The 57,671-nt window shown below is 44.0% G+C and carries 52 protein-coding genes, 2 tRNA genes and 1 pseudogene; 29 read left to right on the top strand and 26 right to left on the bottom strand.

Annotated elements, in window-relative coordinates; all coding sequences use genetic code 11:
• Window positions 1-729: 729 nt before the first annotated feature.
• Both petD and petB read right to left on the bottom strand, forming a co-directional pair.
• The gene (gene petD / locus QUB33_RS01760) at window positions 730-1,212 is read right to left on the bottom strand and encodes a cytochrome b6-f complex subunit IV (RefSeq protein ID WP_172190422.1); all 483 of its coding nucleotides are present in this window, start codon (window positions 1,210-1,212) and stop codon (window positions 730-732) included.
• A 182-nt stretch (window positions 1,213-1,394) separates the two neighbouring features.
• On the bottom strand, window positions 1,395-2,063 hold the full coding sequence (petB, locus tag QUB33_RS01755; RefSeq protein ID WP_333131877.1) for a cytochrome b6: 669 nt from the start codon (window positions 2,061-2,063) through the stop codon (window positions 1,395-1,397).
• A gap of 185 nt (window positions 2,064-2,248) precedes the next feature.
• Here petB and QUB33_RS01750 point away from each other — a divergent pair, with 185 nt between their 5' ends.
• Window positions 2,249-2,482, top strand: a complete 234-nt coding sequence (locus QUB33_RS01750) for a hypothetical protein (RefSeq protein ID WP_333346403.1) — start codon at window positions 2,249-2,251, stop codon at window positions 2,480-2,482.
• Window positions 2,483-2,507: 25 nt separating this feature from the next.
• Here QUB33_RS01750 and QUB33_RS01745 read toward each other — a convergent pair whose 3' ends face one another.
• Entirely contained in the window at window positions 2,508-5,342 is a 2,835-nt protein-coding gene (locus tag QUB33_RS01745) for a CHAT domain-containing protein (protein ID WP_333346400.1), read from the bottom strand.
• 402 nt (window positions 5,343-5,744) lie between these two features.
• Between QUB33_RS01745 and QUB33_RS01740 the strand changes: the two genes are divergently transcribed.
• Together QUB33_RS01740 and QUB33_RS01735 are read left to right on the top strand one after the other, a co-directional pair.
• Window positions 5,745-7,376, top strand: a complete 1,632-nt coding sequence (locus QUB33_RS01740; protein WP_333346398.1) for a leucine-rich repeat domain-containing protein — start codon at window positions 5,745-5,747, stop codon at window positions 7,374-7,376.
• 450 nt (window positions 7,377-7,826) lie between these two features.
• Entirely contained in the window at window positions 7,827-8,054 is a 228-nt protein-coding gene (locus QUB33_RS01735) for a hypothetical protein (RefSeq protein WP_333346395.1), read from the top strand.
• 114 nt (window positions 8,055-8,168) lie between these two features.
• Here QUB33_RS01735 and QUB33_RS01730 read toward each other — a convergent pair.
• Both QUB33_RS01730 and QUB33_RS01725 read right to left on the bottom strand, forming a co-directional pair.
• Window positions 8,169-8,288 (bottom strand): annotated as a pseudogene (locus QUB33_RS01730) (calcium-binding protein); the annotation flags it as partial.
• A 3-nt stretch (window positions 8,289-8,291) separates the two neighbouring features.
• Window positions 8,292-8,627 (bottom strand): calcium-binding protein, encoded by a 336-nt coding sequence (locus QUB33_RS01725; RefSeq protein WP_333346714.1) that lies wholly within the window; start codon window positions 8,625-8,627, stop codon window positions 8,292-8,294.
• Window positions 8,628-8,763: 136 nt separating this feature from the next.
• Between QUB33_RS01725 and ctpA the strand changes: the two genes are divergently transcribed.
• On the top strand, window positions 8,764-10,002 hold the full coding sequence (ctpA, locus tag QUB33_RS01720; RefSeq protein ID WP_333346391.1) for a carboxyl-terminal processing protease CtpA: 1,239 nt from the start codon (window positions 8,764-8,766) through the stop codon (window positions 10,000-10,002).
• A 226-nt stretch (window positions 10,003-10,228) separates the two neighbouring features.
• Here the strand turns inward: ctpA and QUB33_RS01715 are convergent, their stop codons facing one another.
• On the bottom strand, window positions 10,229-10,645 hold the full coding sequence (locus tag QUB33_RS01715; protein ID WP_190660161.1) for a slr1601 family putative cell division protein: 417 nt from the start codon (window positions 10,643-10,645) through the stop codon (window positions 10,229-10,231).
• Between the two features lie 283 nt (window positions 10,646-10,928).
• The gene (gene psaM / locus QUB33_RS01710) at window positions 10,929-11,024 is read right to left on the bottom strand and encodes a photosystem I reaction center subunit XII (RefSeq protein WP_190660159.1); all 96 of its coding nucleotides are present in this window, start codon (window positions 11,022-11,024) and stop codon (window positions 10,929-10,931) included.
• Between the two features lie 41 nt (window positions 11,025-11,065).
• Between psaM and QUB33_RS01705 the strand changes: the two genes are divergently transcribed.
• Together QUB33_RS01705 and QUB33_RS01700 are read left to right on the top strand one after the other, a co-directional pair.
• The gene (locus QUB33_RS01705) at window positions 11,066-11,299 is read left to right on the top strand and encodes a hypothetical protein (RefSeq protein WP_333346387.1); all 234 of its coding nucleotides are present in this window, start codon (window positions 11,066-11,068) and stop codon (window positions 11,297-11,299) included.
• Window positions 11,300-11,496: 197 nt separating this feature from the next.
• Window positions 11,497-12,267 (top strand): TerC family protein, encoded by a 771-nt coding sequence (locus QUB33_RS01700; protein ID WP_333346385.1) that lies wholly within the window; start codon window positions 11,497-11,499, stop codon window positions 12,265-12,267.
• 344 nt (window positions 12,268-12,611) lie between these two features.
• Here the strand turns inward: QUB33_RS01700 and QUB33_RS01695 are convergent, their stop codons facing one another.
• The 4 genes from QUB33_RS01695 to QUB33_RS01680 all read right to left on the bottom strand — a co-directional run bounded on the left by QUB33_RS01695 (window position 12,612) and on the right by QUB33_RS01680 (window position 14,939).
• On the bottom strand, window positions 12,612-12,839 hold the full coding sequence (locus QUB33_RS01695; RefSeq protein ID WP_333346382.1) for a hypothetical protein: 228 nt from the start codon (window positions 12,837-12,839) through the stop codon (window positions 12,612-12,614).
• 37 nt (window positions 12,840-12,876) lie between these two features.
• Window positions 12,877-13,587, bottom strand: a complete 711-nt coding sequence (locus QUB33_RS01690) for a hypothetical protein (RefSeq protein WP_333346379.1) — start codon at window positions 13,585-13,587, stop codon at window positions 12,877-12,879.
• Window positions 13,588-13,604: 17 nt separating this feature from the next.
• Window positions 13,605-13,680, bottom strand: a tRNA-Ser gene (locus QUB33_RS01685).
• A gap of 170 nt (window positions 13,681-13,850) precedes the next feature.
• Window positions 13,851-14,939, bottom strand: a complete 1,089-nt coding sequence (locus tag QUB33_RS01680; protein ID WP_333346376.1) for an ABC transporter ATP-binding protein — start codon at window positions 14,937-14,939, stop codon at window positions 13,851-13,853.
• A gap of 126 nt (window positions 14,940-15,065) precedes the next feature.
• On the opposite strand from QUB33_RS01680, the gene QUB33_RS01675 reads away from it, so the two are divergent.
• Together QUB33_RS01675 and QUB33_RS01670 are read left to right on the top strand one after the other, a co-directional pair.
• Window positions 15,066-16,787 (top strand): iron ABC transporter permease, encoded by a 1,722-nt coding sequence (locus QUB33_RS01675; protein WP_333346372.1) that lies wholly within the window; start codon window positions 15,066-15,068, stop codon window positions 16,785-16,787.
• A 29-nt stretch (window positions 16,788-16,816) separates the two neighbouring features.
• A complete protein-coding gene (locus tag QUB33_RS01670; RefSeq protein WP_333346369.1) occupies window positions 16,817-17,338 on the top strand; it encodes a pentapeptide repeat-containing protein in 522 nt (173 codons plus the stop codon).
• A gap of 72 nt (window positions 17,339-17,410) precedes the next feature.
• Here QUB33_RS01670 and QUB33_RS01665 read toward each other — a convergent pair whose 3' ends face one another.
• The gene (locus QUB33_RS01665) at window positions 17,411-18,460 is read right to left on the bottom strand and encodes a Fe(3+) ABC transporter substrate-binding protein (RefSeq protein ID WP_333346366.1); all 1,050 of its coding nucleotides are present in this window, start codon (window positions 18,458-18,460) and stop codon (window positions 17,411-17,413) included.
• Between the two features lie 591 nt (window positions 18,461-19,051).
• Here QUB33_RS01665 and QUB33_RS01660 point away from each other — a divergent pair.
• From QUB33_RS01660 to QUB33_RS01645, 4 genes are all read left to right on the top strand, one after another.
• Window positions 19,052-23,365, top strand: a complete 4,314-nt coding sequence (locus QUB33_RS01660; protein WP_333346363.1) for an amino acid adenylation domain-containing protein — start codon at window positions 19,052-19,054, stop codon at window positions 23,363-23,365.
• An 18-nt stretch (window positions 23,366-23,383) separates the two neighbouring features.
• A complete protein-coding gene (locus QUB33_RS01655) occupies window positions 23,384-24,322 on the top strand; it encodes a phosphotransferase (RefSeq protein ID WP_333346360.1) in 939 nt (312 codons plus the stop codon).
• Entirely contained in the window at window positions 24,297-25,205 is a 909-nt protein-coding gene (locus tag QUB33_RS01650; RefSeq protein ID WP_333346356.1) for a DMT family transporter, read from the top strand. Before QUB33_RS01655 ends, QUB33_RS01650 begins: the two co-directional genes overlap by 26 nt.
• Window positions 25,206-25,492: 287 nt before the next feature.
• Complete coding sequence (locus tag QUB33_RS01645) at window positions 25,493-26,329, top strand: SDR family oxidoreductase (protein WP_333346353.1); 837 nt, start codon at window positions 25,493-25,495, stop codon at window positions 26,327-26,329.
• Window positions 26,330-26,916: 587 nt separating this feature from the next.
• Here the strand turns inward: QUB33_RS01645 and glgA are convergent.
• Together glgA and QUB33_RS01635 are read right to left on the bottom strand one after the other, a co-directional pair.
• The gene (gene glgA / locus QUB33_RS01640; protein WP_333346350.1) at window positions 26,917-28,392 is read right to left on the bottom strand and encodes a glycogen synthase GlgA; all 1,476 of its coding nucleotides are present in this window, start codon (window positions 28,390-28,392) and stop codon (window positions 26,917-26,919) included.
• Window positions 28,393-28,696: 304 nt separating this feature from the next.
• Window positions 28,697-29,425 carry an AIM24 family protein gene (locus QUB33_RS01635; RefSeq protein ID WP_333346347.1) on the bottom strand — a complete coding sequence of 243 codons (729 nt, stop codon included), beginning with the start codon at window positions 29,423-29,425 and terminating at the stop codon, window positions 28,697-28,699.
• Between the two features lie 180 nt (window positions 29,426-29,605).
• Between QUB33_RS01635 and QUB33_RS01630 the strand changes: the two genes are divergently transcribed.
• Window positions 29,606-31,102 (top strand): glycosyl hydrolase family 57, encoded by a 1,497-nt coding sequence (locus QUB33_RS01630; protein WP_333346344.1) that lies wholly within the window; start codon window positions 29,606-29,608, stop codon window positions 31,100-31,102.
• Window positions 31,103-31,393: 291 nt separating this feature from the next.
• On the opposite strand, the gene QUB33_RS01625 is transcribed toward QUB33_RS01630, so the two are convergent.
• The 6 genes from QUB33_RS01625 to QUB33_RS01600 form a co-directional block, all read right to left on the bottom strand.
• Entirely contained in the window at window positions 31,394-31,522 is a 129-nt protein-coding gene (locus tag QUB33_RS01625; RefSeq protein WP_333346341.1) for a hypothetical protein, read from the bottom strand.
• Window positions 31,519-34,182, bottom strand: a complete 2,664-nt coding sequence (locus QUB33_RS01620) for an ABC transporter substrate-binding protein (protein WP_333346338.1) — start codon at window positions 34,180-34,182, stop codon at window positions 31,519-31,521. The genes QUB33_RS01625 and QUB33_RS01620 overlap by 4 nt, the downstream gene beginning before the upstream one ends.
• Before the next feature lie 76 nt (window positions 34,183-34,258).
• Window positions 34,259-37,336 carry an ABC transporter substrate-binding protein gene (locus QUB33_RS01615; protein ID WP_333346335.1) on the bottom strand — a complete coding sequence of 1,026 codons (3,078 nt, stop codon included), beginning with the start codon at window positions 37,334-37,336 and terminating at the stop codon, window positions 34,259-34,261.
• 67 nt (window positions 37,337-37,403) lie between these two features.
• Window positions 37,404-38,681, bottom strand: coding sequence for an ATP-binding protein (locus QUB33_RS01610; protein ID WP_333346332.1), 1,278 nt, complete (start codon window positions 38,679-38,681; stop codon window positions 37,404-37,406).
• A 695-nt stretch (window positions 38,682-39,376) separates the two neighbouring features.
• Window positions 39,377-39,676 (bottom strand): hypothetical protein, encoded by a 300-nt coding sequence (locus QUB33_RS01605; protein ID WP_006633230.1) that lies wholly within the window; start codon window positions 39,674-39,676, stop codon window positions 39,377-39,379.
• 49 nt (window positions 39,677-39,725) lie between these two features.
• On the bottom strand, window positions 39,726-40,337 hold the full coding sequence (locus QUB33_RS01600; RefSeq protein ID WP_333346329.1) for a DNA-3-methyladenine glycosylase: 612 nt from the start codon (window positions 40,335-40,337) through the stop codon (window positions 39,726-39,728).
• A 20-nt stretch (window positions 40,338-40,357) separates the two neighbouring features.
• Between QUB33_RS01600 and QUB33_RS01595 the strand changes: the two genes are divergently transcribed.
• Window positions 40,358-40,480 (top strand): hypothetical protein, encoded by a 123-nt coding sequence (locus QUB33_RS01595; protein ID WP_006633228.1) that lies wholly within the window; start codon window positions 40,358-40,360, stop codon window positions 40,478-40,480.
• Between the two features lie 99 nt (window positions 40,481-40,579).
• On the opposite strand, the gene QUB33_RS01590 is transcribed toward QUB33_RS01595, so the two are convergent.
• Together QUB33_RS01590 and QUB33_RS01585 are read right to left on the bottom strand one after the other, a co-directional pair.
• Window positions 40,580-41,098, bottom strand: coding sequence for a pentapeptide repeat-containing protein (locus QUB33_RS01590; RefSeq protein ID WP_333346326.1), 519 nt, complete (start codon window positions 41,096-41,098; stop codon window positions 40,580-40,582).
• Between the two features lie 47 nt (window positions 41,099-41,145).
• Entirely contained in the window at window positions 41,146-41,328 is a 183-nt protein-coding gene (locus QUB33_RS01585; protein WP_333346324.1) for a hypothetical protein, read from the bottom strand.
• 282 nt (window positions 41,329-41,610) lie between these two features.
• Between QUB33_RS01585 and QUB33_RS01580 the strand changes: the two genes are divergently transcribed.
• Window positions 41,611-42,114 carry a hypothetical protein gene (locus QUB33_RS01580; protein ID WP_333346321.1) on the top strand — a complete coding sequence of 168 codons (504 nt, stop codon included), beginning with the start codon at window positions 41,611-41,613 and terminating at the stop codon, window positions 42,112-42,114.
• Window positions 42,115-42,222: 108 nt separating this feature from the next.
• Entirely contained in the window at window positions 42,223-42,663 is a 441-nt protein-coding gene (locus tag QUB33_RS01575) for a translation initiation factor (protein WP_333346318.1), read from the top strand.
• Window positions 42,664-42,751: 88 nt separating this feature from the next.
• On the opposite strand, the gene QUB33_RS01570 is transcribed toward QUB33_RS01575, so the two are convergent.
• Window positions 42,752-42,836: transfer RNA gene (locus QUB33_RS01570), tRNA-Ser, on the bottom strand.
• Window positions 42,837-42,870: 34 nt separating this feature from the next.
• Window positions 42,871-43,788 (bottom strand): TIGR04168 family protein, encoded by a 918-nt coding sequence (locus tag QUB33_RS01565; protein ID WP_333346314.1) that lies wholly within the window; start codon window positions 43,786-43,788, stop codon window positions 42,871-42,873.
• A gap of 211 nt (window positions 43,789-43,999) precedes the next feature.
• Here QUB33_RS01565 and nadA point away from each other — a divergent pair, with 211 nt between their 5' ends.
• The 8 genes from nadA (at window position 44,000) to QUB33_RS01525 (ending at window position 50,519) form a co-directional block, all read left to right on the top strand.
• The gene (gene nadA, locus QUB33_RS01560) at window positions 44,000-44,968 is read left to right on the top strand and encodes a quinolinate synthase NadA (RefSeq protein WP_333346311.1); all 969 of its coding nucleotides are present in this window, start codon (window positions 44,000-44,002) and stop codon (window positions 44,966-44,968) included.
• A 177-nt stretch (window positions 44,969-45,145) separates the two neighbouring features.
• Window positions 45,146-45,763 (top strand): TIGR04282 family arsenosugar biosynthesis glycosyltransferase, encoded by a 618-nt coding sequence (locus QUB33_RS01555; RefSeq protein ID WP_333346307.1) that lies wholly within the window; start codon window positions 45,146-45,148, stop codon window positions 45,761-45,763.
• 423 nt (window positions 45,764-46,186) lie between these two features.
• A complete protein-coding gene (locus QUB33_RS01550) occupies window positions 46,187-46,903 on the top strand; it encodes a TIGR04283 family arsenosugar biosynthesis glycosyltransferase (RefSeq protein ID WP_333346304.1) in 717 nt (238 codons plus the stop codon).
• Between the two features lie 114 nt (window positions 46,904-47,017).
• Window positions 47,018-47,527, top strand: a complete 510-nt coding sequence (locus QUB33_RS01545; protein WP_006633219.1) for a photosystem I reaction center protein subunit XI — start codon at window positions 47,018-47,020, stop codon at window positions 47,525-47,527.
• Between the two features lie 53 nt (window positions 47,528-47,580).
• On the top strand, window positions 47,581-47,697 hold the full coding sequence (locus tag QUB33_RS01540; protein ID WP_015174678.1) for a photosystem I reaction center subunit VIII: 117 nt from the start codon (window positions 47,581-47,583) through the stop codon (window positions 47,695-47,697).
• A 338-nt stretch (window positions 47,698-48,035) separates the two neighbouring features.
• Window positions 48,036-48,590 carry a hypothetical protein gene (locus tag QUB33_RS01535; protein WP_333346300.1) on the top strand — a complete coding sequence of 185 codons (555 nt, stop codon included), beginning with the start codon at window positions 48,036-48,038 and terminating at the stop codon, window positions 48,588-48,590.
• 138 nt (window positions 48,591-48,728) lie between these two features.
• A complete protein-coding gene (locus QUB33_RS01530; protein WP_333346297.1) occupies window positions 48,729-49,616 on the top strand; it encodes a hypothetical protein in 888 nt (295 codons plus the stop codon).
• 186 nt (window positions 49,617-49,802) lie between these two features.
• On the top strand, window positions 49,803-50,519 hold the full coding sequence (locus QUB33_RS01525; RefSeq protein ID WP_333346294.1) for a DUF2996 domain-containing protein: 717 nt from the start codon (window positions 49,803-49,805) through the stop codon (window positions 50,517-50,519).
• A 256-nt stretch (window positions 50,520-50,775) separates the two neighbouring features.
• Here QUB33_RS01525 and QUB33_RS01520 read toward each other — a convergent pair whose 3' ends face one another.
• Window positions 50,776-51,597 (bottom strand): alpha/beta hydrolase, encoded by an 822-nt coding sequence (locus tag QUB33_RS01520; RefSeq protein ID WP_333346291.1) that lies wholly within the window; start codon window positions 51,595-51,597, stop codon window positions 50,776-50,778.
• 85 nt (window positions 51,598-51,682) lie between these two features.
• A complete protein-coding gene (locus QUB33_RS01515) occupies window positions 51,683-52,408 on the bottom strand; it encodes a lysophospholipid acyltransferase family protein (protein WP_333346288.1) in 726 nt (241 codons plus the stop codon).
• 286 nt (window positions 52,409-52,694) lie between these two features.
• Here QUB33_RS01515 and QUB33_RS01510 point away from each other — a divergent pair, with 286 nt between their 5' ends.
• The 5 genes from QUB33_RS01510 (at window position 52,695) to QUB33_RS01490 (ending at window position 57,496) form a co-directional block, all read left to right on the top strand.
• Complete coding sequence (locus QUB33_RS01510; RefSeq protein ID WP_333346285.1) at window positions 52,695-53,855, top strand: pentapeptide repeat-containing protein; 1,161 nt, start codon at window positions 52,695-52,697, stop codon at window positions 53,853-53,855.
• Between the two features lie 352 nt (window positions 53,856-54,207).
• Window positions 54,208-54,522, top strand: coding sequence for a hypothetical protein (locus QUB33_RS01505; RefSeq protein WP_333346282.1), 315 nt, complete (start codon window positions 54,208-54,210; stop codon window positions 54,520-54,522).
• 129 nt (window positions 54,523-54,651) lie between these two features.
• Window positions 54,652-56,379: a succinate dehydrogenase/fumarate reductase flavoprotein subunit gene (locus tag QUB33_RS01500; protein ID WP_333346279.1), complete on the top strand. Its 1,728-nt coding sequence runs from the start codon at window positions 54,652-54,654 to the stop codon at window positions 56,377-56,379.
• A 323-nt stretch (window positions 56,380-56,702) separates the two neighbouring features.
• On the top strand, window positions 56,703-57,059 hold the full coding sequence (locus tag QUB33_RS01495) for a type II toxin-antitoxin system RelE/ParE family toxin (RefSeq protein WP_333346276.1): 357 nt from the start codon (window positions 56,703-56,705) through the stop codon (window positions 57,057-57,059).
• A 116-nt stretch (window positions 57,060-57,175) separates the two neighbouring features.
• Window positions 57,176-57,496, top strand: coding sequence for a helix-turn-helix transcriptional regulator (locus QUB33_RS01490; RefSeq protein WP_333289088.1), 321 nt, complete (start codon window positions 57,176-57,178; stop codon window positions 57,494-57,496).
• Window positions 57,497-57,671: the final 175 nt, after the last annotated feature.

The following is a 57,671-nucleotide window of genomic DNA, read 5'->3' as shown; positions in this document are numbered from 1 at the left end:
TTCCTCCGAGAATCCCTCGCCATAACCCGCTTTGCATTTAGCAGCAAGAGGGTATTGAGCGGCTATTGAGCGGGTATTCAATCCCACTTAATTGCCAAAATCAGTAAGTATAACTATAGCCATCTTTATTTGTAAACGCAGTGGCAATATAGATATAGTTTTACTGAATATGTCTGCGCCCAAGTCTAGCCTTGTCCCGGAGATTGAGTGGAATTTTTAACGATTGCTGGTAAGTAGATCTACTTTCTGCATCTAAAGTATTAGCCCCAATCTCTCAGAGCCAGACCTAACCATAGATATTTACAGGAACTTGCCCCTACAAAATACTATGGTTTTCTTTGTGATTATATAGCAATCCTAAATCATTTGTGAATTTATTACTCCCTCCCATTACTAAGGGGACGGTTGGGCTGGGGTCAAAAAATTACGACTCATTTAAGATTGCTATATATATATTTAGATATAATATTTTAGGCTTCTGTCTGCTTCTGAATTTAAGTGAATAAAATCAGAGAATTAATTACTGAATATTATTAAATAATAGAGCTAAAAATACCCAATCCCCAATCTACAATCCTTCAATTCTTCAATCTAAAATCAAATGCCATCCCCAATCCCCAATTCTTCAATCTAAAATCTAAAATCAAATGACGCCCGCTAAAGTTTCCCACGAGTACAAAAGCACTTTACAGGAAATCCGCAGGCGTCAAAATCAAGCAAACTTAAATCTTAGAAAAGACCCAGAGTGAAAGATTTGTCGATCGGGAAAATAGCACCAATACCCAACCACAGAGTTACCGCAGTTCCCAACAGGAAAACAGTAGTAGCAACAGGGCGGCGGAACGGATTTTGAAACTTGTTAACGCTCTCAATGAACGGAATCAAAATCAAGCCAAGGGGAACAGCAGCCATGCAAGCAATACCCAACAATTTGTTAGGCAAAACGCGCAGGAGTTGGAACACAGGCCACAAATACCATTCCGGCAGAATTTCCAGCGGAGTAGCAAAAGGATCAGCCGGTTCTCCAACCAAAGCCGGGTCGAGTACAGCCAAACCGACGCAAAGAGCAAACGTTCCCATGATTACTATAGGGAAAACGTAGAGCAAGTCATTAGGCCAAGCTGGTTCGCCGTAATAGTTGTGACCCATGCCCTTAGCGAGCTTAGCGCGGAGGTCTGGATCGCTCAAATCTGGTTTTTTGATAATAGACATAGTGAGAGTGTTCTCCTTTTAGTTTTACCCGGGCCTGGGATTCCGCTGTATTCGTTAGTCTGAATCAGCGGCGCGATCGCAGGAAGTATTGACCGTAAATAAATATCATGAGTGATGAATTCTGAATTTTCAACTCAAAATGCAGCGGGGGGCAAAAAAATACCGCCCCCACAACTCAAAACTTACAACGGGCCAGAGATACCTTGCTTGCGAATCATCAAGAAGTGAGCCAGCATGAACACTACAATCAGCCAAGGCAACACAAATGTGTGCAAGCTGTAGTAACGAGTCAAAGTGCCTTGACCGACGCTGACACCGCCACGCAGCAGTTCAACCATCAAAGAGCCGACAACCGGGATGGCTTCGGGGACGCCCGAAACGATTTTAACCGCCCAGTAACCAATTTGATCCCAAGGCAGCGAATAGCCGGTCACGCCGAAAGAAACAGTGATGACTGCCAAGATTACTCCTGTCACCCACGTTAACTCGCGGGGCTTTTTGAAGCCGCCGGTCAGGTAAACCCGGAAGGTGTGCAAAATCATCATCAGTACCATCATGCTGGCAGACCAGCGGTGGATGGAGCGGATCAGCCAGCCGAAGTTGACTTCATTCATCAGGTATTGCACTGAAGAAAAAGCTTCTGCTACCGTAGGACGGTAATAGAAGGTCATGGCGAATCCGGTGGCAAACTGGATCAGAAAGCAAACTAAAGTAATTCCGCCCAAGCAGTAGAAAATATTGACGTGCGGGGGTACATACTTTGTAGTGATGTCATCGGCGAGCGCCTGAATTTCCAGGCGTTCCTCAAACCACTGGTAGGTTTTTGAGTCGGTGATTTGTTTAGAAAACATGGAGCCAGAATTCCTAAAAGAATATTGCTGTGGTTGAGGTTCAGGGCAGCAGCCACAAGGTTTTTTGTCGCCCCGCGCCGAGCAGCTTGCTTTTACTAGCAAATGCCTGAGGCTATTTTTTTAATTTGGAGCTGACGAAAGGAACTCTATTGTGCGATCGCCTGCAAGCCCTGGGAAACTAAGCGGTGGCTTGTCCCTACTCGCTGGCGTTGCCCGATCGAATTCCAGACTGTGATAAAAAATGTAACATAATTGCCGTGCAATTTTCACGCTGGCGATCGCTTTTTGGACACTTAAAAGGCTTTTTTCGGAATCTCAACATCCGCCCAAGCTACTATGCGGGTAGGGCTGAGCTACAGAAAGCAGTCCGAGCCGGAAACAGGTTTGCCGGGAGAGGCCAAATTTCATCTCGATCGTAAAACTTTACCTTTTGGGTCGATCGATTCACAAACCATTGCCAATCAGAATAAAAGGTGCCCAGTAGAAGGGGTGGCTCAGGCTGTTACTCAGTTGTGACGGCGCGCTGCTAATGGGTTGTTGTCCTAATGCTACAGAGTTGCCTGTAATCAGGGCAATTTGCGCTTGGCGTAAGGCTTCGGCTTTGGTCATATTCTCTTGCTTCAAGGCGGCATAGAAGGCATCCATCAAGACTTGCGTGCCACCATCGTCTACGTACCACAACGTGGAGATCGCAGCCCTAGCGCCTGTACGCTGCACCTGATAGCCAAACCCCAAAATCTCCTCACCGTTACCTAATCTGCCGCCTACAGCCGTTTGGCAGGCACTCAGGACGATTAAATCCACCTTGGGTAATGACCAGGTTTTGATCTCTCGTAGCGTGGCGCGATCGCCATTCCCGAACATAATAAAAGAATCTTCCGGTTCACCAACTAAAAAAGCCGCGTGAGTCGCAAGATGAACAATTGAATAATCATTCATCAACAACACAGTATCGCGGTTAAATTGATTGTCCAATAGTTTCATTGTACCCGGAATTGTCGTCGCTAAATTTTCCACTTCTCGACCCGCAAACGGCAGTCCCGACATTGTGAAATCTCTCGTCCCAACTTTGAACTGATAACTGCCTTGGGTAAAAGCAGCCGCTATAACTTGCAAATCATTTTGAGGTTTTGTATTAAAATCAGTCAGACTGGCAGCAGTAATATTGTTAATGCGGAAGCGCTCCACTAACCATTGTTTGCCATCATGTAAGGCAGCAAGCGGAATATAGCGCAACTGTCCATCAGGCGCGTAGATAATAGTTTTAGCATCGGCTTGTGCTAAGTCTTTTTCAATCGGTTTAATCAACAATTGGTAAAGCTTTTGACCCGCAACTTCAGAATCGGCAATATTGCCATTCCGATTTGTTATATTACGACGAAAATCAGCAATAGCACTATTAAGTTCTTCCCGTTTCACAGCCACCGTGCGGCGAATCGGAGGAGAATAAGGGGTAACTAAAATCAGTTCCAATCGCTCATCCAGAACCAAGGGATAGAGAATAACAGCATTTTGTTGCAGCTTTTGGAGGTTGTCTCGTAAACTATTGAAATTGGCAAGATTGAGAGTTTCTCCACCCGTGACTTGCCTCAGTTGCGCCACCAGTGCAGTTACGGTTGGACTTTTGAGGAATTCTTGAAACTGTTGAGAAATTTCTTGCTGATTTTTTCTCAAATCAAGAATACGCTGTTGCTGGGCGGGGGTTCTGTTAGCAGGTGGAATCTTTTCGATGTTGACGAGTTCTTTACCGAGTTGAATTGCTTTATTTAAAAGGGCTTCGTAGCCTTTTTGAATTTGCTGTTCTGAGGGAGTATTGGGAATTCCTTGAGCAGTTTGGTCGTTGCCGCGCACATTGCTGAGATAATCTTCCAGTTCTTGAATTTTGAGTAAATCAATCACTTGTTGGGCTTCGAGAACTCGGTCTTGTTTCAGGAGGAGATCGGCTAAGTGGCGATAATCTTTAGCAATGGTTTCTGTGTAGGATTGCTGGAATTCTTGAGGAAGTCCCTTGATATTCTTGCGAATCACTTCTCTGGCGTTTACTGATTGCTTGAAGAACACAATCGCCAATTCGGGCTGATTCTGTTTCTCTAGCAAGTACCCGATGTTTTTGAGAGCGTGTCCTTCATCCGCCTTGTCGCCAAATTCCTGGAGAATTACCAAGGCTTGCTGATAAAAATCCCAGGCTAATTCATACTTTCCTTGCTCAAAGTATACTTGACCAATATTACTGAGAATTACCCCTTCCGACTTCGTGTAGCCAAGTGGTTTGAGAATGGTTAAAGCTTCCTGCAAGAACTTCAAGGCTAATTCATACTTTCCTTGTTTGAGGTAAACAACCCCTATATTGTGGAGCGTTCCTCCTTCCAGGTTCTTTTTGTCTGTTTTGTCATCAATTGTTTTGAGGACTGCTAAGGCTTCCTGATAGAACTTCAAGGCTAATTCGTAATTTCCTAGCCTGGAGTGATTGCTCGCGATCGCGTTGAGATTTCTGACTTCACCCCCAATGCTGCCAATCGCGCCCCTGCTGTCAAATACAAGTAGTACACGTTCTCTGGAGATTTCTAAGGATTCCTGATACAACTTCAAAGCCAGTTCGTACTGTCCTAGCGCCTCGTAAAGCCTCCCCGCGTTAAACAGCTTTGACAGCCTATCTTGCGCGAAATAGGGTGGAGGAATAGCTAAGGCTTGCTGATAGAAATTCAAGGCTAATTCATACTCTCCCAGGTTAGTGTAAGCTATCCCAATTAGGTTGAGAGTTAACCCTTCCGCTTCCTTCTGACCAAGTTTTCTCTGAATAACCAGGAGTTGCTGAAATTTCTCTAAAGCTTCTCGATATTGACTTTGCTTGGCCAGTTGACCACCTTGATCGGCGTAAATTCTCCCCATCAGGTTGAGGTTTACTAATTCCCCCTCCCCATCGCCTACCTCCCGTAGAATAGGCAAAGCTTGCTGGAAGTAATCCAAGGCTTGCTGATATTCTTCCTTGTTGTAGTAAACATATCCAATGTTGTAGAGAGTTTCTCCAATGCTTGCTTTGTCCCCTATTTCTTGATAAATCAATAAGGCCTCCTGGAATTTCCTGATAGCTCCTGCATAGCTGTCGCTTGCATTCAGATATTCACCTTCTCTGAACAGGCGATCGCCTATAGCTTTCCGATCTTGATTTGTTTGCGCCTGCGCGACTAAAGGCGAGAGACTCAAGGTAGATGGTAACAAGGGAGAGATGAGCGAAAGCAGCAGAGTGGCAAAGCTGAGGCTGACTAGATGTAGACGCATGGTTCAATCCTCGATCGACAGAAAGTACAGATTGCTGTCAATGTGACATATTTCTCATCGATAGTGATGATATACACTATCTTTGAGGATATGCACTATCTTTATTTAACTATACTGAAGGCGATATCTGAAATACGTAGGGTGCGTTAGCGACAGCGTAACGCACCATTTAACCCGGACGGTGCGTGACGGCAATTCTCCAATGTTACCATTGATTTTAGTCATTTTGGCTCTCTTGGATTTGTGGTTGGAAGTGTATCGAAAATTACAAAACTTTAGTGATGAAATCGCTGAAATCCTTACCCTAAGACACATAAGCTATATCAATCACCGGATAGCCAGGAGAGCCGTCATTTTTAGCCGTCTCACACCCTACTTAATCTTATGCGGAGTTGATCTACTATGAAATCGATTAGCACAGTTGCTCTGATAATAAATATGTGGGCGTTCAGTGGCTGGGGATGGGGAATCGCTCAAGCCGCCGAACCTAATAGCGGGAGTTCTTTTAAAGAGTGGTGCCAAAAGCAAGCCAGTTTGTCAGCCGAGGCGAGAATCACTGTAGAGGTGCTGTTAGCAAAAGCAGGTACAAATGATTGCGAACTCGCTGCCAAAAATCTGTTAAGTGTCACTAAACTTTACCTCCACCAGGAAGGGATCAGCGACCTGAGTCCCTTATCAGAATTGATAAACTTGGAAGAGCTTTACCTCCACAGCAACCGAATTATAGATGTCAGCCCTTTGGCAAGATTAAAAAACCTTAAGGAGCTTTCTGTCGGCGGCAACCAAATTGCTGATCTCAGCCCTCTAGCAGGACTAAAAAACCTTAAGGAGCTTGACCTCTACAACAACCAAATTGCTGATGTTAACCCTCTAGCAGGACTCACAAATCTAACTAGGCTTGCCCTCTACAATAACAAAATTACTGATGTCAGCCCGCTAGCAGGACTCACAAATATAACTGGGCTTAATCTTGACAAAAACCAGATTGCAGATGTTACAGCTTTGGCAAGGCTAACAAACCTAACTTGGCTCGCTCTGATTGCCAACAAAATCGCAGATATCAGCCCTCTAGCAGGACTGACAAACCTGAAGAGGCTTGACCTTGAAAGTAATCAACTCAAAGATATCAGCCCTCTAGCAGGACTAAACAACCTGAATAAGCTTAACCTCGAAAACAACCAAATCAAAGATGTCAGCCCTCTGGCGAGACTGAAAAACCTGAAGGAGCTTATCCTCACTCTCAACCAAATCAAAGATGTCAGCCCTCTGGCAGGATTGACTAATTTGTATTGGCTTAATCTTCGCTTCAACCAAGTAGAAGATATCACCGCTCTGGCAAAACTGGCAAATTTGACTAGGCTTTATCTGCAAGATAACCAAATTAAAGATGTTAGTTCTTTAGCAGGAATGACAAAGCTCAAGCAGCTCGATCTAGAATACAACCAAATCAAAGATGTCAGCTTTTTAGCAGAAATGACAAATTTGGAGAAACTTAACCTTGAAGGTAATCAAATAGATGTCAGATCTCTGGTAGGACTAAAAAACGTAAGTTCGCTTAACATTGAGAATAACCAAATCAAAGATGTTAGCTCTTTAGCAGGATTAAAAAATCTGAGTTCGCTTGACCTCGACAACAATCAAATCGAAGATGTTAGTCCTCTAGCGGGACTGACAAACCTGACTTACCTTTACCTTGAAGGCAACCACATCAAAGATGTCGGCCCTCTGGCGAGGCTGATAAATCTGAAGTTTCTTAACCTTAAGGGCAAGCAAATTGAAGATGTTAGTCCGCTAGCGGGACTGACAAACCTCACTGGGCTCAATCTTGAAGGCAATCAAGTGAAAGATGTTCGCCCTTTGGCAAAACTGATAAATTTGCGATCGCTTAATCTCCGCTTCAATCCAGTTGCAGATTTCAGTCCTCTAGCAGCACTGAAAAATCTGAGTTCGCTTGAGGTGGCAGATAATGCGATCGCGCGGCAAAGTTGTCCAGTCAGTGGGTTAGTCAGTGGGTCAGAAGTTTGCCAGTTTTGAGAAAAATGCGTTGCTGAACTTGCAAACCCTCTTTCCGATCGGAATTTACCAAGAATTTCTTGATGGTACCCGCCACGTGATTTATCCGTGGAATCAATCCAAAATCGAAAATCTAAAATCCTCAATCCCCCGCATTTATCCGTGGGGTCGCCTCTAAAATCTAAAATCTAAAATCTAAAATCGATTGACTCTAGTGTATCTCGAAGCCAGTTGTTGTTACCGGGACTTGATCGAACACTATCTTATCGGGACTTACGCATTACCCCTATATATAGTGTCCTGTAGGGGCAATCCCCCCGTGGTTGCCCCTATCCTTGAGCCTCGTGCGTAAATCCTGTCATATCATGTTCGGTCGATCGACCATCAGATAATGGCAATGGAAGGGTTTACAAAATTTCGGATTTGTGCAGAAGATTAAAGCGAATCCGCCCATTAGGAAATCACGGTCAATTGACCGAACATGATATTACTTATTGCGCTAGATCGATCGAACGAACGCGATATTGCATCGTTGGTATGGTGCGTCGCTACGAGATCGCTGCTATTAGCGATAATTATCATAGCCACGCACCATACTTGAAGGGGAGTTCGATCGCAACTCAAGTAGTTTTAACTAAAATCAGCATCGCAAATCAAGTAGTTTTAACTAAAATCAGCGATGGTAATTTGGTTGGCTGATACTCCATTGAGACTAGCTAGAATTTGGTTAGTTGCTGTCAGTAGAATTAAAGTTGAATTGTTGCTATGGATAATAGAGAGTTGCGAGAAAGTTAAATTTTTAGCAAGTGCGAATCAGTCGATACCATCCGCAAAATCGAAAATGATATCGCTGCCAGAATTGGCTGAAATTAAGAAGCGATCGCTCCCATTTCCTCCTATCAAACTGTCATCGCCGTTTTCACCGCTGAGAAAATCTTATCCGTTACCGCCAAGCAGAATATCGCTAGCTGGACTGCCGTAAAGACTGTCATTGCCTTCACCTCCACTCAAGCTATCTTGACCGCGATTTCCAAATAGGATATCTTCCCCATTATTGCCGAACAAAATATCGATTCCTTTGCCGCCGTAAACAGTGTCATCGCCGTCGCCACCGTCGAGGGAATAATTGCCTTGATTGCCGTGTATCCAGTCGTTGCCGCCCAAACCGCTGAGAGTATCATTGCCGCGTTTGCCGGCCATTGTATCGCTGCCGCTATCGCCGGATAGGCTGTCGTCGCCGTCAGTACCAGTGAGATTGGAGTTAGCTGCGATCGCTTATATTTATTTACAAGTGCCAGCGGGACGCTCGCGATCGTTCAAAAGGCGAGTTAAATCTGCAACAGCTTTCCCAGCGTACAAACGTAAAATACATAAAATGTAATACTTACTGGTATTTTACAGAACAATCATGCACAGACGAGTTTTCCAGATTGCTATTTTACTTTGCCTCCAAGTCGTCCTAGTTCTAGGTGGGTGGGCGCAGCCTGCCGCGGCCCTGACTCCTGAACAGCAGCTATTGAGCGAAGCTTGGCGAATTGTTAACCGCTCTTATGTGGATGACAAATTCAACAATCACAATTGGTGGTCGATTCGCGAAAAAGCTGTCAAGCAACCGCTTAACGACAGACAGCAGACTTACACGGCTATTCAGGGGATGCTGGCGAATCTCGACGACCCCTTCACTCGACTGCTGAAACCCGAACAGTACCGCAGCTTGCAGGTCAACACTTCGGGAGAATTGACGGGTGTGGGGCTGCAAATTGCGATCGACCCCCAGACAAATACCCTGACAGTGGTGGCTCCTTTGGCCGGCTCACCGGCGGATAAAGCTGGCATCCAACCCCTCGATCGCATTCTGAAAATTAATGGCACTCCTACCTCAGAATTGAGCCTAGACGAAGCAGCAACTCGAATGCGCGGCCGCATCGGCACTGCCGTTACCTTGACCTTGGGGCGCGAGGGAAGGGACGCTGCTGAGGAAATTGAGCTAGTGCGCGATCGCATTGCTCTGAATCCGGTTTACGCCGAATTGCAGTCGGGGTCGGAGAATTTGCCGCTGGGCTACATTCGCTTGAGTCAATTCAGTGCTAACGCTACTGAGGAAGTCGCTCGCGCGATCGACCGCTTGGAAAAACAAGGAGCTGCCGCCTACATTCTCGACCTGCGGAACAACCCGGGGGGACTGTTGCAAGCAGGAATTGAAATTGCCCGCTTGTGGCTCGATTCCGGGACGATCGTCTACACGGTGAACCGACAAGGCATTCTCGGCAGTTTTGAAGCCTCTGGACAAGCCCTAACTAACGATCCGCTGATTGTTTTGGTGAACAAGGGAAGTGCCAGTGCTAGCGAAATTTTGGCTGGTGCCCTGCAAGATAACGGCAGAGCTCAACTGGTAGGAGAGAATACTTTTGGCAAAGGGCTGATCCAGTCGCTGTTTGATTTATCTGACGGTTCCGGGTTAGCCGTGACTGTTGCTAAGTACGAGACACCGAACCATAAAGATATTAACAAGCTGGGGATTGCGCCCGATCGCGTAGTGCCTTGGGAACCTATCGCGCGCGATCAAATTGGCACCGAAGCAGACTTGCAATATCAAGCTGCACTGCAACTACTTAAAGATAAAACCGTGCTGGCAAAGTCAGTATAAGCCGGAGTGTGAAGTTTTGAGCTTGCAGCAGGCGTCAATACACAGGTCTAAGTCTGTCTCTGCGTTTCGTTCGCAAGGACAGACAACAACGATCCTAAAAACTCTTTAACTCAAAAGTGATATCACGTTCCGACAGATTCATCTGTCATTGTTCGCTGTGCGAAGCAATGACATAAAAGAATGATGCACGTCGGACGTGATATCAAAACCCAAAACTCCGCTTCCGTTAAGGTTGCGGGGTTGATTCCTCGGCGTCAGGTACCTCGGCTTCTTGCAAAATCACCGGACGCTGCTGCGGGTCAGCTTGGTTGCTTTGCTCTTGCATCACAGTTTTAGCAAGGCTGGGGTCAAAGTAGCGGTTAAAGTCCGATCGCGACTGATTTACTCGCCCTTGGGTAAGATTGACTTCAGCTTGGATTTCGTGCAATTTTTCTTGCACCGCCCGGTAGTGAGGCCAAAGCTGAAGCAAAGCAGAAGTGGCACAGACTGAAAGTACCATGTTGACTGCCAACTTGACCCCTGTTTCTGCAGCGAGGGTTTGGTGAGGGTAGGAACGCTGGCGACTGCTGCTGCGACGAGGAGTAACCCGAGGGGAGTTTTTTACAGGACGCAGTGGGGTAACGGTGGGTTGAATCGCTTGCATAATGTTTTTTCAAATACCTGAGACTGACGTTTTAGAGTTCAAAGAGCAAATTCAGAGCTTAACGCACACTCGCCGCTGTTTGTCAGGGTGCTGACAGCCACAATTGTTAAGACAAAGTGAGGCGTGAAGACGGAATTTCCCCATAAAAATGCCTGCCCTTGCAGTCTCGTCTTGCTGAACACAAACAATCTACTGCACTGGGGCAGCAATTGTCTGTATCTGTAATCCGAGAGATTTAACTGGTCAGGCAGGCATTTTGCGGTTCGCAACTGGTGTCTGGAAACTATTTGTACAGTTCAGTTGACAGCCGGAAAGCCATGATTCCGGGAATCAAAGCTATTACGAGCGCTACGTAGACTTGGGTATCTGTTAAAGACATATTCGCAAAACTCCTTTTCGCGGGCACGAGCTTTCACTAATTTGAGACAAATTGGCGCTTTTGGGAATCATTTGTTACAACTTGCAACACAAATGGTGCGTCCGGGGATGAGTGACCTAGCGGCCGAGTGGCGCAGCGGCGCAGTTTTTGAGTGTCGGAGGGGGAGAATTTGGGTGTTGGATAATTGCGGGATGATTGTGATTGTTTTGTGGGATGGGCGCAGCAGCCAGAAAGCGTGTATTTTCATAGCAGGCGGGACGCCTAACCCACAATAAGCCTCCTCAAATTGTGCAACGCCAGAATTTTTCCTTGTTTCCTGGGACTGCTTCCTTCGGACGTTATTGGGACGATCGCCTCCCACAGAATTACCGCGTTAGGTTAAGATTTAAATGAAGGTGACACTAATGTTAGACAGAGCGGGTAATTTGCGCTGCGCTCGACCCTTGGCAATCTTAGGTGCACAAAATAGTTAATGATAGATCAATTTCTCGACGCTTCACCCAATTTTGGAGTTGACGGCTTTTTATTATTGTTGGTTTTGGTGGCTTTGGAAGCTGTACTTTCGGCTGACAACGCGATCGCCCTGGCGTCTATTTCTAAAGGTTTAGAAGATGCCAAGGATCAGCAAAAAGCTCTCAACTTGGGTTTGATAATTGCTTTTGTACTGCGGATCGCCCTAATTTTAACTGCTACTTGGGTGATCCAATACTGGCAGTTTGAACTGCTTGGTGCTCTCTACCTGCTGTGGCTTGTTTTCCAACATTTTACTTCAGAGACAGACTCCGAAGGAGAACATCATGGGCCCAGATTTGCGTCTGTGTGGCAAGCAATTCCCATGATTGCTTTTACGGATTTAGCGTTTTCTTTGGATAGCGTTACTACTGCGATCGCTGTTTCTGACGACACTTTTATCGTCGTAACAGGCGCTACTATTGGAATTATTGCCCTGCGATTCATGGCCGGGTTGTTCATCCGGTGGCTGGATGAGTTCGTTCACCTAGAAAGTGCTGGTTACATTACAGTTGGGTTCGTGGGAATGCGGTTGTTGGTGAAAGTAATTAATCCGGCTTTAGTTCCTCCGCAATGGCTGCTAGTTTCCAGTATCGTCTTGATGTTTGTCTGGGGATTTTCTAAGCGTACTCCTGAGCCAGTCGAGATTGCAAAATCTCTAGAAATGGCTCTGAATCAGCCGGATTCAGAAGTTGCTGTGCGAGAATCGCAAGGACAGAAGTCCGAAAATTAACATACTTTCATTTGAATAAAATTAGCTTAAATCTGTCAAACCAACAAGATTAATGGCTGGTTAAAACCTGCAAAAGCTTTTCATCCCGGTGACTTTAGTCCAGGCATGAAAGGCTTTTATTTTTTAATATTGTTTTTTTCACTACCCGATCGAACTTATAGGAGTAAAATGGGGCCTATGGGAAGGCAGTTATCAAAATCAGACTCAGCAATGGTTAGACTGGTGGGATAGCCAGGGGTATTCGTTGCTGATGGAGAGGAAGAAGCCTAACAGGAACGCCAACGGGCACAAGCCCAGGGCCCAGTAGCCGATCGACAACAGCAACAGAAAGAGCGATTGGCGGCCTATTGGCGATTGCAGGCGATAGATTCAGATTTCAGGCTTGGTGGTGGCTGTATTTTTTGAAGAGAGAGAAAGAGGGCGAGGGATGGGAAGGAGTTGCAGGCGATGGGTTTCACCTGTCGGTAAAAAATGTAACGGTTGCATTCAGCAGCAACCCACACCTTTGCATCAACACCAGCAGCAATTGCTCGTCTGCCTTGCAGGGTCGCCGTTTCTACCGACGCAAGCATTAGGATGCTTTGGTGCTGATAGAAGATACATAAGTAATCAGTTATCTTTAATATTTTTTATAGGCTTCAAGAATAGCTTAGATTTTTTAGATTCAATGTTCCAGTCTCGGGTTTTATCAAGATATTCTTCTAAGTCGGTCATGTGAACCCAATAGTTCTGATGAAAACCTTTCTTTGGGGATTGAACTAAATCTCGGATAATTGAACCTAAGCGTTGATGAACTTCAAATTGCTTATCTAGTTCTACAGAATCCAGTTCGGCCAACTTCTTCGTTAAGTCAATATTTTCGGCAGTATTATCTGTATTCAAAGCATGAAACCATTGCCCATGAGCAACTTTGTTTCTCAAAAGACTAGGAGAATATATGTAATTTTTAATAATTTCAAAGAGTTTTTTCCTTCTATTGTGCAAGTCTGAGTTTTTTGACCATTTACCAACCTTTTGTAGAGCTAAATCTACCATCTTTTCCCATCCCTTAGCCAGTCCATTATTATTTTTAATCTTCTTAATGTCGTAAATTTCTGATGGAGAAAATGCGGAGGGAGTGTAAACTATTTGAATAAATTGAGCTTCAGACCAAGCAACATACAGAATAGCTAAAAGCTTTGTTTTTACCTCTACCTGAAAGTCATCTGATTTTCTTAGGTAAAAGTTTATATCCTTAATTAGACTCTCCTTGACTTGATTTAACTTTCTTACATTACAGCTTTGCAGCTTATAAAGCTCCAAGATTTCCTCATTTGTCATAACTAAGAAAATATCTGTGGGGGAAGGAGGAATCGAACCTCCATCTCCATCATTTATCCAATGATGTCGCATTAGCCATATTATGCTACCCCCATGTTCTCTAGCCCATTATATCATGTATCGGAAGAAGTTGTAGGCGATGGCAATTTTTCGGCACCCTAAATCTAGTGTGGCTGCGTAAGTCCTGTTAAATAAGGAAGAGGGGGAGACTGGGAGATGGGAAGAGGGGGAGGATTTTTTCCTCATTAGCCATTAGCAATTAGCTATGGCTTAGGCTTACCGACAAAGAAAGCTAAGGGAGAATTGTCACCACAAGATAACCGAACTTTAGAACCAATGGGAAAAACATTTTCTGTGGTTGTAAGTGCATATAACTTTTCTCCAGAAGGAGTTTTTAAACAATAACGATTTTCTCTACCTAAGAATTGGCGATCGCAAATCACAATAGCCGAATCTTCATCTAAGAATAAACTTAAATCTTCCTGCCGGATCATCAATTGTCCTTCAGTAGAAACATCACAAGGAACTTTTACAAATGAATCTTTTTTAACAGCAAAACAACCTACTTCTGTTTCCCAAAAATCCTGCTTCAGCGATGCAGACACAAAATTAGCTTGCGTCACAAACTCAGCCACAAATCGAGAGGCGGGTTGTAGGTAAACTTCCTCTGGAGTACCAAACTGTTCTAATTGGCCTTGACGCATTACCGCTACCCAATCAGAAATCGAAAGTGCTTCTTCGCGATCGTGCGTGACAAATACACCAGAGGTTCCCGTTGCTTTAAGAATCTCGCGGACTTCCTGACGCAATCTTAACCGTACTTGTACATCTAAATTACTCAACGGTTCATCTAGTAAAATAATCGCAGGTCTAGGGGCTAACGCACGGGCCAGGGCCACTCGCTGTTGCTGACCCCCGGATAATTCATGGGGATAACGGTTTTCCAATCCTTCTAATCCCACCAACGCTAATGCTTCTGCGACACCTTTCTGAATATTATGCTTTGACTCTTTTCCTTGATGCGTTAAGCCAAAAGCTACATTTTTTGCGACTGTCAAATGGGGGAAAAGTGCATAGTCTTGAAACACCATACCAATGTCTCGCTGTTCCGGCGGCACTGACATATTAACACTGGCTACAGTTTTTCCTGCTAAAGCGATCGTCCCTGCTTGTAGCTGTTCAAAACCAGCAATTAACCGCAGCAACGTTGTTTTCCCACAACCCGATGGCCCCAACAGCCCCAGTATATCTCCCTGATGTAATGTCAGGGTGACAGATGCCACCGCAGGTGATGCTGCTTGGGAATACTGTTTTGTTACACCATCTAGATGCAGAATTATCGGTCGAGCCATTATTGCTATAAACAATCAACAACTTACTATTCTACAATAAACCAGTTTAGTGAGATAAATTGTCATAAAGACTTGACAAATGTTTACACATACTGATAAACTAGCAAGCTAGACTTTTTACTAGCGATGAAAAATTTCCAAAAATCACTACAGCAAACAGCAATCAGCACAATCCAATGGCGATCGACCTTACCCGGTCTATCAGCTAGTGGGTGGACACTTGCGGTTATAGCTTTAGCATTGCCGATCGCCGTACCAGTTCTGAGTGTCTTATCCAGTATCTTTGTTGAAGCTAAAGATACATGGCAACATTTAACCGATACAGTTTTAACCCGTTATATCGTCAACTCTTTATTGTTAATGATCGGCGTAGGCTTGGGTGTTGTCGTGATTGGCGTAGGATGTGCCTGGCTAGTAACAATGTGTCGCTTTCGGGCCAGTCGCGTATTTGAATGGGCATTACTGTTACCCTTAGCTGCCCCAGCTTATGTGCTAGCTTATACTTATACAGACTTTTTAGAATTTTCCGGCCCAGTTCAAACTGCTTTGCGTTATATTTTTGGCTGGAGTTATGGAGACTATTGGTTTCCTAACGTGCGATCGCTCCCTGGAGCAATCTTAATGCTAATCTTAGTTTTATATCCCTACGTCTACCTATTAACAAGAGTCGCATTTTTAGAGCAATCCACTTGTACCCTAGAAGCTAGTAGAATACTTGGCTGTAGTCCTTGGCGGAGTTTTATTACAGTTGCCTTACCAATGGCAAGACCCGCAATTGTTGCAGGCTTAGCACTGGCTTTGATGGAAACTCTCAACGATTATGGGACTGTTCAGTATTTTGGAGTTGATACATTCACCACAGGTATTTATCGGACTTGGTTTGGCATGGGAGAACGAATTGCAGCAAATCAATTAGCTGCGATGCTATTATTATTTGTTCTAGGTTTAATTTTACTAGAACGCTGGTCTCGCAGCCGGACTAAATATTATCAGGCTAGCAGCCGCTATCGCCAACTACAAACTTATCAACTTAAAGGAATTAGGGAAATCTTAGCCGTAGTTGCTTGTTTAATGCCGCTATTTTTTGGCTTTTTATTGCCAGCAGGTCTTTTACTCCAGTTGACATTAGCTAACTGGCAACTCACTTTAGATGAACGTTTTTGGATATTTGCACGTCATAGTTTAATTTTGGCCACTCTGACAGCAATTTTAGCCGTAGTTATTGCCTTGATTATGGCTTATGGTTTACGGTTATATCCTAATTTAGGAGTGCAGTTAGGAACGAGAGTTGCGGCAATGGGCTATGCTGTACCTGGTTCTGTAATTGCAGTGGGGATTATGGTTCCCATTGGAAAATTTGACAATCTATTTGATAGTTGGATGCGTGAAAACTGGGGGATTTCAACAGGTTTGTTGTTAAGTGGTACGATCGCAGCTTTGGTATTTGCCTATATAGTTCGCTTCCTAGCTGTTTCTTTAAATGCGGTGGAGTCAAGTTTGAGCAAAATCAAGCCTAATTTAGATGATGCGGCGAGAAGTTTGGGTTATAGTCCGATGCAAACTTTGGTTACAGTTCATACACCAATGATGACCGGAGGTTTACTAACTGCCATGATGTTAGTATTCGTTGATGTGATGAAAGAGTTACCTGCTACTATAATTATTAGACCTTTTAACTTTGATACTTTGGCGGTGCGAACTTATCAACTTGCCTCAGATGAGCGATTGGCTGAAGCTTCTGGCCCAGCATTGGCAATTGTTTTAGTGGGGATGTTACCGGTAATTTTATTAAGTTGGAAAATTGCGCGATCGCGCAATTCTTCAACAGAGTTAACGGTTAACAGTTAAAGGTTAAAATTATCCCTTTACAAATCAAGATGATTAATAAAAAATTAGCAATGTTTACCCGCACGACGGGCACAATCTCTTTCTTACTACTTACTATTTTTGTCACGTTTGGATGCCAAAAACAGGCGGCTAGTCCCCTCGAAACATTACAAAAAACTAAGCAATGTCCAGCATGCGATCTGAGTGCCGCTAAGTTAAGCAACCTTGATTTAACAAGCGCTAATCTCAATGGTGCTAAGTTGGAAGGCGCTGTGCTAGAAAAGGTCAAACTTAATGAAGCCTTACTCGATAGCGTCAATCTCAAAGGTGCAAATTTAAAAGCTGCTTCTCTGGAAAAAGCAGGTTTATTTGGGGCCGATCTCACAAATGCTGATTTGAGTAATGCAAATCTCAAAGGGGCTTTTTTGCGAGGCGCAAAACTGAATAATGCCAATCTTAGTAACGCCAATTTAAGTGAAACTGACTTAAATAGTGCTGATTTGACAGGGGCTAACCTGAAAGGGGCTAACCTGAAAGGGGCTATAATGCCGGATGGTACAATTAAAAATTAAAAATTCAAGTTGGTTGGATTCGGCGGTTGAAACCGCCGAATCACAAAGAGTAGCTTCTTGGTCAAAAAGCCTCTATTTCCATCCGGCGCGATCGGCAATCTTTAAAGCGTCGGCGTTATTTTTCCCAAACACATCAGGGTTGAGAGGATCGGATTTGAATGTACCAAAACTGGCAACTGCAGGATCGATGGTCGCACCTGAAATCACAGGGTATTCGTAATTACTCCTAGCAAAAATTTGTTGGGCTTCGGGACTGGCTAAGTGTTCCAAGAATTTGGTCGCGCCTGCTTTGTTACGGGAGGTTTTGACTACACCCCCACCACTAATGTTGACGTGGGTACCGCGATCCCGCTGGTTGGGGAAAAATACACCTACTTTCGCCGCGATCGCTTGTTCTGCTGGATCTTTCGATTTCATTAAGCGAGCTACATAATAGGTATTAACAATGGCAATATCGCCTACCCCATCAGCAACAGCCTTGATTTGCGCCGTATCATTTCCCTCTGGAGGACGCGCAAAATTAGCCACCAATCCTCGCGCCCAAGCTTCTGTTTTTTGAGCTCCATGAACCGCTAACATAGCCCCAACAAGAGACTGATTATAGATATTAGTGGACGATCGCACTAAAACTTTGCCTTTCCACCGAGGTTCTGTCAGCGCCTCATAGGTTGACAACTGGGCAGGGTTCACCTTGCTTTTGTTATAAACAATCACCCGTGCCCGGCGCGATAGACCAAACCAGAAACCTTGAGGATCTCGCAAACTTGCTGGAATTGCCGATGTCAGGACTGTTGAAGAAACAGGTTGCAGAATACCTGCTTGTTTTGCCCGCCACAAACGCCCACCATCCACCGTGATGAAAACATCAGCGGGGCTATTTGCACCTTCACTTTTGATCCGTTCAATTAGTTGGTCAGCATCCGCTTCAACGAGGTTAACCTTGATCCCAGTTTTTTGGGTGAAGCTTTGGTACAACTGATTATCAGTGTCGTAGTGACGTGCTGAATAAAGGTTGAGAGTGCCGGTTTGGGCTGCGACAGGGGCTTTTTTGCTTAGTTCCCCCACTGCCACGACAGCCATTGCTGTACCGCTGGCAAGAAAAATACGCCGAGAAATGCTCATTGTTCTATAACGATAGATTTTTTCATCTGGTAATTGACACGATGGTAGATCCACAGCCATCTATAGTCATTGCTTTACTATATTAATGCAAGTAATTCTTATTTGATGATCGAGAGCGTAACTATTTTAGGGCTGACGCACGGGTGGTCAGAAATCCGGTCTCGACTTCGCTCAATCGGCACTTTTTTTTACGAAAAGACTTAGTGGTAGCCCGCAGATTAGGTAAAAGTGGCTTTGCACAATTTGAGGATGGTTATTGTAGGGTGTCCTGCCTGCTGTGAAAATACACGCCTTCGGGCTTATGGGCCCATCCACCAAAAAAATCAAAATCATGCCGCTATTATGCAACGCCCGAGCGTGCTTACGTAAATCCTGTTGTTAATAAATGTTACAAATACGCTCGTTTATGAAGGAGCGGTAGTTTTATGTGAGATTTTAATAATAGAGGCTAGATTACCAATCGGAGCAAATAATTTCTGTCTAACAGTAAATTGACGAAAAAACGCGATTGCGCCCGCGTAAGGAATGATACGAGACTTACAAGAGAATTTTTACTAAACCATACCTTCTCTAGGAAAAAGTTATTTTACTATGACCAACAAATATACTTCTATCTGTATTCATAACTTATTTGAAATCCAAGTAAATACAAATCCGTTAAATGTTGCTGTAGCTTTTGAAAAACAGCACTTAACCTACCAAGAATTAAATGAGCGTTCTAACCAGTTGGCCCACTATCTAAAGAGTTTGGGCGTGCGAGCGGAAGTGATGGTAGGAATCTGTTTAGAAAGAACAATCAATACTGTTATTGGACTTTTAGGTATTTTAAAAGCTGGTGGCTGTTATATACCCTTAGACCCAGCCTATCCCCAAGAACGTCTCGCTTATATAGTAGAAAATTTCCAACCAATAATATTATTAACTCAGCAAAGTTTATTGGCAATTTGTCATAATCTTCTTCCCGATCAACAATCAAATCTTGAAAATCAACAAACTATCATCGTTAGTATTGATAGTGACTGGGAAAAAATCGCTCAATGCAGTCAAGAAAATCCTGACAGCACATTAACCTCAAGAAATTTGGCATATACAATTTATACTTCCGGCTCTACAGGTAAACCCAAAGGAGTGCAAATTGAACATCAATCCGTTGTCAATTTTTTAATTTCTATGATTCAAGAACCGGGAATAACGGAAACCGATAGACTTTTAGCAGTAACAACTATATCATTTGATATCGCAGCTTTAGAAATCTACTTACCATTGAGTGTAGGAGGAAGTGTAATTCTAGTAAGTCAAGAAAATTCTACCTACGGACCGAAGTTAATCGAACAAATAGAGGAAACAAAAGCCACCATCATCCAAGCTACTCCGGCTACTTGGCAAATGCTTCTAACATCTGAATGGAAAGGCAATAAACAATTAAAAGTTCTGTGCGGTGGTGAAGCACTTACCCAAAAACTAGCATTTCAATTACTGGAAAAAGTAGGTAGTCTGTGGAATATGTATGGACCAACGGAAACAACGATTTGGTCAACGGTTTACCAAGTAACATCAGCTACCGAAAAAATACCTATTGGTAAACCCATTGCTAATACTCAAATTTACATTTTAGATCAGCATTTACGCCGTTTAACAGACCCACTTACTCCTGTACCTTTTGGTGAAATAGGAGAATTAAGTATTGGTGGCGAGGGTTTAGCTAGAGGTTATCTCAATCAGCCTGAATTAACACAACAAAAATTTGTTCCGAACTCTTTAAGTAATCAACCTGGATCGCGTCTTTACAAAACGGGAGATTTAGTTCGTTATCTTCCAGATGGAAATATCGAATATATAGGACGTATAGATAACCAAGTAAAAATTAGAGGATTTCGCATCGAGGTGGGAGAAATTGAAACCCTACTTCATGAACATTTTTTAGTAAAAGAAGCTGTAGTCAATGCGCGGGAAGAAAATAATGGTGAAAAACGCCTCGTAGCATATATTATTCCGAATCAAGATACTGAAAATACAAATATTTCCGATACTGAGACTGACGCTCATCGTTCCCAAACTGAACAATGGCAAAAAATCTGGAATGATGCTTACAGTCAATCTAATGCTGAAGAAGATCCCACTTTTAATATTAGTGGTTGGAATAATAGCTATACAGGTTTACCAGTACATCCAACAGAAGTAAAAGAATGGGTTGAACATACAGTAAAGCGGATTCTTTCCTTAAAACCCAACCGTGTTTTAGAAATTGGTTGTGGGACAGGGATGTTACTATTTCGCATAGCTCCTCAGTGCGATCGTTATTGTGGAACCGACATTACAAAAGCATCAGTACATTATATTGAAGAACAATTAAATAAACAAGGGCAAGATTGGTCAAAAGTCAGCCTTTATCAAACATCAGCGGACAATTTAGAAATATTAGCAAATCAATCTTTTGATTCTGTAGTTATTAACTCAGTTATTCAATATTTTCCCAGCATTAATTATCTAGTCAAAGTATTAGAAGAGCTTGTGCATAAGGTAGAGTCAGGGGGTTTTATTTTTGTGGGCGATGTACGCTCTCTCCCCTTATTAGAAACCTTCCATACTTCTGTGCAGTTATATCAAGCTCCCTCGTCTTTATCAACCAAACAACTAAAACAACGTATTCAAAAACGATTAAATCAAGAACAAGGATTAGTAATAGACCCTGATTTTTTTCGGGCTATTAAACAACATTTACCCCAAATTACTGATGTTGAAATTAGGCTCAAGCGAGGACGCTATCATAATGAATTAGTACGTTTTCGTTATGATGTAATTTTGCGTGTGGGAACTCCCAAAACAAATATAGAACATTCGTGGTTAGATTGGCAACAAGAGAGTTTTACTTTAGAGAAATTAAGTCAAATATTAGCAGAAATAAATCCTCACACTTTAGGAATCCGTAACATTCCTAATGCCAGAATTTTTGCTGATGTAACCGCTCAAGAAATATTAGCTCAGAAAGATTGTCCTGATACTGTGGCACAATTGAAAGAATTAGTAGAAAAAGCTAGTCAAAATGTAGTAGAACCTGAAGATATTTGCGAGTTAAGTGAAAAATTCTCCTATATCGTTAATATTAACTGGTCGCAAGATCAAGCCAATGGTTGTTATGATGTAATCTTCAAGCATGAAGAAGCAATCTTCACCGATACACCGGACAACGATCGCAAAATCTCATCTCCTGTCTTCTTAAAACCTTGGTTGGTTTATGCTAATAATCCTGTAACGGAAAACTCCACACCGCAGCTAGTTCCACAATTACGCAGTTTTCTGAAACAAAAGTTAGCTGACTATATGATTCCTTCTAATTTTGTCATAATGGAGAGTTTCCCTTTAACTCCTAATGGTAAAATCGATCGCCGTTCCCTTCCAGCACCTACTCATAACCGACCAGTTTTAGAGTCACCTTTTGTTCCTCCTCACAATACGATTCATGAAGAATTAGCTGAAATTTGGTCAGAGGTGTTAGAAATTGAACCCGTGGGTATTTATGATAATTTCTTTGAACTGGGAGGACACTCACTATTAACGGCTCAAATTTTTCACAAAATTCATGAGGTTTTCCAGTTGGATTTATCCCTGCTTTCCTTCTTTGAGAATCCGACAATTAGTGGATTAGCTGAAACCATTGAAAATTTACGTCAGGGTAATCAACAGAATCAACAGATAGGCCAAATCGTAGATTTATCAACAGAAGTTGTTTTAGATGAAATGATTAAGCCATCAGTAAATTTAATCCAACCCTCTGCCACTCCTACTAATATTTTATTAACCGGATCAACTGGGTTTTTAGGTGCGTTTTTGCTACAAGAACTGTTAGAGCAAACTAAAGCAAACATTTATTGTTTAGTTAGAGCAGTTAATTTTGAAGAAGGTAAACAGAAAATTGCTGAAAATTGGCAAAAATATTTAATAAAAAATGAGGGTTTTACAGACCGTGTAATTCCCGTTTTAGGGGATTTATCTCAGCCTCTTTTGGGACTCACTCAATCAGAATTTAATAATTTAGCAACAGTAATAGATGTAATTTATCATAATGGAGCATTTGTTAATCTGTTTTATCCTTATTCCTATCTAAAATCTGTTAATGTTTTAGGTACTCAAGAAATACTCAGATTAGCTGTTAAAACCCAGCTTAAACCCGTACATTATATTTCTACTCTGGCTATTTTTGAATCGGATTTTTATGCCGGAATGAAAGACATTAAAGAAAATGATCCTTTAGAAAAAACTGAGGGTATGAATGATGGTTATGCACAAAGTAAGTGGGTAGCAGAAAAGTTAGTAAAACTTGCTTTAGATCGTGGTATTCCTGTGAGTATTTATCGTCCCGGACAGATTTCAGGACATAGTAAAACAGGTGCAAGCAATACTAATGATTTAATGTGTCGTTTGTTCAAGGCTTTTGTTTTACTAGGAAATGCTCCTCAGATGGATTGGATAATGGATCTCGCACCTGTGGATTATGTGAGTAGTGCGATTATTCATTTATCCCAACAAAAAGAATCTATTGGCAAGACTTTTCACTTAGTCAATGCTCAATCTTTATCCCTGAGTAATTTAATTGAAGAAATTAAAGCTTTGGGTTATTCTATTCAACAAATTTCTTATCTTGATTGGCAAAAAGAATTTCGGGAACTAGCCAATCATTCGGTTGATAATTTTCTGAGTCCTTTATTACCAATGGTGACTGAAAAGATACCTGGAAAAGATGTGACATATTTAGAAACTTCTTCCATGACATCTCAATCATTTGATTGTGAAAATACCATTAAAGGATTAGATACAACCTCTTTGATTTGTCCCCCTGTGGATCAACAATTAATTGCTACATACTTTGATTATTTTCATCAAAGTGGTTTTCTTGTTAAAGAATAGTTATCTAATAAACAAACTATGAATTTCTTTGAAAACCAGAAAAATATTTTGCAAATACTTACAAGTATTTGTCAAGATTTTAATCTTGGAAGCTACATAAGTAGCACGGTAGTAAATGTGGGATATGAAGACTTGAATTATATTTTAGAATCATCCAGCGGTAAATATTTTGTAAAAATTTTTCAAAATAGAGCTAAGGAAGATATAAATAGATTAATTAGTTGTATTCTAAAAGCCATACAAGGAGGGGTACACCATCCTAAATTCTACGAAGGAAATCAAGGATATTTGTATAATAAAGATGATTTAAGTCTTTGTGTGCTTGAATATGTAAATGGAAAGAGTTTTTACGATTTAAACTTAAAACCATCTTTTGATGAACTGAGGTTTCTTGCCCAACAATCAGCCTTGATTCATCAAATGGATTTAAAACCTATACCAACTTATAACCAATGGGCATTAGTAAATTTTGTTAATGAATATAATACAAAAAAATCTTATTTAAAAAAAGAGGATATTAAGTTTATAAAACCATTATATAAAATATTTGGTCAAATAAATTTTGAAAAATTGCCCCATACATTTGTACATGGGGATATTGTTGCTACCAATGTATTAAAAGATAAGAATAATAAAATTTATATTATTGATTTTGGTGTTTCCAATTATTACCCTCGCATCATTGATTTGGCAGTCATTATGTCTAATTTATGCCTAGTAGAAGATAAAAATGAAACTATTTATCGTGCAAATATTTTAATAGAAGAATATCAAAAATATACAAAGCTTTCTGATGAGGAGATTGGCTTACTTCCAATTTTTACTAGAGCGGCAAACGCCTTACATATTTTAGGTGTTAATTATGAAGAAACTAAAAATTATACTAGCAAACATTCTAAGGAAAATACATATTGGCTAAATCAAGGAAGGCTTGGACTTAGCCAATATATGGAGTAAACAAAATATTATGTGGATAATATTAGCTTTAAGTGCAATGTTAATGTGGGGGGTTTCTGATGTACTATATAAAGCATCAATGAAGGAAGAATCAAGATTTACTATATATGTAGCCAATTCTATAATTTATGGTTTGTTTGGGATAATATATGCTCATATTACAACTTTTGATTTTAAATTTGTGTTTGATTTTAATGTATTTTTAATGATCCTGCCATTAGGCATGATTCGATTAATATCTACATCGTTTTACACAAAAGCAATGACTTACACCTATTCATCTATTGCTAGTCCAATAATGAGTAGCACTACTGTGTTAACTACTCCACTTGGTATTATTTTTTTAAATGAAAAATTGACTATACCTCAATTAATTTGCGTAATCATTTTGGGATCATGTATTGTATCTATAGCCTTAATAAAAAAGAACAGTCATACTGAAAATAACAATTTGCATCATTTTAGAGGCGTACTATTTTCAATTTATTATCTTCTCTCTGTGAGTACAATGTATTTTTTTGCGAAGCTTTATGTTAATACATATAATTCGCGCATTCTTGTATACTATTACAGTATCGGTGCTATTGGTTCGATGATAAGTTTTTTGATATTTACTGGAAAATGGAGAAAGGTCAAACCATCTACCGTAAAGAATAAAATAAAAGCCTTGCTCGCCATAGGAACAAATATGGGAGGATATATTTTGTATGTTTCTGCACTAGAAATTAACAGTATTTCTACAGTACAACCCATTGTATTTTCTTATTCGATTGTTGTATTAATACTTTCAAATTTTTTTTTAAAAGAACATTTATCGTTAAAACAAAATATCATTATGGTGATTATGATTGCTTGTATTACAGTCTTAAGTAGTCGGACATAATTAAAATACACCATTCCATTCAGTACACTATTAAATTAGACTATATTATTGAGAGAGGAACGCACTCAAGAAAATCAATTTCAATCGTTTCAACTTTTGCTTTGTTGAGAGTAATGAAAGATAGTTATAATCCAATACGGTTCAGTTAGTGCTAAAAAACCGATCGTGCGTAGGTTGGGTTGAGAAACGAACCCTCCGTTTCACTCGACCCAACATTTTCGTACAATTTTCCTTAACTGAACCGTTTTGAGTTATAATCGCTTTAAAGTCAGAAACATAAACTAAATATGAATCAAGAAAAATATTTAAAAAATCGTGTAGCTATGGTGACAGGAGGAGCATCAGGAATGGGTAAGGCGATCGCTTTAGCTTTTGCCCAAGCAGGTGCTAATGTAGTAATAGGTTCACTTTTAGCAAGTAATAATAGCTCAAAACCTGAAGAATTAGTTTATTTACCCGGTGCTGAGGAATTAGAAACTACAAAAAAGGAAATTGAGGAGCTAGGAGTTAGAGCGATAGCCACTAATCTTGATGTGTGTTCAATGGAGTCTGTACAGGCGTTTTACGATGTAACCATCAAAACATTCGGCAAAATAGATATTCTGGCTAATGCTGCGGGAATTAGTGCGGAGCAGACAATATGCGGTCATTCCGATCGGCTTTGGCAGAAAGTTATAGATGTTAATCTCAATGGGGTCTATCGCACCATCAAGCTTTGTCTGCCTGGTATGATCGAGCAACGATGGGGACGAATTATTAATATTGCCTCCACCGCAGCTTCAGTAGGTTCTCCATCTAATGGTGCTTATTGTGCTGCAAAAGCAGGAGTAGTAGGCTTGACTCGTTGTGTAGCCTTAGAAGGTGCTGCATATGGGGTATCTTGCAATGCGATTAGTCCTGGTTGGGTGGAAACCAAATTTGGTAAAAGTTGGATGACACATATTGCTGAAACAGTAGAGGAGCAAAATCCCGAGCAATACATTCAACAAACAAAACAGACTAATCCTCAAAAGAGAATGATTCAACCTCAAGAAATTGGAGCGTTAGCTGCTTTTTTGTGCAGAGAGGAAGCTTTTGGGATAACGATGCAGGAGCTAACAGTATCAGCAGGATCGCTTTGGTAGCGACTCTTGTTTTAACTCTGATAATTAAGCAAACTGTAAATTTCAAGATAACTGCGTGCATATTGTACAACTCTTTGGGTCTGCCTGCCACCGCTATATCAGGACTGACGCAACTGGCAGATGGTGATGAGAGCGATCGCCAACCATGTCAAAATCAAACGGATTTGCACGATCGACCGACAAGCCGTGATCGCCATTACACCTTACCTTCAGCCACATAGAGAACCGACAAGTTGACAACCCTGCTCAAACCCACATTCGGCACCCTGAACTGTCACATTACGAATTTTCGGAGTTTAGCGAAAGTGAACTGGCAATCACCAGTTCAATTACCCACTTGTGTATATAAAAAGTGACCCTTTTGGTTCACAAAATTCCGCAAAAACCGATTGTGGCAGTGGAGGGTGCTGAAAGTGAGTTAAACCATCTCGCGCTCCCAAAAACAAAGCAAGAGCCAACTCATGGCGATTCTCGTCACCGCCATGTATCCACTGTCAGACTTCGCGACCAGGCTCAACAGCCACCAAGAAGCGGGCTAGCAGTGCGAACCCTACAGTTAATAAGGTGCACACTGGATACGCTACGGATTATTTGTGTCTAATTTGCTCGTAAATTTCCACATAGTCTTTAGCTGGATATTTCCACGAATTGTCACAATTCATGCCTTGAAGCATGAGTTTTTCAAATTCATCATGATAGTCATACCACAATCCGATCGCCCGATCGAGCGCCGACTCTAAAGCGCCGTAGTCGCTTTGGTAAAATACGTAACCGTTGCGTTCTTCCGGGAGGTGGCGGGTGTCGTAATCTCGATCGAACACAGTATTCACCAAACCGCCAACTCCCCGCACCACAGGAACAGTACCGTACCTCAACCCAATCATCTGAGTCAGCCCGCAGGGTTCGTAATTACTGGGAACCACAATCATATCCCCACCCGCGTAAATTAAGTGCGACAGTTCCTCATTAAAACCTAGTTCTAAATGGCAGTCGGGATTATCATTTAAAAACTGTCTTTCGTGCTGGAAATGCGCGTTAATTCCCGCTTCCGTCGCGGAACCCAAAAGCACGAATTGCGCTCCCTTACTCAGAGAGTAATAAATTGCATGGTGGACGAGATGAACACCTTTTTGGTCGTCCAAACGACCGATAAAGGTAATAATAGGCTTGTCAGCATCGCGCAGTAACAGCCGATCGCGCAAAGCTTTTTTAGTTTTGGCTTTTCCTGCCAAATCCTCCTGATTGTAGTGGTGCGGAATATAGCGATCGGTCTCGGGATTCCACACATCATAATCGATGCCGTTGAGCACCCCGCGAAACTTCTCTTGATACAAATGCAAAGTGTGGCCCAAACCGTAGCCAAACTCGCCGAGGTGAGCTTCCCAAGCGTGGTGCGGCGAAACCGTGGTGACAAAGTTCGAGTAAACAATGCCGCCTTTCATAAAGTTGATGGCAAAAGGGTTAAAGTTATCTCGCAGGCGATCGTACTCAAAATAATAATCCGGTCTGTGCAAACCCGTTGCTTGCAAAATATCGCTACCTCCCATGCCTTGATGTTTGAAATTGTGAATGGTATAGCACACTCGCTGATATTCCATCCAATTGTATTTGTATATTTCAAAAAGCAAGACTGGCACCAAACCAGTTTGCCAATCGTGACAGTGAATCACATCGGGACGCTTGTTGCTTCTGAGCAAAAATTCCAAAGCGGCTTTGCTGAAAAATGCAAACCGCATATTGTCGTCATTGCATCCGTAATAACAGCCGCGATTAAAAAAGTTATCTTGAGAGCGAGGTTCGATGAAAAAACACAACTGCCCGTGCACCCACCCGCACAAGACATCGCAGAGGATTTCGCCGCCGTACCAGGGCACAGCCAAATCCCGGTAGGCTTCGTGAAGTCCCCAAATGTGGTCGTACCTCATGCAGTCGTACTTGGGTAGAATAATCTCGACGCAGTGGCCGGAATTCTGCAACTCCCGACTCAAACCGTAAACTACGTCGCCTAAACCTCCTGCTTTGATGACGGGGGCGCACTCCGAGGCAATTTGTACTATGTACATTTTTTTTTCTCGCTCCTGGATGAATCAAAAAAATATTTTCTTAACTTGACAAAGTATAGGAGTTCTCGGCAAATAAGCAAGTAGGCCATTGGGAATACACGGAAATACGCACAGCTAGCGGATGTTGGCGCAGATTCGGGCGATCGGACTGTTGCTTAAAATACAGCTACGGACACGGCACTGCCGTGTCCCTGATGTGCCCAAGTGTAATCGAGCGCCTGTGTTTCCAGATTTGGCACAAATCAAACTAATTGGTCAAATCCATTCCTTTTTATCGATCGCATCTCCTGTCGCTGTCAATAGCTCAACCCAAACCCATCGCATCATTTTCACATACTAATAATTTACCTTTGCCCTGATAATACCAAACATAACCCTCTCCACCGCCTTTGCCAAAATGACCTAATTTTCGATAGTCTTCTTCAATCCCCTTGGTAAATCCTTTTACTAAATCGCAATCAGCTATCAAAGTTTCACCTTGCTTGAGTTCGACAACCTTAGCTGGTGAATTGGTAGCTGCTACAACAGTAGCTTTTTGTTCCCGCAAAGCTGTAACAGCAATTCTCCACCTACCGTCATTAGAAGCAGCCACTTGTCGGAATTTCAGTTTTTTAGCACCGATAACTACATTGTCCGAACAAAACTGAAATATACCGTCATCAAATTCCCACTGCTCTGCATCCGAAAGCTCGATCGGCGTATAATGCAGGAAATGGCCTTTTTGTCTCGGTTCCAGTTTCACCGTACCAGTCCCTTGATATACGGGAGCGTTGTAGTCCATTTCCGTTGTCAAAGATACCCACATATCTTTTAAACGATTATCCGTTTTATAAACACCCGAAGTCAATTTCCCCATACACCAATGCAGCGCACCTTTTTGAACTATCACTCCCGAATTGTTCAAGTTAATTTCCGCTTGCTGAACCAACGGAATATTTTTAGTGGGATGGTAAAACTTATTGGTTTCAGGATTGATGTTATTTTGGACGTACCACAAATCCGTTGGTTCCAAAAGCTTGATTTCGTATTTCATAATTGACCTCGCCTATTGACGTGAAATGTGTTAAACATTTTACCCAAGATTAGGAGCTTCCGCGCTCCCGGACTTATCTTGGGTAATTTATCTTTTGCAGACATCCTCTGCTACTGTTAAAGTATCTAGCTATCTTAGCAATAGCAGACAGCGCCCCTCCACAATTGTTGAGAAAAATTTATGCCTGCGATCGCACAATCTCCCAATTTACCGATTTTACAAGAAATCAACTCAGGATTCCCCAATATTTGCGGCTCCGAAGCAGAAATCAGTGCCGCAGCCAATAGCAACGAACCAGTCTTTCTACCTGCCACAAACCTCCGCCTCGAAAACATTCAAGCCGGATTCGCCTGCGCCCTCCATATGCACCAACCGACAATTCCTGCAGGTGCAAACGGCGAACTGATCAGCAATCTCCAGAATATGTTTGAACATCCCAACCAAGGAGACAACCACAACGCTGGAGTCTTTGCTTGGTGCTATTCTCGCATGGGGGAATTCATCCCACAACTGATTGCTGAAGGCTGCAACCCGCGAATTATGCTCGACTATTCGGGCAACTTATTGTGGGGATTGCGCCAAATGGGACGCGACGATATCTTTGATAATCTCAAGCGGATTACCTGCGATCCTCAATATCAACCCCACGTAGAATGGCTGGGTACAATGTGGAGTCACGCCGTCATTCCCTCAACTCCCATTCCCGACATCAAACTCCAAATTCAAGCATGGCAACATCATTTTGCGGCAATTTTTGGGTTGGATGCCCTGAAGCGCGTTAAAGGTTTTTCGCCCCCAGAAATGCACTTTCCCAATCACCCAGATACACTTTACGAATACATCAAAGCTTTGAAAGAATGCGGCTATCGCTGGCTGATGGTGCAAGAACATTCTGTAGAAAATCCCGATGGTTCGGGATTGTCGCAAGACCAAAAATATATTCCCAACCGTTTAGTTGCCCGCAATTCTCAGGGCGAAACAATCAGCATCACGGCTTTGATTAAAACCCAAGGCTCAGATACGAAATTGGTGGGTCAAATGCAGCCTTATTACGAAGCCAAAGGACGCAATAAACAGCAAATTGGCAATGTCACAGTTCCTTCTTTAGTCACTCAGATTGCCGACGGCGAAAATGGCGGCGTCATGATGAATGAATTTCCCAGCGCTTTTGTCAAAGCTTGGCACGAAAACCGCGAACAAGGCGGGGGAAAATCCGGCGTTGTCGGTTTAAACGGGACTGAATATTTGGAAATAATTGAGGCGGCGGGCGTTAATCCTGAAGATTATCCTGTTTGTCAGGGGATTAACCAGCACAAAATCTGGCACCTAGTCGATCCTGATAGTGCTACACCGGAAAAAGTGGAAAGTGCGATCGCCCAACTCAAGCAAACCGACCATAATTTTCACATGGATGGTGCTTCTTGGACTAACGATTTGAGTTGGGTGAAAGGCTACGAAAATGTCTTGGAACCGATGAATCTACTCAGCGCTGCATTTCACAAAAAATACGACCCGCTGGTGCAGCAAGATCCTTCAGTTACCAAGCAGTTTGAATACCAGCAAGCTTTGCTTTACAACTTGCTGCTACAAACAAGCTGTTTCCGCTATTGGGGACAGGGAACTTGGACTGATTACGCGCGCGAACTTTACAACCGTGGCGCTGCTTTAATGAAGTAGGAAAAGTTCGCAGTTGCGATCGGGCAAATAGCTTTGATTAATTATTAGCATTCGTATTTATGCAGGCACACTATATGTAGTGTGCCTGCATAAGTCCTGTATAGAACCCATTTGAGTTCTGGCGAGCGATCGCTCATAGCAGTCCATCACTCATGGCGGTCGATCGCAATTTTACACTATTTTTGGGCGATGATTGGCTATAATGGCGATCGCAATTAACGCATTTTGACCTTGGTTCCTGTTACTGCGAGGTCATCAACTTGGTTCGTAACGAGCGCAATTTTAACCAACTCAAGTTTTACTGGTGTCGTCATATCTATCTTCCAGAATGGACAACTGGGTGATGCTAAGTGACTGAGATTTAGGAATGCGATCGCAACCTTCGTAATTGCGCTTCACCCCGATCACTCTCCCAGTCATTTTTGCGACTCCAGTAACACAAACTTATCTCCAACAACCTTAACCAAAATTGCTTCACTCTGGCGCTCCCCTTCCGAAGTAAACTGAAGTGGATACCCTGACGTTTGAGTGTCTGAAAGATTGATATTTTTAAGTCCTCGCAGAACTGTAGCGCGAGTGGGATTGGGCGACAAAGCTTTAATAAAAGCCTGAGTCGCATCAAAGCTAGTAGCTGTGCGCCAGCTAACCGGCCCTCCCCATTGCTGCGCTGCTGCTATGGCAAAGTTTTTTGATTGTGGTGCTTGGCTAAACCAGGGTACAGCGAGAATCAAGCCTTCAACGTCTTCACTGCCTCCGTTCAAGGTGGTCTGACTATACAAAGTATCCCCACCTAACAACTTTAGCCCTTGCCTCTGTGGATTTTGGGGGCTAGTCTTTAGCCTAGCTGTCTGCTGGGCGTTAGCTGTGGCAATTTTCAGCGCCACATCGGTGTTTTGCGTGTCCGGAAACAACACAATTGCCTGTGCCTTATCTCTCCACAGACTCTTGGCAACTTCTATTTCTGAATCGAATTTCGGTTCGGTCAAATCAATCCTCCGAACTATCCTACCCCCGAGTTTTTCAAAGTTCTTTGTAAATTCTTCCCTGAGACTGTCCTTGTAGGGAATATTAGGATTGTAGAAAATCACAACTGCGTTCAAGTCTAGGAATTTTCTGGCATATTCAGCTAACTGTTTTCCAGCAGCAACATCAGAAGCAACTGTCCTAAAAAAATTATCACCCTGCAAAGATGTACTGGTGCTGGTGGGAGAGATCATGGCTACTTCAGCTAGTTTGTATTCATCTAGCGCCTGTTTGCTAGCATCGCTAGAGTTGTGTCCAATCACTCCCAGTACAGATTTGTCTTTCACCAACTCAGTAGCTATTTGTTTAGCTTGTTCCGGTTTGTCAACATCGTTGGCGATGACTATTTCCAATAATCGACCGTTTAATCCTCCTTTCTGATTGAACTGATTTTGTGCCTGTGCCACACCGCGTAAAATTTCTTTAGCTATTGGTTCTCGGTTATCCACTGGCACAACTACTGCCAAAGTTACAGGAGAACCCTGTTGCTTTGCTAGTGCATTGTTGTAGTAAATTAGCACTTCGGGGTCGTTGCGATTATCTGCTACAGCGTTTTTAAAGAATTGCGCTGATTGGGAGTAATTACCTTTCTTAAATGCTGCAATGCCACGCTCGCGATTGGTGTTTTTAGTATTAGGAAATAACGTGCGATCGCCGCGACTAATATTAATCCTGGTATCTGCTATACAGAAAAAAGCTAACTCTTTATTTTCACCTACTGGGCATGGCGTTACCAAGCGATAAACCCCCAACCCCACAGCGACAGAGATTAATCCTATTACTGCCACCGTTCCTAACAGAACTCGCTTTTTTACACCTGGGGCATTGGAAGGAATAACTGTAATTGCTAGCTCTTGTTTTTGTGCTGATAATTGCCCGCCAATGGATCTGCTATTAACTGTTTGTATTTCAACCTTCTCTAGCTTTTTTAATTCATCTACCTCTTGCTCCACTGGGTGACGTTTCACCAACCAGCGGCGAACTAATTCTATTTTTACTTTGCGTGTCTTGTCATCCCAAAAACCCCTTTTAACCAGTTGTTCCGCTGCTTGAACGAGGGAGTCTGTTCGGGAAACTCCATAGCTTTTGAGTAGCTTTAATGGGTCTTCTGGAATTTTATCTGCTTTTTCAATAGCTATTTTTTGAGCTGCTGCTGCTGCTGAAAAAACTACTTTTTCCGGAAGAGATAGTCCATCCCAGAACCAGGCCAAGCCAGCTTCAGCACTTTCAATTGCCTTGTCTACAATACTCTCAACATCTGCACGAGTGACTGTCCAGTTATCTAGATCCCGCGCTGTGCCAAAAATAGCAAAGCAGATTACTTGCGTAAAATAGGGATGCCCGCCCGACAGTTCCAGAATTGCTTTTATCGCATCTGGTTCGTATTCAAGAATCCCCTTAGATGGTTTAGTAATCAGACGCTTAACGCTTACCTCATCTAGCAAACCAATTTCTTGGTAGGGGGCATCTTTAAATAAACTGAGGAAATTCGGCATATCTGGCGATTCCCGTCCTAAAAATAGAACGGTGAAGAGTTTATTATCTAGCTCTATAACAGACTGTAAATAGGGTAAAAAATCTTCAAATACTGCCACTAAATAGTCACTATCTAAGACATCAAATTCGTCAAACAACAAAACTATATTTTTCTCTCCCAATGCCTCATAAACTTGGGGCAAAAATTTGCTAGAGAAAATATATGGTTCTGTTTCTAACTCGGCGATTGAAGGTAGCCTTATCTTAGCTGCATCTAGTTCTAGGTGTTCGATAATTTCTTTAGCGAGCGCTACTAAGATACTGCTGAGTTGTTCTTGGCTGTAGTCTTGAAGGTCGAAAGGAACAAAGACAAATTCATCTAATGCAACAAACTTAGGAATATTACGGAGTACAGACGACTTACCGATACGTCGCTGACCGTCCAACAAGATCACTTTTTCACCCCGCCTCAAATTATCCTCAACAAAGCGGAATATACTTTCTCGCCCAACAAATAATTCCGGTTCATTGATTGGACGACCGATAATGTAAGGATTTCTGCGAACAGGTGAAGATCTCATAAATGGGAACAGCAATAATATTAGGATTTCTGTGAGCAGGTGAATGTGTCATCCAATCTCCTATAATAGCCCACCTCTATTGCAGGAGTGTGAATTTACCTCCCTCAACCTTAACAAGGATGGATTCACTTTGTCTCTCCCCTTCCGAAGTAAACTTGAGTGGATACCCTGACGTTTGACTGTCTGGAAGATTGATATTTTTGAGTCCTCGCAGAACTGTAGCGGGAGTGGGATTGGGTGACAAAGCTTTAATAAAAGCCTGAGTCGCATCATAGCTACTAGCTGTGCGCCCGCTAACGGATCCTCCCCATTGCTGGCCTGCTGCTATGGCAAAGTTTTTTGCTTGTGGTGCTTCCCTAAACCAAGATACAGCTAGAATCAAGCCTTCAACGGATTGACCATCTTCGTTCAAGGTTGTCTTACTATACAAAGTATCCCCACCTAACAACTTTAGCCCTTGCCTCTGTGGATTTGGGGGCCTAGTCTTTAGCCTAGCCGTCTGCTGGGCGTTAGCTGTGACAGTTTTTAGGGCTACATCAGTGTTTTGAGTGTCCGGAAATAACACAACTGCTTGTGCTTTATCTCTCCACAGACTCTTTGCAACTTCTGTTTCTGGATCGAATTTCTGTTCGGTCAAATTAATCCTCCGAACTACGCTACCTCCTAGTTTTTCAAAGTTCTTTGTAAATTCCTCTCTGAGACTGTCGCTGTAGGTACTATCGGGATTGTAGAAAATCACAACTGAGTTTAAGTTAAGGGTTTTTCTGGCATATTCTGCTAATTTTTTGCCAGCATCTGCATCAGAAGGCACTGTCCGAAAGAAATTATTACCCTGCAAAGATGTACTGGTGCTGGTGGGAGAGATGATTGCTAGTTCAGTTTTGTTGTATTCATCTAGCGCCGGTTTGGTAGCATCGCTAGAGTAGTGTCCGATTACTCCCAGTACAGATTTGTCTTTCACCAACTCAGCAGCTATTTGTTTAGCTTGTTCCGGTTCGTTAGCATCGTTGGCGATGACAATTTCCAACAATCGACCGTTTAATCCCCCTTTTTGATTGAACTGATTTTGTGCCTGTGCCACACCGCGTAAAATTTCTTTAGCTATTGGTTCTTGGTTATCTGCTGGCACAACTGCTGCCAAAGTTACAGGATAACCCTTTTCCTTTGCTAGTGCATTGTTGTAGTAAATTAGCACTTCTGGGTCGTTGCGATCGCCTGCTACAGCGTTTTTAAAGAATTGAGTAGCTTCGGAGTAATTGCCTTGTTTGAATGCTGAAATACCACGCTCGCGATTGGAGTTTTTAATATTAGGAAATAAAGTGCGATCGCCACGACTAATCCTTCTCGTATCTGGTTCACATCCAATACCTAATAATGCTTTCTGTTGACCTGGTGGACAAGGAGTTGCCACTCGATAAGCGCCGAAACCCACGGTGGCGATCGTTGCTACTGCTGCTATTAAGCCTATCAAAACTCGTTTACGCTGAATCTGGATACTGCTGTTGCTTCTGCGACTAACAGATGAGTCAGGATCGCGTGTAGATTGTTGACCTGTCTGACCTAAACCTCTGCTCTGATAAACTTCAATTTCTTCCAGTTTCTGCTGTGCTGACTCTCGATCGGGATCAATTTTCAAGATTCGGCTGAACTGCTTCTTTGCTCGTGAGAAATTTTGCTGCGTTATCAACTCATGCCCGTATTTTTGCAGCGCGTTGACAAGGCATTCTTTGTTGTTTACCTTGTCCAATTGGTAGGATCGCTCGTAAAGTTCCAAGGATCTGTCGAATTTTTTATTCTCCAAGTATCCCTCAGCCAGAGACAGTACAGTGCTGAAATGATTGGGATTGAGAACTAAAACCTGCTCGTAAATCCTCAGTGAATCATCCTTTTTTCCCTGTTGCTTTAGGCTATTCGCTACTTCGCAGAGGTGAGTAACGTTTTCTAGATCGAGTTGCTCCAGTTGCCATATTTCTTGCCCCAGTGGGTGGCGTTTCACCAACCAGCGGCGAACTAATTCAACTTTCACTCTACGTCCCGTATCATCCAAGAAACCATTCTCAGCTAGTTTTCTAGCTGCTTCGACCAGGGAATCGGTTTCGATAACTCCGTAGCTTTTGAGTAGCGTTAAAGGTTCTTCCGGCAAGCGTTTTTTTTGCTCATCAATAGCTATCTTTTGAGCCTCTGCTACCGCTGAGAAAATCGCTTTCTCTGAGATAGACAGTCCCTCCCAGAACCATACCAAGCCAGGTTCAGCGCTTTCAATTGCCTTGTCTACAACACTCTCCACATTTGCACGAGTTACCATCGAATTGTTGTTTGCACGAGTGACCATCGAATTGCTATTATCCCTTGCTTGCCCGAAAATAGAAAAGCAGATTACTTGGGCAAAATAGGGATGCCCTGCAGACAGTTCCTGAATTGCTTTTATCGACTCTGGTTCATATTGCAGCACCCTGTTAGTCGGGTTAATAATCAACCGTTGAGCGCTTAGATCGTCCAGGAAACCTATTTCTTGGTAAGGCGCACCTTTAAACAAACTACGCAGATTTTCCAGATCGTTCAGATGCCGTCCCACTACCGGAATGATAAAGAATCTTCTCTGTTCGCTAGTCAGGGATTTTAAATAATCAAAGAAACTAGCACCCTTATTTACAATGTCGTTGTTTTGGTTATCTAAAACATCAAACTCATCGAGTAACAACACTAGATTACTATCGCCGATTGCCTGATAAATTGAGGGTAAAAAGTTATCAGAGAATATTTTTGTATCTGCTTCTAACTCTTCAAGATTTGGCGGTTGCACTCGACCTTCTAGCTGAAGCTTATCGATAATCTCCTTAGCTAGGCAATGCAGTATACTACTCAGAGTTGACTGACCTCGGTCTTGCAAATCAAAATGAACAAAAACAAACTCATTATTCCTCAAAAAATTGGGAATCTGTTTGAGTACAGATGACTTGCCGATCCGTCGTTGACCGTGCAACAAGATAACTTGTACATTCTGCCTTAGATTGTCATCAATAAAGCTGAACAGACTTTCTCGACCAAAAAACTTTTCCGGTTCCTCGATAGGAGTACCGACAATGTAAGGATTTCTATGATTTGTGTTCCCAACCATATTCTCTCTATCCACAGGTTCCCAGTATTGCGTCAAGGTTAATTTGATAGGTTGAAGCTATTGAGAAATTAGATTTTTTTGAACAATCCCGGTTTCTCACCTCTCAACTTATGAATCCGTTAAACGCGGCTACTAACTTAGTCAACCATACAAGAGTAGACGGCACTTCATTTTTATTCGTCCATAGCCAGTTAATTGCTGTTTGGAATTTTTTGACTTGATCATGACTCATGAGGTTGAGAAACACTTTTTGTCGTTCTTGAAGGAAAACCTGATCCGAATTCCAAATCTCTTGAATCACCAAGCGCTCCATGATTGATGAAGTGAAGGAGTATGGCACTCTTCCTTCGGCAACGCGGGTAATTACACCTGCTTCTTCTAGTTTGGTTAACTCTCGCTCTCTTTGACTAAAAATGAGTTCCATGCCTCTCAGATCAAACTGTTTTTTATGATGCAGACGACCTTTTAAATGAGACAGAGCCATCAGCATCAACAGAGTCTGCTGTTGTTCAGAACATCTAGCCCAAATACTGTGAAAAAATGGCTGGGTATCCCTTTCAAAATCCGTAATAAAAGCTTGAACATCAGGTCTTTTTCCTGTTCGCAGTTCTCTGTAAATAAAAAAACCAGCCATCTGTAGAAAACGTGGGTGTCCACTAGCAATTTCATCAATGGCATCCCGTAATTCTGGTTTCATTGGGATGCCCCCCAGTAGTTGAGCAATTTCCTTTTTATTAAATGGCTTCAGCGACTGGAACAGATAGTGGTTATACCAAGGTGAAGCATTTGGTCGTAGCTGCGGACCCAGTTCATTCAGGCGTTTGAGGGAAGCGACAATCATCGAGAGATATTTTCTCTCCGGACAGTGAACAGCAAAACTACGGCATTCGGTGACGAATTGTTCCATTTCAGCTTCAGTGTATTGCTCGTTTGGGCGCAGAGCTGCATCATAGTCATCTACCAGCAGCACCAAGAATTTGTTTTTTTGCCCAAGCTTCCCCAATACCTGGCGTAGGCTATCTTTGGTGGTTTTACGTGTTTGCAACAATGTCTCAATTTCACCCTGCAATCCAGGTTCGCTGCCCAAATTATCCTTCATTAAGCTCAAGACTTCCCGCCAAAAACCAGAGGGAGTGAAAGGAATGATATTCTCGCAATTAAGTAGAACGATCGCAGCCTGGGACGGATCTAGTCCGTTCTTGTTCCAGGCTTGAGGCGACGCCAGTAACTCCAAAAAGGAGGTCTTACCCATTCCTGAACCACCCCAAAGCGCCAAGTGAGCGCGATTATAGATTTGGTCGAATGCAGCCGCAATTTCATAGCTTCGTCCCACAAATTGCTCTGGGGGAACTGGCTTACCAACATTGAATGGATTTGACATAGTTATCTGAATTAGAATAAGGTATCTCGCTAGACACACACTGTTAAGATTGGGAATTATTATATCTCTCAAGCAAAGCTTGCCCGGTCTTCCGCTAGATGTACTCAGTTAAGATGCAGAGCTATTAGGGCTTTGAACCAACTTTTGCATCTAGTTAGCAGCTTGTTTTTCTATGAGACTCGCGGTCACCCTGTCCTTGCACTTAGGTAAAATTACATGACCAAAGTCAATAGTCCGGACAGTTTTTATAGGGCCCAATGGCTTATGCTCGCTTGACTTCGCAGCCCCTGTGGATAATTAAATCAATGTCAGCTCCACGCCGGACTTACATTTAATTCGACTTTTTTATGATCCTTGCCCTGTAAAGCTTGTAGTATCGTTCCAAAAACTGTCCGGAGTATTGCAAAGTGGAAATAGAAGGCTGTTATAGAATTCCCTGTTGCCTCGCTTTTTCATTCATGGGAGCATCCCGATTTTGCAAATAGACTGCCAGCAGCTAAAATAATGTCTAGCTATTAGCAATGTCTCCCTGGAAGTCCGATCGCACATCGAAGACAATCTATTTTTACCCGTTGATTCCTCACTCAGCTAGAAAAAATAGGGGAAAAGATGCTCAAGCTGACGGGATTGTCACTCCGTCAGAGTTGAGTCTCAATTTCCCCATGCCCGATGCCCAATTCCCCATTCCCAAAATCTTACATTTCTTGCATCAACCGCAAATAATTCTGCCGCATCTGCGTCATATTTTCCATCATTCTATTAGCCATATCTTTCTCAACATCGCTCATTTGTTGCCAAAATAAAGCCGATCGCCTCGCCATAATTGCTTCTTCCCACAACATCTCCAAAAGTTGCGCCGCCATTGGATTTTCAGCATCGATAATCCCGCACAATTGCTCGAAGGCCCGGTTGGCTTCGGTGTGAGTGCTAACATCCTGAACCAGGCTTAGGCATTTTTTGAGTTGTACGATCGGATTTTCAGAAGAGTAAGCCATAATTTCACTAAGATAAGCGACAAAATTTACACTGATACCTTTGACATTACTAGAGTTGTGACACAGCGGTAGAGTTCCCTACATACCACCGCCAAGGCAAATCAATTCCTTGAGAAATCCCGATCCGCGTAGTTTGCACAAAATTTATTGTACCCTCCTCCACAGCTTGCTGAAAGTTCTCGCTCCGGTGTTCCAACCGCAGCGGTTGGCCTGCACCCAAGGGAAAACCGCTTAAAGTTCGATCGATCTCCAGCACCTTACAAAGTTTCCCAGGCCCGGCGGCGAGGCGCGATCGCTTCTTCTCAGGAATTCCAGCGTACCCCTTGAGAACCGCATCTACCTGCAAAGCTCGAATCAGCACAGCACTAGCAACTCCCTCTACATCCGTCACCACATTAAAACAGTGATACATCCCGTAGATTAAGTAAACGTAGCTCATACCCGGAGGCCCGAACATCACCTCATTGCGAGGAGTTCGCTGCCGGTAAGCGTGACAAGCGGGGTCTCCCGGGCCGTAAGCTTCGGTTTCGACAATAATTCCCCGAATCGTCTCGCCGTCAGGAAACTGCCGCACGAGAGTACAGCCCAGCAAATCTGGCGCTACGCTGGTAGATGGCCGCGCCAGCCAAAAAGATTCTACAATCTGAGTATTTGCACTCACTCAACAACAGCAGGTAAATTATGGACGTTAAGTTAGTTTTAGCAGTCTTGACAGCAGTTTTCACGGTTTGCTGTCTGTTCTTCGGTACAAAAAACGGATTCTACGATACTGACAAGTATCACGGTAACGGTTCTGCTCACTAATTTTAGGCGTGCAGTTCATTTCTTAAAAAACCGCTGCCTGTTTGTCAGGCGGCGGTTTTCTTTCGATTTAATAGATATAAACAGTATTTGCTGGCCTTACTAAGGATGAATTGTGCCATCTGGCATTTTAGCTTCTTGCAAGCTAGCATTCGAGAAGTCAGCGCATCCCATGAGGTTGAAACGCATGGTCGCTCCTCGATCCGTTGCTTTCATATTGAAACCAACTACTGCATTTTCTGGGTTATTCTGCTGTGGAACAGCGGTGACATTAAAATCCATATTTGCTTCTTTTTCATTAGCCTCAAGGTTGAAAGTGATGCCGGCACAGCCCAAATCAGCTCCCGTCAGGTTGGCTCTATTTAAGTTTGCATTTTTGAGGTTGGCATGAGCCAATTTTGCTCCTGATAAGTTAGCACCTTCTAGGTTGGCTCCCTGCAAGTTGACTCCTTGCAAGTCTAATCCTTTTAGGTTGGCATTGCTGAAATTGCATTCTGGACACTGTTTGGTTTGCAGAAATTCCTTGACTTGGTTCTTTTGATTTGAAAAAGTTAGATATTTAGCCGCAGTAAATACAACTGCGATGGACAATCCAGCAGTAAATAAATTATTTAATTTCATAAATATCCGAAAAGCTTCGGAGGCTTTCTATCGCGGTTCATAGATTCCTACAATAGTGCGATCGACCTCTCCAGAATTTCCACAACAAAATTGTCGGCATCTCCCACAAGCAGTTTGGCGCAATTAAACACCGCCGGACTTATAAATCCCGCCTCCTTTCCCTCGCCAGTGCTGCTTTGAGTTTCGGACTCGTCCCGCCCGTCTGCTTCACTTTGCTGCGAGCAGTCCACAAACGGAATTTATTCTTACGCGAAGGCGCGCATTTGCATATACCTCCAGACTGAAATAAAAGAAACTTTATTTATATCCCTGGAATGAGCTAATTTTCGAGAGACTTGAGGATGATTGAATACAAAGGCAATACCGTACCTGCGCTGTTAGGTTCTCAGCAACTACTTTTGTCAAAATTGCTTTGAGAAATTAATTTACTCTAAAAACTGTTGGCAGCAGCTCAGGTTCCTCAACCTCGCCAGAACACACCCTACCTGTAATCCCGACAATTCGGAGCGGCAATGAACACAATCAAACCCGAACCCAAAAGATCGCGCTTCATGGCTCTGCTGCTGACAACGCTGCTGACCTTTCCCTTTGTGAGTGCTTGCGGTTCTGACGGACGAACTGACGCTCCCCCGCCTCCTGTTGACAACACTCGCGCTGGAGGAGTACAAACTAATCGCAGCTCCACTCCTTCGCCACAAGCCAAAAAAGGACTGAGCACTGCTCAAAAAGTAGGGATTACTTTAGCAGGAGCAGCGGCCCTTTACTACATCTACAATCAGCACAAAAATAAACAAGAAAAGGGGCCGCAGGGAAAACATTACCTTTCCAAAAACGGTCGCGTTTACTACCGCGATGCCCAGAATCGTGCGGTCTGGGTAACGCCCCCGCCTGAAGGAATTAAAGTTCCGGAGTCCGAGGCAGCGCGTTATCGCGAATTCCAGGGGTACAACAACCAAAATACCGGTCGAGACCTTACTACCTTGCCGGAAGCTACAAGTCCTGTTCCCGCACAGTAGTCCAAGCATTTGAGATTTTAGATTGCAGGTTCCGTGAGTTTCCATTAAATCTGGGATTCCCAATCTAAAACAGTCGTTTTTCAACACATAAAAAAGAGGAACTTTATCATGGTAGACGGATTTTTGCGGAAGTTAAAAGATGCGATCGTCGGACCAGACGGCGAGCAAGTCGATCCTGACGGCTATTACGAAGATCCCTCAAATCCCGGACAGTTCGGCAACGTGACCCCAGCCAGCGAAGACCCCTACGGCGACCCGGCTGGCTACGGAGAGTACGGCAACGTGACTCCAGCCAGCGAAGACCCCTACGGCGACCCGGCTGAGTACGGAGAGTACGGCAACCTGACCCCGGCCAGCCAAGACCCCTACGGCGACCCCGCAGACGACGCCGGTACCGACTACGCACAGTTCGGCAACGTGACTCCGGCCAGCGAAGACCCCTACGGCGACCCCGCAGACTACGTAGCGGATGCTGGAATGTTCGGCAATGTCGTCCCCGCGAGCGAAGATCCCTACGGCGACCCGGCGGATGAAGAAGGCTTTAGTTAACTCAGTTGGCTAGAAAAATTACCTGGTAAGCAACAGCACCCCTGTGGGGGTGTTTTTTTTGCCAGTTCTTTTTGCTAGTTCTCAAAAACGGAGAGGGTGGGATTTGAACCCACGGAACCTTGCGGTTCACCTGATTTCAAGTCAGGCGCATTCGACCACTCTGCCACCTCTCCGGGCGCATTCATTTTATCATACCAGCAATTGTCTCTAACTACAAATAGCCGCAGATTCAGCGCCCCGATAAAGAATTTGTTCTAAGGCAACGGCGAAATCTGCCCCCAGCCAAACCAGAGACACTTCCGACACTGCTCCATTTTCCAGCAGGACGATCGAGAAATTCCGCAGTTTCGAGCACTCTTTCTCCACAATTCGCGGTACGCTGGCGGCATTCAAATAAACTGTACCCTCCGCACTCACCTCCAGCGACTTCCGCAACTCGTGCTTCGTGTGCCGCAGTTTGTGGTGCATATGACCAAAAGTTACCAGCGGTATGTGCTTTCCTGTGGTACGAGTTCGATCGATCGCCTCCGCAAAATCCGGGTCGCCCCAATCCCCTCCCAGCGGCTTCCAATCTCGCCCGCAGGGGTCTTCAGGAGCCTCTCCCAAGCCCGTCGGGCCCGTGTGACCCAAAAAAATCACATTTTCGCAGTCCGCCAAAGCCGCAGCTTCTGCAATGCGCCGCGCTGACTCTTCAAAACTCTCTACCCCAAACCATTCCGAGTAAAAATCCCCGTACTTCCACTCCGATCCCCCCCAAGTAAACGGGCGGCTTCCCACCACAGTTACGCCCAATTCGGGAAAATCACGCTTCCCGTAACCGACGTGAGCTTCTCCCATTAAATCTAACTGCTGTTTTACCCAATTTTCTTGAGTGCGATCGTAAGGGCACTGACTGCGGCCCCACTCTGTCGCCGTGTACCAAGCGTCGTGGTTCCCAAAAACTGCTGCTTTCGGAATGTCCAATTGGGCTATCGCCCGCACCACCTCCACCGACTCATTGCCAAAATCCCCCACAAACAGCACCAAATCAACGCCCAGATGCTTCAGGGCCTCGCCGTCTTCAGGTTCCCAGCGATCGTGAACGTCCCCCACCACCGCAATTTTGATAGATTTAGCTTTATTCATGTGATTTGTCATGTGCGATCGATCCCTAGCCCCTTCTTACTCAGCATAAGAAACAGCGACCAATTTTTGCACTCTCCCGCAGCATATTTTGGATTTTAGATTTGAGATTTTAGATGGGCTCCACTGAACAGCCAGCACTTTTTGGTGAATTCAACTATAATTCAAAATACACTTTAGCTGTCTTCGCCACCTTCCCCGGAATATTCTAACTGTGTTTACCACCGCACCTGCTCCGAACTTTACTCAAACCCGACTGCCCAACGACTTGTTTGCAGCCATTAACGCCCTCAAACAAGAGTTGAACGCCGTCATTCTCGCCCACTATTACCAAGACTCCGAGATTCAAGACATCGCAGACTTCATTGGCGACTCCCTAGAACTTGCCCGCAAAGCCGCCAACACCAGCGCCGATGTCATAGTTTTTGCCGGAGTTCATTTCATGGCTGAAACCGCAAAAATTCTCAATCCTGACAAATTAGTATTGTTGCCCGACTTGAATGCTGGGTGTTCCCTCGCCGACAGTTGTCCTCCCGAAGCCTTTGCAGCTTTCAAAGCCGATCGACCAGGACATTTAGTAATTTCCTACATTAATTGTAGCGCCGCAATTAAGGCAATGAGCGATATAATTTGCACCAGTTCTAACGCTGTTAAAATTGTCAACCAAATTCCGAAAAATCAGCCGATAATTTTTGGGCCAGATCGCAATCTCGGTCGCTACGTCATGGAACAAACCGGTAGAAACATGGAGATTTGGCAAGGAGCCTGCATCGTCCACGAAAACTTCTCAGAAAAAAAGATAGTTCAACTCAAAATCGAAAATCCCGAAGCCGAAATAATTGCCCACCCAGAATGCGAACCTCCCGTGCTGCGCCACGCTAATTACATCGGCTCCACCACCGCTTTGCTCAAATATTCTCAAGCTAGTTCCAGCCAAGCTTTTATTGTTGCGACTGAACCGGGAATCATTCACCAAATGGCAAAGCAAGCTCCGCACAAACGATTCATTCCCGCTCCTTCAACCAATAATAACTGTGCTTGCAACGAATGCCCGCACATGAGATTAAATACCTTGGAAAAATTGTATCTCTCCCTCAAAAATCAAACCCCCGAAATTACCATGCCGCTAGATATTCAACTAGCAGCCTTGCAGCCGATCGAGCGAATGTTAGAAATGAGCTAACCGCTGGCTATTTTTAAGTAAATTTATTGTGTGGTGAGTTGGGCGCGGTGATCCAATTAAGTCATTGCCTAACCCACCAACATCGAGCGGCAATCTGTGAATCAGTTGTCCGCTCCTTCTCTTCTCTTGCTATGCGCCTCTGGGGTTTCTGCCTTTAAAACTCATGAACAACTATAAATGATGTCCGAAAAACTGATTGTTTTCACCCGCTATCCAGAACCGGGAACAACCAAAACTCGACTTATTCCGGTGCTGGGAAAAACAGGCGCTGCCAACCTTCACCGCTTGATGGCCCAACGGACGATCGCCTGCGCTCTCTCTCTGGAAAAATCCCGCCGATTATCGGTAGAAATTCACCGAGCCGGCGGCAGCCAACAACTGATGCAAGACTGGTTGGGAACTGATATTATTTGTCAAAATCAAATAGAGGGCGATTTGGGCGCAAGAATGACAGCAGCGTTTGAAAAATCTTTTAATTCAGGGGCGGAAAAAACTGCAATAATCGGTACAGATTGTCCTGATTTGAAGGCAGAAATCATGGCGCAAGCTTTTGATGAACTGAGCCAGCACGATTTAGTTTTGGGCCCCGCCCAAGACGGAGGTTATTATCTGATAGGGTTGCGGCGATCGATACCGGAATTGTTCGGTGGCATTAACTGGGGAACCAGTGAAGTATTGGCTTGTACGCGGGCGATCGCCCAAAAGCTAGACCTCAATATTGCTTATCTTCCCATTCTTACAGATATCGATCTACCAGAAGACCTCCTCGGTTTAGATATTAATATGTTGAAATAACTAAAGTCTATTTAAGCTTTCTAAATTATTAGAAACAGTCATAGGTTTTTTGATAAAAATGCTTGATTGTAAAACCACAACGTCATAATATAGTAATTGTATTTGTCTAACCAAATGCTGAATATCAGTAGTGGTTAGACAGCGCTTGGGACAATAGTCCCAGGCGCGAGAAAAAGTTAAAAATTAGCAAATAAATTAGCAACTAACAGCTCTGCTTTGTACGAAACCCGTCCTGGCAGATAAAAGCCCAATATAGGCGCGGGCCCGGCGTAAAAAATTAGCAACTAACAGCTCTGTTTTGTACAAAACTCGCCCTCCTATCTTAAGGCCCCATGTAGGGGCGATCGCGGCGTAAAAAATTGGCTAAATAACAGATAAGCTTTGTACAAAACCCGCCCTCTCTCACGGGCTGCTTAATTCTGTATGTCGCCAGAAAATCCCAATCTCAAAATTTCCATTATCATTCCCGTCTTAAACGAAGCACCTACAATTGCCCGAGTCATCTCCACCGCCCTTGAGGCCAAAAATGTGGAAATAATTGTCGCCGACGGCTGCAGCAGCGACGGTACAGCAGATATAGCAAAATCTTTGGGCGTGCGAGTTATCTCCACCGCCCCAGGCCGCGCCACCCAAATGAATGCAGGTGCCGCCGCTGCTACTGGAGATATCCTGCTGTTTCTCCACGGAGACACTCTTTTGCCTCGCGGGTACGACGATAGCGCGCGTCGGGCACTAGCTAACCCGTCTGCTGTAGCAGGCGCCTTTGAACTCAAGATTGACGCCTGCAGGCTCAGCCTCCGGCTGGTAGAAAAGGGGGTAAACTGCCGATCGAACTTTTTGGAAATGCCCTACGGCGACCAAGCTATTTTCCTCCACGCAGTTACCTTTGACAAAATCGGCGGTTTTCCCGACTTGCCCCTCATGGAAGACTTTGAATTCGTGCGCCAATTGAAAAAACAAGGCCGCATTGAAATAGTACCCCAGCCAGTGCTGACCTCCGCCCGTCGCTGGCAGAAGCTTGGGGTCCTCAAAACTACCGCCATTAATCAAATAGTAATCATCGCTTATTTCCTAGGAGTGTCGCCCGATCGACTCGCTTTCTGGTATAAGGGGCAAAAGAAAAATTCTTCCAAAAACTAAAGAATAGTGAACTTTTCTAAAGCTTGCTGCCAATTATGCAAATAGGAAACACGTCCCTGCGTAAAATATGACTTGAACGCCTCAACTTTATTAAACTGCGAGGACAAACAGAATATGCCCGATCCCAGAGATGCAGAGCTTATTAAACCCTTTAACGGCGACCCCTTCACGGGTCATCTAGCCACCCCCATCAGTGCTTCTGATTTCACAAAAGCATACCTTGGGAACTTGCCCATCTACCGCAAAGGACTCTCGCCCCTAGTTCGAGGTCTAGAAATCGGTTTGGCACACGGTTATTTCCTCATCGGCCCCCAAATCGTCTTCGGACCCCTGCGGGATTATGGAGAAGCAGCTAATCTCGGCGGATTATATACAGCCCTCGTCTTAGTTCTGCTTGGCACAATAGGTCTGTCTCTTTACGGTTTAGTCTCTTTCAAACAAGACAACACCAGCTACCCTAGCGCTAATCCCATGACCCCCGATGCCCTCAGAAATTCTGAAGGGTGGAGCCAGTATACTGCTGGTTTCTTCATTGGCGGGATGGGCGGCGTCTTTCTTGCCTACTTCTTACTCGAAAACTTTAATGGCCTTGATGCCATTTTCCGGGGTTTAGTCAACAATTAGACTCCACTCTCACGCCTGTTGGAACACACTAACTTTAGTTTGGAGAATTTGATATGACAGGTTCCTACGCTGCTTCTTTCTTGCCTTGGATTTTGATTCCGGTTATTACATGGTTAATGCCGGTTGTGGTAATGGGTTTGTTGTTTATCTACATTGAAAGCGACGCCTGATCCTTACCCCTAAAGTAGGACCTAAGTTGGAAAGCCGAAGTAAGATGATTGACGAACAATTGCTCTGACATTTCTAGATAAATCTAGGGAAAATCAGCAAAATATTGTTTTGAGATTGCTGGCTATCCAAAAACTTAGTTTCTTTACCCCCATCCCCAGAATTTATCTGTGGAGCAATCTTTCAGTTTTCTTCCTTCAAAACTCGTAATTGCAAAAAAATCCTCTGTCGGCAGGCAGAGGATTTTTTTGCAAAGAAGACAAATCATCCGATCAGAGCACACAAATTGCCAAATTCTAAGCCACAATTGTTATGGAAACCTACTAATGAGGAGACAGCGATGCAATTTTTCCCCGCACGCCGCATCTTAGCTCCATTCCTGATCTCGGTACTGCTGTTAGTGACCGCCTGCGGTCAAACCCAAGCCCCTTCCCGCTGGGATAAAGCCCAGCAGGAAAGCACCCAAAAACCTGGTAAAGCCCAGCAGACAAATGCTGACAAATCAAGTGCTAGTAATCAAAACCTTCCCAAGAAGGCAGTTGCAGGCGGTAAATTAAATAAATACTTCCCGGCTTCTGGCGGTGGATTCGATCGCGTTTTTGCTCAAGAAAAATCCGGTTTTGCGGAAGCTAAGCTCAACAAAGGCGGTAAAAATGTCGCGATGCTCTCGATTAACGACCTCGCCGGCAACCCCTCCGCCGCTGCAAAATTTCAGCAAAGTAGCAAGCAAATCGGCGGCTATCCCGCCGTTAATCAGGGTGCTAATATCACCGCTGTTTTAGTGGCCAATCGCTATCAGGTGAAAGTTCAATCCCGCAGTCCCTCTTTTACCGCGAGCGATCGCGAAGCTTGGCTGTCAAAATTTAACCTCGGCGGCCTCGCCCGCGTCAAGTAGCAGTGTCTCTTGTCAAACTCCGCGCCCGACTCCAGTCTGGCGCTATTAAAACTAAGTTTGCCACAATAAGAGTGTGAAGTTTTTGCCATCTGCCAAAAGTAATACCTTTGATTTTCGTTCCAGCACAAGGAGTTTTTTGTGAGCAAAACAGTCTTTGAATTAGTCGATCAACTGCCTAAAGACAACATGACTGTCAAAGCCCTGCGAGCGCTTGACTTTGTGGTTCCCGGCGAGTGGAACAATTTAGTTGGCTTTGAAAATACCATTCGCACCGTTACTGGCGAATCTGATGAAGAACTGATCCAGCAAATTGGCGAACGCGCCATCTACCTCTACAACGATAAATCTGAGGGCTACCAGCGCGCTCTCTGGCTCTACCAAACTATTGACAGTGCTGACAAGGCTTTGGGCACTGCCGCCCTCGCTAACAAAGTCGCCCAAAATGTGCCGTTTTTGTCCGTGCTCGGCAATCTAACTCCCAAGCCGGAAAAAGCTCAAACGATCGACCTTTCTTTGAAGTTAGTCGTTGAGTTGCTGGCTTTTTGCCAAATTAACGGCCTTCCCGGCGACAGCATCGGCGATTTTGCCGGATCTTTGGGCGACTACGGCGGCGAATCCCTGATGCGGATGGCGGCTTTGGTTTGTTTCGATGGTTTGATTCCCTTGGGCCCGGACTTTATCATGGCAACTCAGTCTTGGATTCAGAGGCTCTCCCCGAACGATTTGCAAGATAATTCAGTCTTTCAGTCGATCGGCGGCATGATTCCTGGGGGATCTCCCGCAGGCCAACTCGGCTTTATCGGCGAAAGCTTTAACTCGGTTTCTGGCTGGATGAGCTCTTTTGTGAGCGATCGGGGTTTGACTCCCCAAAACGTACTCGGCCACTTGCAGAATTTTGTAGATATTTCAGCCGACAAGGTGGACTACGTGGGCGCATTCCTCGACATGACTACCAACTACTACGAACACACCGGTATTCAAACTCTCGCCCGCCGTTTGATTGAACGAGCTGTCGCTGAGATTTAGAATAACCAAAGGAGTTGTGATGTTTGCGAGCGATCGCCCTCTGAGAGTGTTTTGAGTTCAAATTTTTTTGACTAGCCATTCTCTCAGGTTGGTTTAAGGGTAAAAAGTGTGCGCGATCGCAAAAGTCGATCGCCCCCACCTGCACTCACAACTCCTTTTACCGATCACTTTTAAAAGGAAGCGTTAATGCCAGAAGAACCGCAAAACCCTACCGCTGGAGAATCGGAAACTCCCACTGCTTCGATCGAGAACGCCCCGAGTTCCGACGAACCCGAGACAAGCGACTTTCCCAGCACTGACAAGCCTCAGCCGACTGCTAAAAAACCTGCAGCCAAGAAAGAACCGAAAAATCCTACCGCTGGCGAATCGGAAACTCCCAGTGCTGCGATCGAGAATCCCCCGAGTTCCGACACAGCCGAGACAACCGACTTACCCAGCACTGACAAGCCTCAGCCGGCTGCTAAAAAGCCCGCAGCCAAGGCCGAAGGCGACAAGCCCCCAGCTAAAGCTAAAAAGGAAAAAGCACCTGCTGTTGAAGACAAGCCCTTTGCGGAATTTATTCAACAAGATTATTTGCCCGCTTTGCAAACTGCTTTGACTAAGCAGGGCGTTAAGGATTTAGAGGTGAGTTTGGCCAAGCAAAAATTCCCAGTTGCGGGCATGAGTTCCGCCGGTGATTGCTGGCAGGTAATTGGGAAATTCCAAGAAGGTCAGCGCCAATTTAACCTATATTTTCCTCAAGAAAATATTCAAAGTCAAAGGGCGTTTTCCTGCGCTGAAAATAATACCAAAACTAGCACTTTAGAGCCTTTTTTGATAGATGAGCGCAAGGTAACACTAGACCTCATGGTGTTTGGCGTCGTCCAGCGGCTTAACGCTCAAAAATGGCTAAATCTTAATTAGTTAATTGGGAATTGGGAATTGGGAATTGGAAATTGCGAATCTGGAATTGGGCATTGGTAATTGATAACATCATTTCCAGGTAATCCTGATAATTATTGTCCAGTGCGAGCGTCTCGCTCGCGAGCTAGAAGCTCGCACTGTAGCCGTAATCGATTGACCGGACATAATATAATTGGTAATTGCTGATGCCAATAAGATGGTTTTTCGGAGATGCCCAATGCCCAATGCCCAATACCCAATGCCCAATGCCCAATGACTATTGACTGCTGACTAATGACAGATTTTCTTCTGATTTTGTCAAAAAATTGCGAGCTTGCATTATCCCGTAAAGGCTAACATCTGTTTCTAACAAACAAGCATGACCGCTGTTAGCCAGCAGCACCATTTCAGCATTGGGAATTACCTTGACTAAAAGCTTCGCTTCTACTAGGGAAGGCAGCAGCCGATCGGCACCGCTAGCAATTACTAGCGTCGGCTGTTTGATGCCGCGCAACTGATTTTCGTCAACATTAAACGATCGCACTAACGCCAATCTCCACACAGACGTGTTTTGCGGTACCGCTTGCATTGCTTCTAGCAAAGCGCGGCGATCGTCGCGCCCAATCTTTCCTAAGGATGCTAATATCGGCAATAAACCGATTACCGAGAGGGGATAAAGGTTGGCCGGCAGCCACTGAGTCAGGTACGAGCCCCACTGCACCCAAGGCTGCTGTCGAAAGGAAGAAGCTGGATTGACTAAGATTAATCGATCGCACAATTGGGGAGCTTCTAACATCACTTTCATCGCTAAACACCCCCCAAATGACTCGCCGCACAGATAAACCGGCCGCTTCGGCTTTCCGGCTTGCTTTTCGGCTTCAATTAAGGCAATTGTTTCCCCAACCAGTACATCCCAACTAGGCCTATCGTCCGCAGGTAAAGTTAAGCAACGAATGTCAAAATGATTGGCTAATTTAGGAATTTGGGATCGCAGCAGCAAACCGCCCCCGTCCATACCGGGCAAAAATACAAATAAAGGGCGATCGAGTTTCGGGGGTTTGGGGGTTAGGAAACGAACCTTATTGTTAGCATTTGCCATGATTCAAGTCAATCGATTTTAGATTTTAGATTTTAGATTTTAGATTGGAAATCTGACACCAGTCCACAGTCAACAATCAACAAACTTACAAACAACCTCGTTGGAGTAATTCTGCAATTTCGCCCTGACAGTGGTCTGTGAGTTCAGCCACAACTGCTTTGGCTTTTTTGCCTTGATATTGCTGCTGTCTCTCGGCAGTAATCCAGTAAGGCTGGCCGATTAAAACATTAACTCGCTGATAAATTATCACAGGATGCCACCCCGATCGATCGAACAGCGGTTCCGAAGGATCAAACAAACTCAACAACTTGAGTGGTACACCCGATCGTACTGAGTGTTCCTCAAAAGAACTAATCGCCACCGGCAAAACCGCCAAATCCCGCACTGGCGCCCGCAAAGCCAAATGAGCAAATCCCCGCTGAAACTTCCCCACAGTATTCGGCCCAGTAAGCTTCACCATCGGTTCTGCACCCTCTGGAAACACCCCCACCATCTCCCCGCCTTGCAGCAGCGCTGTCGCTTGAGAGAAAAAATGCTGCTGTCGGTGCTCCGGTGCTTCCAAGGGAAAAGCGCCGAAAGTCGTGACAATTTCTCTCATCACCGGAACTTGACCCATGTAATGATGACAAGCAAAGCGGATCGATCGACCCAAAGCCGCCGTCAGCAGCACAGGATCTAAGAAACTGCGGTGATTGCTCACCACCAGCACCGGACTCTCTTGGGGAATCCGGTCTTCGCGGTACATAAACATCTGCGTTCCCAAACCAGCCAGGAAACAGCGCGAAATCAGCAATTTGCTCTCGGAAGACATGGGCGAAAAGACAGGTGCGACGCTATAAAGGTTGATTCCATTCTCATGCAGCTTAACATTACTTTACCAAGTCAGGGCTCCCTCAAAAAGTAGACTTTCCCATCTACCTGGGCTTTATAGTTCAGGACGTATGGGATAGTCAGACACTGAGTTTTTTCAATAAAAATTGCATTCGCTCCTTGAATACCGAGCGAAAAAACCCAGCTTCTTTGGTATAGCAACTCCTCAGACAATTGTGGTGTAAACTAAGAACGATCTTTTTTGTTGCAGAGCGAGCGCACCACTCATGGCAAAACCCTACAGCTACGATCTAGGCCAGAAAGTCATTCCAGCAATCAAGCTCGATTGCTTAAAAATTATTGCCCTATGGCTAAAGGGACAAGACCAAACAGGAAGCTTTCTAGCTTGGTTGCCAGTAGCTACTGCTCTACTTGTGGCTTCCCTAACTTTGACAAACCCAGCTCAGGCCGCCAACCCGGAACACATCAAGCAACTGTTAGAAACAAAACAGTGCAAAGGTTGCGATTTAACAAACGCTCAATTAAGGGGTGCGAGTCTGGAGGGGGCTAATTTGGCAGGAGCTAACTTAGAAAATGTATATTTGTACAAAGCTAATCTTGTCAATGCTAATCTTAGCGGTGCTAATGTCAGATCTGCTGACTTAGGAGATGTCAACATGAAAGGAATTAACCTGAGCGGTGCTGACTTGACAGATACCAACCTTAAAGGCAACGATATGACGGGCGCTAACTTAGAAAATGCCAACTTATCTAAAGCTATTTTAAAGTGTAATAAAACAACTCGAACTAGACTGACTTATGCCAACCTCAAAAAAGCTAACTTGACTAAGGCCGATCTCAAGGGAGTATCGCTTATAGGTGCAAATCTCGCAGATGCCAACCTTAGCGAGGCAGATCTGAGTCCTGACCGTTATCGTGCGGGGAACATAATCTATATTTCTCCTGCCTATCTCAGCGGTGCTAACTTGAGAAACGCCAATCTTAACAAGGCTACGTTAAATCGCGCTAATTTATATAGAGCTAATTTGAATAATGCCATTTTAACTAACGCTAGGCTGAATGATGGTAATTTATATAGAGCTAATTTGAATAATGCCATTTTAACTAATGCTAGTCTTAGTTATGCTAACTTGGAAATGGCTCAATTAACGGGAGCAGATCTAACGAAGGCTTCTCTAAAGATGGCCAACCTGGAAGGAGCAAATTTAATTAAGGCTAACCTCAGTAATGCCGATCTTGTGAAGTCCAAACTTGTTGATGCTAACCTAACAAATGCTATTTTAAAATCAGCCAGATTGGTAGATATCAACATGAGTAGAGCTAACTTAATGGGGGCAGACCTCAGCGGTGCGGAAATGCGTAAAAATAACCTCTGTGATGTCACAATGCCAGATGGCACAAAAACTAAAGAAGGTTGTGGCAACTGATATCGAACTCTAACTGTCGCCAAAAGAGAAAAGTTAAGTTGATTCATTTGATTTGAACTTGGATAGAACAATGCCGATCTGCGCCCAAAAGTCGAATTCGTAAACAGCTAGATGAGTTTGATTACTTACTCCATGCGAGCGCAGATGTCTTACGCCTTGCGTCCTAACACGGGCGCTTGCTATATTGATCGAAAGCAACAATTTATAAAGTCTTGTTGCGACTTCTGTAAAAATGCTTAAAATAGCCCCCAAACCAAGCTAGGGTAGCTAAACTGATAAATCTACAGTGGGGATTGACGCACTGTCAAAGTATTTTTGCACAAGTCTTAATAGCAATCTCGCCAGGAGCAAAATGAATAACATCCAAAACTATCGCCTTAGATGTACGCTCACCTTTGGCGACATTTACGGTCAAATCATTGTTTGGCTGATAGTCATCTTCCTAAGTCTAGCGTCGGCACTCGCCTTGTGGAGTAGCGCCCGCCAAATCTACGCCTTGGCTACCGTCGGCTTGATTTTAGTGCTGTCTCTGCCCTTCTTGCTGTTTGCTTTCGTTACAACTCTGCTAAATAACATTGAAGTGCTTGCTGTAGAACCCGGTACGGAACCTCAACCTTCTGCAACGGGAAATCAGCCGCTTCAGAACCCTGCCGAAAGCGCCGGCTAGTCCAATTTGAAAATTTAACTTTTGATTTTCCATTCAAATCAAAAGTTAAAAAACTTCCCACTCTTGTGGTAGGAAGTTTTTTTTTTCGTCACCATAAGTTGAGCAGAACACTCAAAATAATTCAAAAAAATGCTAGAACACGACGTAATCATTGTCGGCGGCGGTTTAGCAGGTTGTCGCGCCGCAGTAGAAATTGCTCGGACTGACCCCAGTTTAAAAGTAGCTGTCGTCGCCAAAACTCACCCGATTCGATCGCACTCCGTCGCAGCCCAAGGTGGCATGGCCTCCAGCCTGCAAAATGTCGATCCCGAAGACAGTTGGAAAGCCCACGCCTTCGACACAGTAAAAGGTTCAGACTATTTAGCCGACCAAGACGCGGTAGAAATCCTCACCCGGGAAGCACCCGGTGTAATCATAGATTTAGAACACATGGGAGTCCTCTTCTCCCGCCTCCCAGACGGCAGAATTGCCCAGCGCGCTTTCGGCGGGCATTCCCACCGCCGCACCTGCTACGCCGCCGACAAAACCGGTCACGCCATCCTCCACGAATTAGTCAACAATCTGCGCCGTTACGGAGTTCACATCTATCAGGAGTGGTATGTCACGCGCCTGATTTTGGAAGAAGGCCAAGCCAAGGGCGTAGTTATGTACCGCCTTCTAGACGGTCAAATTGAGGTTGTCCGTGCTAAGGCGGTGATGTTTGCTACGGGGGGTTACGGCCGAGTTTACAATACCACGTCGAACGATTACGCCTCGACGGGAGACGGTTTGGCGATGACGGCTTTAGCTGGACTGCCGTTGGAAGATATGGAATTCGTGCAGTTTCACCCGACTGGTTTGTATCCCGTGGGAGTGTTGATTTCGGAGGCTGTGCGGGGCGAAGGCGCTTATTTGATTAATTCAGAGGGCGATCGATTTATGGCCAATTATGCCCCGTCGCGGATGGAATTAGCGCCCAGAGATATCACCTCGCGGTCAATTTCCATAGAAATTCGCGCCGGCCGAGGAATTAATGTTGATGGTAGTGCCGGCGGCCCCTTTATCTACCTCGATTTGCGGCACATGGGACGCGAAAAAATTATGAGCAAGATTCCTTTTGCTTGGGAAGAAGCCCACCGTTTGTTAGGAATTGATGCCGTAAATCAGCCGATGCCCGTGCGCCCTACCGTTCACTATTCAATGGGGGGAATTCCTACTAATGTTAGCGGGCAAGTTCGCAGCAGTCCTGACAGTTTGGTAGACGGTTTCTTTGCAGCGGGCGAAGCAGCTTGCGTGTCAGTTCACGGCGCCAACCGTTTGGGCAGCAATTCGCTGTTGGAATGCGTCGTTTACGGCAAAGTTACTGGCGCAACCATAGCACAATTTGTACAAAATCGCAAGTTACCATCTGTGGATGAACAGCGTTATATCCAGGAAGCCAGCGAGCAAATTCAGGCACTTTTAGAACGTCCCGGAAAATACCGAATCAATCAAGTGCGGCAGCAGTATCAAGATACTATGACTGAGTATTGTGGCGTATTTCGTAGCGCCGAATTGATGCAGGAAGGTTTAAAGAAGTTGGAGGATTTAGAGCGACAATATGAGGAGGTTTACTTAGACGATAAAGGCAAGTTGTGGAATACGGAAATTGTGGAAGCTTTGGAGTTGCGGAGTTTGATAATTGTCGGAAAAATGATTTTAACTTCTGCTTTGAACCGTCAGGAAAGTCGGGGAGCTCATTCGCGGGAAGATTTTACTGAGCGCGATGACGGCAATTTCTTAAAGCATACGCTGGCCTATTATTCGCCGGCGGGGATTGATTTGGCTTATATGCCGGTGGCGATTACGATGTTTGAGCCGCAGGAGAGGAAGTATTAATTTGTAGGTGGGCATTGCCAGCCCTGTTAATGTAGTGAATAAATCCCTCAAACGCTTGAAATTGCGTAGGGGGCGATCGTTAAATCTTCTTCTTTTAACAGGTGATTACCAATAAACTAGGTTTATTGGTAATCGCCACCCCTTAGAATGACGGAAATCAGTCGAGCGCACCTTGACAGGGCTGGCTGGCAATGCTTACCTTAGCCATTGAGAGGAAATTCGGCAATCTTTAGTCTCTCGTACCACTTTTAGTCATATTGGGTTATAATTATGTCAGATACGACATATTATTGTAAACTCTATGACTGGACTGTACTTAATTTATGGAATCCCAAGGCGAGAACAAGGATGTTGTTTGGCTTAGAGGCGAAGTAAAAACTCCTCCTTTTTCGGCCTCAGCGCGAATCGAGGTAGGGATTTTATTAAGGATGTTACAAAATGGAGAAATTTTAGCCATGCCTGTCTCTCGACCTATGCCAAGCATCAGCCCTCACTGCCACGAATTGCGGATCAATGATAGTGAAGCCGATAAACAGTGGCGAGTTATTTACCGGATTGACTCAGATGCTATTGTCATTGCAGATGTGTTTCAAAAAAACACCCAGAAAACGCCTAAGCGCATGATTGAAAACTGTCAAAGACGACTGAGATTGTACGATCGAAGCTCAGGAGAAACCTAGTTATTTCAGGACTTCCTTTAGGGTGGGCATTGCCCACCTTACAAATTGAGAGACAATTCACCATTCACAATCCTTGGTCTGTGCAATTCATATAATTAAAAGAGGTAATATTTACAATGGATGCAATTAAACGTCAACGTTTAGAAGCAGCAGGTTGGCGGGTGGGAGATGCCGCAGACTTTCTAGAACTTTCAGCCGAAGAAATTGCTTTTATTGAGATGAAGCTGTCTCTAATTAAACGCTTGAAGCAGCTTCGCATTAGTCAAAATCTTTCTCAAGAAAATTTGGCTAAGAAAATTAAATCTAGTCAGTCACGGGTAGCTAAAATAGAAGCTGGCGATCCGTCTGTTTCTCTTGATTTGATGGTAAGGACAATGCTAGCGCTGGGAGCAACTCGCGAGGATGTGGCACTCGCTATTACTTCTTCCAAAAGCTGAGAAGCAGACAGTTGACATTTGAGAATCTTCTAGAATTTGAAGTTAACTTTATCCCGATAAAACGGCTCTCCTGAGTTTATGGTGTAAAATGTACCTACTAATACATTTACCGTTATGAGCTTCCATTTAGACTATCTATTAGCCTTGCCTGGAGTCAGGGTTGAAACTTGTACTC

Source organism: Microcoleus sp. B3-A4, assembly GCF_036705385.1.
Lineage (GTDB): Bacteria > Cyanobacteriota > Cyanobacteriia > Cyanobacteriales > Microcoleaceae > Microcoleus.
This window is presented reverse-complemented; position numbering and strand designations above follow the sequence as displayed.

Coding starts and splice junctions, on each gene's coding strand:
- petD (WP_172190422.1), bottom strand. CDS start 1,212: ATGTCTATTATCAAAAAACCAGATTTGAGCGATCCAGACCTCCGCGCT.
- petB (WP_333131877.1), bottom strand. CDS start 2,063: ATGTTTTCTAAACAAATCACCGACTCAAAAACCTACCAGTGGTTTGAG.
- QUB33_RS01745 (WP_333346400.1), bottom strand. CDS start 5,342: ATGCGTCTACATCTAGTCAGCCTCAGCTTTGCCACTCTGCTGCTTTCG.
- QUB33_RS01740 (WP_333346398.1), top strand. CDS start 5,745: ATGAAATCGATTAGCACAGTTGCTCTGATAATAAATATGTGGGCGTTC.
- ctpA (WP_333346391.1), top strand. CDS start 8,764: ATGCACAGACGAGTTTTCCAGATTGCTATTTTACTTTGCCTCCAAGTC.
- QUB33_RS01715 (WP_190660161.1), bottom strand. CDS start 10,645: ATGCAAGCGATTCAACCCACCGTTACCCCACTGCGTCCTGTAAAAAAC.
- psaM (WP_190660159.1), bottom strand. CDS start 11,024: ATGTCTTTAACAGATACCCAAGTCTACGTAGCGCTCGTAATAGCTTTG.
- QUB33_RS01700 (WP_333346385.1), top strand. CDS start 11,497: ATGATAGATCAATTTCTCGACGCTTCACCCAATTTTGGAGTTGACGGC.
- QUB33_RS01695 (WP_333346382.1), bottom strand. CDS start 12,839: ATGCTTGCGTCGGTAGAAACGGCGACCCTGCAAGGCAGACGAGCAATT.
- QUB33_RS01690 (WP_333346379.1), bottom strand. CDS start 13,587: ATGACAAATGAGGAAATCTTGGAGCTTTATAAGCTGCAAAGCTGTAAT.
- QUB33_RS01680 (WP_333346376.1), bottom strand. CDS start 14,939: ATGGCTCGACCGATAATTCTGCATCTAGATGGTGTAACAAAACAGTAT.
- QUB33_RS01675 (WP_333346372.1), top strand. CDS start 15,066: ATGAAAAATTTCCAAAAATCACTACAGCAAACAGCAATCAGCACAATC.
- QUB33_RS01670 (WP_333346369.1), top strand. CDS start 16,817: ATGATTAATAAAAAATTAGCAATGTTTACCCGCACGACGGGCACAATC.
- QUB33_RS01665 (WP_333346366.1), bottom strand. CDS start 18,460: ATGAGCATTTCTCGGCGTATTTTTCTTGCCAGCGGTACAGCAATGGCT.
- QUB33_RS01660 (WP_333346363.1), top strand. CDS start 19,052: ATGACCAACAAATATACTTCTATCTGTATTCATAACTTATTTGAAATC.
- QUB33_RS01655 (WP_333346360.1), top strand. CDS start 23,384: ATGAATTTCTTTGAAAACCAGAAAAATATTTTGCAAATACTTACAAGT.
- QUB33_RS01645 (WP_333346353.1), top strand. CDS start 25,493: ATGAATCAAGAAAAATATTTAAAAAATCGTGTAGCTATGGTGACAGGA.
- glgA (WP_333346350.1), bottom strand. CDS start 28,392: ATGTACATAGTACAAATTGCCTCGGAGTGCGCCCCCGTCATCAAAGCA.
- QUB33_RS01635 (WP_333346347.1), bottom strand. CDS start 29,425: ATGAAATACGAAATCAAGCTTTTGGAACCAACGGATTTGTGGTACGTC.
- QUB33_RS01630 (WP_333346344.1), top strand. CDS start 29,606: ATGCCTGCGATCGCACAATCTCCCAATTTACCGATTTTACAAGAAATC.
- QUB33_RS01625 (WP_333346341.1), bottom strand. CDS start 31,522: ATGACTGGGAGAGTGATCGGGGTGAAGCGCAATTACGAAGGTTGCGAT.
- QUB33_RS01620 (WP_333346338.1), bottom strand. CDS start 34,182: ATGAGATCTTCACCTGTTCGCAGAAATCCTTACATTATCGGTCGTCCA.
- QUB33_RS01610 (WP_333346332.1), bottom strand. CDS start 38,681: ATGTCAAATCCATTCAATGTTGGTAAGCCAGTTCCCCCAGAGCAATTT.
- QUB33_RS01605 (WP_006633230.1), bottom strand. CDS start 39,676: ATGGCTTACTCTTCTGAAAATCCGATCGTACAACTCAAAAAATGCCTA.
- QUB33_RS01595 (WP_006633228.1), top strand. CDS start 40,358: ATGGACGTTAAGTTAGTTTTAGCAGTCTTGACAGCAGTTTTCACGGTT.
- QUB33_RS01590 (WP_333346326.1), bottom strand. CDS start 41,098: ATGAAATTAAATAATTTATTTACTGCTGGATTGTCCATCGCAGTTGTA.
- QUB33_RS01580 (WP_333346321.1), top strand. CDS start 41,611: ATGAACACAATCAAACCCGAACCCAAAAGATCGCGCTTCATGGCTCTG.
- QUB33_RS01575 (WP_333346318.1), top strand. CDS start 42,223: ATGGTAGACGGATTTTTGCGGAAGTTAAAAGATGCGATCGTCGGACCA.
- QUB33_RS01565 (WP_333346314.1), bottom strand. CDS start 43,788: ATGAATAAAGCTAAATCTATCAAAATTGCGGTGGTGGGGGACGTTCAC.
- QUB33_RS01555 (WP_333346307.1), top strand. CDS start 45,146: ATGATGTCCGAAAAACTGATTGTTTTCACCCGCTATCCAGAACCGGGA.
- QUB33_RS01550 (WP_333346304.1), top strand. CDS start 46,187: ATGTCGCCAGAAAATCCCAATCTCAAAATTTCCATTATCATTCCCGTC.
- QUB33_RS01545 (WP_006633219.1), top strand. CDS start 47,018: ATGCCCGATCCCAGAGATGCAGAGCTTATTAAACCCTTTAACGGCGAC.
- QUB33_RS01540 (WP_015174678.1), top strand. CDS start 47,581: ATGACAGGTTCCTACGCTGCTTCTTTCTTGCCTTGGATTTTGATTCCG.
- QUB33_RS01535 (WP_333346300.1), top strand. CDS start 48,036: ATGCAATTTTTCCCCGCACGCCGCATCTTAGCTCCATTCCTGATCTCG.
- QUB33_RS01525 (WP_333346294.1), top strand. CDS start 49,803: ATGCCAGAAGAACCGCAAAACCCTACCGCTGGAGAATCGGAAACTCCC.
- QUB33_RS01520 (WP_333346291.1), bottom strand. CDS start 51,597: ATGGCAAATGCTAACAATAAGGTTCGTTTCCTAACCCCCAAACCCCCG.
- QUB33_RS01515 (WP_333346288.1), bottom strand. CDS start 52,408: ATGTCTTCCGAGAGCAAATTGCTGATTTCGCGCTGTTTCCTGGCTGGT.
- QUB33_RS01510 (WP_333346285.1), top strand. CDS start 52,695: ATGGCAAAACCCTACAGCTACGATCTAGGCCAGAAAGTCATTCCAGCA.
- QUB33_RS01505 (WP_333346282.1), top strand. CDS start 54,208: ATGAATAACATCCAAAACTATCGCCTTAGATGTACGCTCACCTTTGGC.
- QUB33_RS01500 (WP_333346279.1), top strand. CDS start 54,652: ATGCTAGAACACGACGTAATCATTGTCGGCGGCGGTTTAGCAGGTTGT.
- QUB33_RS01495 (WP_333346276.1), top strand. CDS start 56,703: ATGGAATCCCAAGGCGAGAACAAGGATGTTGTTTGGCTTAGAGGCGAA.
- QUB33_RS01490 (WP_333289088.1), top strand. CDS start 57,176: ATGGATGCAATTAAACGTCAACGTTTAGAAGCAGCAGGTTGGCGGGTG.